Origin of the sequence: Bacillus sp. ISL-78, assembly GCF_018613455.1 — a bacterium.
In the GTDB taxonomy this organism is placed as follows: domain Bacteria; phylum Bacillota; class Bacilli; order Bacillales; family DSM-1321; genus Peribacillus; species Peribacillus frigoritolerans.
Genome location: NZ_JAGGQC010000003.1, coordinates 230,686 through 288,356, shown reverse-complemented (window position 1 = coordinate 288,356; position 57,671 = coordinate 230,686). Strand labels below are relative to the sequence as shown.

The 57,671-nt window shown below is 41.7% G+C and carries 55 protein-coding genes and 1 pseudogene (1 of these 56 running past the window's edge); 36 read left to right on the top strand and 20 right to left on the bottom strand.

The window, feature by feature from the left end; genetic code table 11:
- Window positions 1-3,159, top strand: the 3' portion of a protein-coding gene (gene addA / locus J7I96_RS03865) for a helicase-exonuclease AddAB subunit AddA (RefSeq protein WP_214925531.1). 576 nt of this gene lie to the left of the window's left edge; only the last 3,159 of its 3,735 coding nucleotides appear in the window; its start codon lies beyond the left edge, outside the window; its stop codon occupies window positions 3,157-3,159.
- A gap of 128 nt (window positions 3,160-3,287) precedes the next feature.
- Window positions 3,288-4,451 (top strand): tryptophan synthase subunit beta, encoded by a 1,164-nt coding sequence (trpB, locus tag J7I96_RS03860; protein ID WP_096339842.1) that lies wholly within the window; start codon window positions 3,288-3,290, stop codon window positions 4,449-4,451.
- Window positions 4,452-4,496: 45 nt separating this feature from the next.
- Here the strand turns inward: trpB and J7I96_RS03855 are convergent, their stop codons facing one another.
- The 6 genes from J7I96_RS03855 to J7I96_RS03830 form a co-directional block, all read right to left on the bottom strand.
- A complete protein-coding gene (locus J7I96_RS03855) occupies window positions 4,497-4,715 on the bottom strand; it encodes a spore germination protein (RefSeq protein WP_053534103.1) in 219 nt (72 codons plus the stop codon).
- A gap of 21 nt (window positions 4,716-4,736) precedes the next feature.
- Window positions 4,737-5,144, bottom strand: coding sequence for a spore germination protein GerPE (locus J7I96_RS03850; protein WP_098864171.1), 408 nt, complete (start codon window positions 5,142-5,144; stop codon window positions 4,737-4,739).
- Between the two features lie 5 nt (window positions 5,145-5,149).
- The gene (locus J7I96_RS03845) at window positions 5,150-5,329 is read right to left on the bottom strand and encodes a spore gernimation protein GerPD (protein ID WP_098864170.1); all 180 of its coding nucleotides are present in this window, start codon (window positions 5,327-5,329) and stop codon (window positions 5,150-5,152) included.
- Entirely contained in the window at window positions 5,319-5,861 is a 543-nt protein-coding gene (gene gerPC / locus J7I96_RS03840) for a spore germination protein GerPC (protein WP_251025158.1), read from the bottom strand. The genes J7I96_RS03845 and gerPC overlap by 11 nt, the downstream gene beginning before the upstream one ends.
- Before the next feature lie 152 nt (window positions 5,862-6,013).
- On the bottom strand, window positions 6,014-6,220 hold the full coding sequence (locus tag J7I96_RS03835) for a spore germination protein GerPB (RefSeq protein ID WP_098864169.1): 207 nt from the start codon (window positions 6,218-6,220) through the stop codon (window positions 6,014-6,016).
- Window positions 6,221-6,241: 21 nt separating this feature from the next.
- Entirely contained in the window at window positions 6,242-6,463 is a 222-nt protein-coding gene (locus tag J7I96_RS03830; protein WP_063592643.1) for a spore germination protein, read from the bottom strand.
- Window positions 6,464-6,687: 224 nt separating this feature from the next.
- Here J7I96_RS03830 and J7I96_RS03825 point away from each other — a divergent pair, with 224 nt between their 5' ends.
- The 4 genes from J7I96_RS03825 (at window position 6,688) to J7I96_RS03810 (ending at window position 11,555) form a co-directional block, all read left to right on the top strand.
- On the top strand, window positions 6,688-8,280 hold the full coding sequence (locus J7I96_RS03825) for a long-chain-fatty-acid--CoA ligase (RefSeq protein ID WP_214769323.1): 1,593 nt from the start codon (window positions 6,688-6,690) through the stop codon (window positions 8,278-8,280).
- Between the two features lie 303 nt (window positions 8,281-8,583).
- The gene (locus J7I96_RS03820) at window positions 8,584-9,858 is read left to right on the top strand and encodes an MFS transporter (RefSeq protein WP_214925535.1); all 1,275 of its coding nucleotides are present in this window, start codon (window positions 8,584-8,586) and stop codon (window positions 9,856-9,858) included.
- A gap of 40 nt (window positions 9,859-9,898) precedes the next feature.
- Complete coding sequence (locus J7I96_RS03815) at window positions 9,899-11,080, top strand: DUF418 domain-containing protein (protein WP_214769319.1); 1,182 nt, start codon at window positions 9,899-9,901, stop codon at window positions 11,078-11,080.
- Between the two features lie 133 nt (window positions 11,081-11,213).
- Complete coding sequence (locus J7I96_RS03810) at window positions 11,214-11,555, top strand: YisL family protein (protein ID WP_048686864.1); 342 nt, start codon at window positions 11,214-11,216, stop codon at window positions 11,553-11,555.
- Between the two features lie 57 nt (window positions 11,556-11,612).
- Here J7I96_RS03810 and J7I96_RS03805 read toward each other — a convergent pair whose 3' ends face one another.
- Window positions 11,613-12,179, bottom strand: a complete 567-nt coding sequence (locus J7I96_RS03805) for a DUF2777 domain-containing protein (protein ID WP_214769316.1) — start codon at window positions 12,177-12,179, stop codon at window positions 11,613-11,615.
- A 284-nt stretch (window positions 12,180-12,463) separates the two neighbouring features.
- On the opposite strand from J7I96_RS03805, the gene asnB reads away from it, so the two are divergent.
- Window positions 12,464-14,311 carry an asparagine synthase (glutamine-hydrolyzing) gene (gene asnB / locus J7I96_RS03800; protein ID WP_063596487.1) on the top strand — a complete coding sequence of 616 codons (1,848 nt, stop codon included), beginning with the start codon at window positions 12,464-12,466 and terminating at the stop codon, window positions 14,309-14,311.
- A 44-nt stretch (window positions 14,312-14,355) separates the two neighbouring features.
- On the opposite strand, the gene J7I96_RS03795 is transcribed toward asnB, so the two are convergent.
- Entirely contained in the window at window positions 14,356-16,107 is a 1,752-nt protein-coding gene (locus J7I96_RS03795; protein WP_214769314.1) for a glycoside hydrolase family 13 protein, read from the bottom strand.
- A 360-nt stretch (window positions 16,108-16,467) separates the two neighbouring features.
- Between J7I96_RS03795 and J7I96_RS03790 the strand changes: the two genes are divergently transcribed.
- From J7I96_RS03790 to J7I96_RS03775, 4 genes are all read left to right on the top strand, one after another.
- The gene (locus J7I96_RS03790) at window positions 16,468-17,724 is read left to right on the top strand and encodes an extracellular solute-binding protein (RefSeq protein WP_214769311.1); all 1,257 of its coding nucleotides are present in this window, start codon (window positions 16,468-16,470) and stop codon (window positions 17,722-17,724) included.
- Between the two features lie 150 nt (window positions 17,725-17,874).
- Entirely contained in the window at window positions 17,875-19,410 is a 1,536-nt protein-coding gene (locus tag J7I96_RS03785) for an alpha-amylase family glycosyl hydrolase (RefSeq protein ID WP_214769308.1), read from the top strand.
- 79 nt (window positions 19,411-19,489) lie between these two features.
- The gene (locus tag J7I96_RS03780; RefSeq protein WP_214769304.1) at window positions 19,490-21,139 is read left to right on the top strand and encodes a glycoside hydrolase family 13 protein; all 1,650 of its coding nucleotides are present in this window, start codon (window positions 19,490-19,492) and stop codon (window positions 21,137-21,139) included.
- Window positions 21,140-21,465: 326 nt separating this feature from the next.
- Window positions 21,466-22,509: a LacI family DNA-binding transcriptional regulator gene (locus J7I96_RS03775; protein WP_214769301.1), complete on the top strand. Its 1,044-nt coding sequence runs from the start codon at window positions 21,466-21,468 to the stop codon at window positions 22,507-22,509.
- Window positions 22,510-22,546: 37 nt separating this feature from the next.
- On the opposite strand, the gene J7I96_RS03770 is transcribed toward J7I96_RS03775, so the two are convergent.
- The 5 genes from J7I96_RS03770 to J7I96_RS03750 all read right to left on the bottom strand — a co-directional run bounded on the left by J7I96_RS03770 (window position 22,547) and on the right by J7I96_RS03750 (window position 26,222).
- A complete protein-coding gene (locus J7I96_RS03770; protein WP_396020060.1) occupies window positions 22,547-23,326 on the bottom strand; it encodes an MBL fold metallo-hydrolase in 780 nt (259 codons plus the stop codon).
- A 130-nt stretch (window positions 23,327-23,456) separates the two neighbouring features.
- Window positions 23,457-24,332: an SDR family oxidoreductase gene (locus J7I96_RS03765; protein WP_251138046.1), complete on the bottom strand. Its 876-nt coding sequence runs from the start codon at window positions 24,330-24,332 to the stop codon at window positions 23,457-23,459.
- Between the two features lie 228 nt (window positions 24,333-24,560).
- Window positions 24,561-25,052 (bottom strand): YajQ family cyclic di-GMP-binding protein, encoded by a 492-nt coding sequence (locus tag J7I96_RS03760; protein WP_034314577.1) that lies wholly within the window; start codon window positions 25,050-25,052, stop codon window positions 24,561-24,563.
- Window positions 25,053-25,155: 103 nt separating this feature from the next.
- Window positions 25,156-25,287, bottom strand: a complete 132-nt coding sequence (locus J7I96_RS03755; RefSeq protein WP_072272565.1) for a DUF3941 domain-containing protein — start codon at window positions 25,285-25,287, stop codon at window positions 25,156-25,158.
- Between the two features lie 68 nt (window positions 25,288-25,355).
- Window positions 25,356-26,222, bottom strand: a complete 867-nt coding sequence (locus J7I96_RS03750; protein ID WP_214769280.1) for a DegV family protein — start codon at window positions 26,220-26,222, stop codon at window positions 25,356-25,358.
- Between the two features lie 157 nt (window positions 26,223-26,379).
- On the opposite strand from J7I96_RS03750, the gene J7I96_RS03745 reads away from it, so the two are divergent.
- A complete protein-coding gene (locus J7I96_RS03745; RefSeq protein ID WP_214769278.1) occupies window positions 26,380-27,222 on the top strand; it encodes a YitT family protein in 843 nt (280 codons plus the stop codon).
- 69 nt (window positions 27,223-27,291) lie between these two features.
- Window positions 27,292-27,468: pseudogene (locus J7I96_RS03740) on the top strand (KGG domain-containing protein); the annotation flags it as partial.
- A gap of 49 nt (window positions 27,469-27,517) precedes the next feature.
- Here J7I96_RS03740 and J7I96_RS03735 read toward each other — a convergent pair.
- From J7I96_RS03735 to J7I96_RS03725, 3 genes are all read right to left on the bottom strand, one after another.
- Entirely contained in the window at window positions 27,518-27,766 is a 249-nt protein-coding gene (locus J7I96_RS03735) for a DUF3813 domain-containing protein (RefSeq protein ID WP_057275840.1), read from the bottom strand.
- Entirely contained in the window at window positions 27,766-27,918 is a 153-nt protein-coding gene (locus J7I96_RS03730; RefSeq protein WP_164468789.1) for a hypothetical protein, read from the bottom strand. Before J7I96_RS03730 ends, J7I96_RS03735 begins: the two co-directional genes overlap by 1 nt.
- 103 nt (window positions 27,919-28,021) lie before the next feature.
- Window positions 28,022-28,837 (bottom strand): Cof-type HAD-IIB family hydrolase, encoded by an 816-nt coding sequence (locus J7I96_RS03725; RefSeq protein WP_053534120.1) that lies wholly within the window; start codon window positions 28,835-28,837, stop codon window positions 28,022-28,024.
- Between the two features lie 216 nt (window positions 28,838-29,053).
- Between J7I96_RS03725 and J7I96_RS03720 the strand changes: the two genes are divergently transcribed.
- From J7I96_RS03720 to moaA, 3 genes are all read left to right on the top strand, one after another.
- Window positions 29,054-29,842 (top strand): alpha/beta fold hydrolase, encoded by a 789-nt coding sequence (locus J7I96_RS03720; protein WP_214769269.1) that lies wholly within the window; start codon window positions 29,054-29,056, stop codon window positions 29,840-29,842.
- 88 nt (window positions 29,843-29,930) lie between these two features.
- On the top strand, window positions 29,931-30,239 hold the full coding sequence (locus tag J7I96_RS03715; RefSeq protein WP_034314562.1) for a metal-sulfur cluster assembly factor: 309 nt from the start codon (window positions 29,931-29,933) through the stop codon (window positions 30,237-30,239).
- Between the two features lie 107 nt (window positions 30,240-30,346).
- The gene (gene moaA / locus J7I96_RS03710) at window positions 30,347-31,360 is read left to right on the top strand and encodes a GTP 3',8-cyclase MoaA (RefSeq protein WP_214769266.1); all 1,014 of its coding nucleotides are present in this window, start codon (window positions 30,347-30,349) and stop codon (window positions 31,358-31,360) included.
- 239 nt (window positions 31,361-31,599) lie between these two features.
- Here the strand turns inward: moaA and J7I96_RS03705 are convergent, their stop codons facing one another.
- The gene (locus J7I96_RS03705) at window positions 31,600-32,289 is read right to left on the bottom strand and encodes a Crp/Fnr family transcriptional regulator (RefSeq protein WP_214925538.1); all 690 of its coding nucleotides are present in this window, start codon (window positions 32,287-32,289) and stop codon (window positions 31,600-31,602) included.
- A gap of 232 nt (window positions 32,290-32,521) precedes the next feature.
- On the opposite strand from J7I96_RS03705, the gene argC reads away from it, so the two are divergent.
- The 8 genes from argC (at window position 32,522) to J7I96_RS03665 (ending at window position 42,545) form a co-directional block, all read left to right on the top strand.
- Window positions 32,522-33,559, top strand: a complete 1,038-nt coding sequence (gene argC / locus J7I96_RS03700; protein WP_214925541.1) for an N-acetyl-gamma-glutamyl-phosphate reductase — start codon at window positions 32,522-32,524, stop codon at window positions 33,557-33,559.
- Between the two features lie 16 nt (window positions 33,560-33,575).
- Complete coding sequence (gene argJ / locus J7I96_RS03695) at window positions 33,576-34,808, top strand: bifunctional ornithine acetyltransferase/N-acetylglutamate synthase (protein ID WP_214925544.1); 1,233 nt, start codon at window positions 33,576-33,578, stop codon at window positions 34,806-34,808.
- A gap of 12 nt (window positions 34,809-34,820) precedes the next feature.
- Entirely contained in the window at window positions 34,821-35,594 is a 774-nt protein-coding gene (gene argB / locus J7I96_RS03690; protein ID WP_214925556.1) for an acetylglutamate kinase, read from the top strand.
- Window positions 35,591-36,742 (top strand): acetylornithine transaminase, encoded by a 1,152-nt coding sequence (locus tag J7I96_RS03685; RefSeq protein WP_214925559.1) that lies wholly within the window; start codon window positions 35,591-35,593, stop codon window positions 36,740-36,742. Before argB ends, J7I96_RS03685 begins: the two co-directional genes overlap by 4 nt.
- A gap of 81 nt (window positions 36,743-36,823) precedes the next feature.
- Window positions 36,824-37,906 carry a carbamoyl phosphate synthase small subunit gene (locus tag J7I96_RS03680; protein ID WP_214769250.1) on the top strand — a complete coding sequence of 361 codons (1,083 nt, stop codon included), beginning with the start codon at window positions 36,824-36,826 and terminating at the stop codon, window positions 37,904-37,906.
- Window positions 37,899-41,018 carry a carbamoyl-phosphate synthase (glutamine-hydrolyzing) large subunit gene (locus J7I96_RS03675; RefSeq protein WP_214925566.1) on the top strand — a complete coding sequence of 1,040 codons (3,120 nt, stop codon included), beginning with the start codon at window positions 37,899-37,901 and terminating at the stop codon, window positions 41,016-41,018. The genes J7I96_RS03680 and J7I96_RS03675 overlap by 8 nt, the downstream gene beginning before the upstream one ends.
- Window positions 41,015-41,974, top strand: a complete 960-nt coding sequence (argF, locus tag J7I96_RS03670) for an ornithine carbamoyltransferase (protein WP_214925568.1) — start codon at window positions 41,015-41,017, stop codon at window positions 41,972-41,974. The genes J7I96_RS03675 and argF overlap by 4 nt, the downstream gene beginning before the upstream one ends.
- A gap of 391 nt (window positions 41,975-42,365) precedes the next feature.
- On the top strand, window positions 42,366-42,545 hold the full coding sequence (locus J7I96_RS03665; protein WP_214769245.1) for a YjzC family protein: 180 nt from the start codon (window positions 42,366-42,368) through the stop codon (window positions 42,543-42,545).
- Between the two features lie 54 nt (window positions 42,546-42,599).
- Here the strand turns inward: J7I96_RS03665 and J7I96_RS03660 are convergent, their stop codons facing one another.
- Entirely contained in the window at window positions 42,600-43,358 is a 759-nt protein-coding gene (locus J7I96_RS03660) for an IclR family transcriptional regulator (protein ID WP_214925571.1), read from the bottom strand.
- Window positions 43,359-43,742: 384 nt separating this feature from the next.
- Here J7I96_RS03660 and J7I96_RS03655 point away from each other — a divergent pair, with 384 nt between their 5' ends.
- The 5 genes from J7I96_RS03655 to clpB all read left to right on the top strand — a co-directional run bounded on the left by J7I96_RS03655 (window position 43,743) and on the right by clpB (window position 50,463).
- Window positions 43,743-44,690, top strand: a complete 948-nt coding sequence (locus tag J7I96_RS03655) for a fumarylacetoacetate hydrolase family protein (protein ID WP_214925573.1) — start codon at window positions 43,743-43,745, stop codon at window positions 44,688-44,690.
- A 1-nt stretch (window position 44,691) separates the two neighbouring features.
- A complete protein-coding gene (locus tag J7I96_RS03650; protein WP_214925575.1) occupies window positions 44,692-45,183 on the top strand; it encodes a DinB family protein in 492 nt (163 codons plus the stop codon).
- 29 nt (window positions 45,184-45,212) lie between these two features.
- Window positions 45,213-46,325: a cupin domain-containing protein gene (locus J7I96_RS03645; protein WP_214925580.1), complete on the top strand. Its 1,113-nt coding sequence runs from the start codon at window positions 45,213-45,215 to the stop codon at window positions 46,323-46,325.
- A gap of 124 nt (window positions 46,326-46,449) precedes the next feature.
- The gene (locus tag J7I96_RS03640; protein ID WP_251029086.1) at window positions 46,450-47,652 is read left to right on the top strand and encodes an FAD-dependent monooxygenase; all 1,203 of its coding nucleotides are present in this window, start codon (window positions 46,450-46,452) and stop codon (window positions 47,650-47,652) included.
- Between the two features lie 222 nt (window positions 47,653-47,874).
- Entirely contained in the window at window positions 47,875-50,463 is a 2,589-nt protein-coding gene (clpB, locus tag J7I96_RS03635) for an ATP-dependent chaperone ClpB (RefSeq protein ID WP_214925587.1), read from the top strand.
- A gap of 82 nt (window positions 50,464-50,545) precedes the next feature.
- On the opposite strand, the gene J7I96_RS03630 is transcribed toward clpB, so the two are convergent.
- Window positions 50,546-50,737 (bottom strand): YjzD family protein, encoded by a 192-nt coding sequence (locus J7I96_RS03630; RefSeq protein ID WP_096339807.1) that lies wholly within the window; start codon window positions 50,735-50,737, stop codon window positions 50,546-50,548.
- Between the two features lie 295 nt (window positions 50,738-51,032).
- Between J7I96_RS03630 and J7I96_RS03625 the strand changes: the two genes are divergently transcribed.
- The 3 genes from J7I96_RS03625 to J7I96_RS03615 all read left to right on the top strand — a co-directional run bounded on the left by J7I96_RS03625 (window position 51,033) and on the right by J7I96_RS03615 (window position 53,095).
- Window positions 51,033-51,755, top strand: coding sequence for an alpha/beta fold hydrolase (locus J7I96_RS03625; RefSeq protein WP_214769230.1), 723 nt, complete (start codon window positions 51,033-51,035; stop codon window positions 51,753-51,755).
- A gap of 102 nt (window positions 51,756-51,857) precedes the next feature.
- Window positions 51,858-52,691 (top strand): Rossmann-fold NAD(P)-binding domain-containing protein, encoded by an 834-nt coding sequence (locus J7I96_RS03620; protein WP_214769228.1) that lies wholly within the window; start codon window positions 51,858-51,860, stop codon window positions 52,689-52,691.
- A gap of 221 nt (window positions 52,692-52,912) precedes the next feature.
- A complete protein-coding gene (locus J7I96_RS03615; RefSeq protein ID WP_034314525.1) occupies window positions 52,913-53,095 on the top strand; it encodes a ComZ family protein in 183 nt (60 codons plus the stop codon).
- 41 nt (window positions 53,096-53,136) lie between these two features.
- On the opposite strand, the gene J7I96_RS03610 is transcribed toward J7I96_RS03615, so the two are convergent.
- The gene (locus tag J7I96_RS03610; RefSeq protein WP_053534136.1) at window positions 53,137-53,358 is read right to left on the bottom strand and encodes a hypothetical protein; all 222 of its coding nucleotides are present in this window, start codon (window positions 53,356-53,358) and stop codon (window positions 53,137-53,139) included.
- Window positions 53,359-53,547: 189 nt separating this feature from the next.
- Here J7I96_RS03610 and J7I96_RS03605 point away from each other — a divergent pair, with 189 nt between their 5' ends.
- From J7I96_RS03605 to J7I96_RS03590, 4 genes are all read left to right on the top strand, one after another.
- Window positions 53,548-54,483 carry a beta-ketoacyl-ACP synthase III gene (locus J7I96_RS03605; protein WP_034314519.1) on the top strand — a complete coding sequence of 312 codons (936 nt, stop codon included), beginning with the start codon at window positions 53,548-53,550 and terminating at the stop codon, window positions 54,481-54,483.
- A gap of 50 nt (window positions 54,484-54,533) precedes the next feature.
- Window positions 54,534-55,772: a beta-ketoacyl-ACP synthase II gene (fabF, locus tag J7I96_RS03600; RefSeq protein ID WP_214769225.1), complete on the top strand. Its 1,239-nt coding sequence runs from the start codon at window positions 54,534-54,536 to the stop codon at window positions 55,770-55,772.
- A 126-nt stretch (window positions 55,773-55,898) separates the two neighbouring features.
- The gene (locus tag J7I96_RS03595; protein WP_214769210.1) at window positions 55,899-56,663 is read left to right on the top strand and encodes a DUF2268 domain-containing putative Zn-dependent protease; all 765 of its coding nucleotides are present in this window, start codon (window positions 55,899-55,901) and stop codon (window positions 56,661-56,663) included.
- A gap of 114 nt (window positions 56,664-56,777) precedes the next feature.
- Window positions 56,778-57,533: a YjbA family protein gene (locus tag J7I96_RS03590; RefSeq protein WP_034314514.1), complete on the top strand. Its 756-nt coding sequence runs from the start codon at window positions 56,778-56,780 to the stop codon at window positions 57,531-57,533.
- Window positions 57,534-57,671 lie beyond the last annotated feature (138 nt).

The following is a 57,671-nucleotide window of genomic DNA, read 5'->3' as shown; positions in this document are numbered from 1 at the left end:
TCGCAATCGAATCCAAACCCGGACCGATGGCTTGATGGTGCAGCCAGCATGTATGAGCTGGCAGATGATGATGGGATTGATGATCTTTCGTTTATCGATTCACTGAAGTTCGATATTGGTTTACAATTGGACACGGCCAGGGATTTATTGGAGCGCTCGCTCGCGTTGACTAAAATCCCTGGGGGGCCGGCTCCAAGGGCTGAGAACTATCTAGCCGATCTTGCACTGGTTGCTAAACTTTCGGAAGTGAAGGATCAATCCTGGAATGCACTTTATGAGGAAATCCAAAACGTGAAATTCGGGACGGCAAAACGTCTTACCGGTGCAGATTTTATCAAGGAAGTGGCTGATGAGGCTACCAAGTACCGGGATAAGGCCAAGAAGATCATCAAGTCGTTACAGGAAGAGTTATTTTCCCGGAAACCGGAAAGCTACCTGCGGGATATAAGGGAGCTTAAGGGTTATGTCGATACACTTGTAATGCTTGTTAAACGGTTTGACGAAAGATTCTTTGCTGCAAAAGCAGAAAAGAACTTGGTGGATTTCGCCGATTTGGAACATTATTGTCTTCAAATTTTGACAGGGGAAACCGTGGATGGTGAACGAAAACCTTCAGCGGCAGCCATCGAATACAGGAACCAGTTCAAAGAGGTACTAGTGGATGAATACCAGGACACGAACCTGGTTCAGGAATCGATCTTAAAATTGGTGACGGCTGATGGAGAATATGATGGGAATCTTTTCATGGTAGGCGATGTCAAGCAGTCCATTTACCGGTTCAGGCTTGCAGAACCGAATCTTTTCCTTGGAAAATACACACGATTTACCCATGACGGTGTTGATTCCGGACTGAAAATTGATTTAAACCGCAATTTCCGGAGCCGAAAGGAAGTTCTTGATGGGACCAATTTCTTGTTTCAACAGTTGATGGGCATTACAGTCGGTGAGATTGATTATGATGAAGATGCCCAATTGAAAAAAGGTGCCCCATATCCCGAAGACGATCCAAACCCGATCGAACTCCATTTAATTGATGGAGCAGTCGATCCTGAAGCTCATTTGGAAATGGAAGGATATGATGGCGGATTTGAGGCCGAGGAGCTTGAAAAAGCGCAGCTCGAAGCAAGGCAGATGGCCAAGCTCATTAAAAAGGCTATAAGCGAAAAGCATCGGATATATGATACGAAAACCAAAAGGTACCGATCTGCTACTTATCGGGACATGGTCATTCTTCTTCGTTCGATGCCATGGGCACCGCAAATCATGGAGGAATTTAAAAAGCAGGGAATTCCAGTATATGCTAATTTATCCACGGGATATTTTGAAGCGACCGAAGTGGCCATCATGATTTCCTTATTGAAGGTGATTGATAATCCGCAACAGGATATCCCATTGGCTTCCGTTCTCCGTTCACCTATCGTCGGGTTGGATGAAGAAGAGATGTCAAAGGTGCGTTTATTCCATACAGGAAGCTATTACGAAGCACTAGCTGATTTTTACAGAAAGAGTGACCCTGAAGAACATCCGGGGCTTTATGAAAAAGCCTCTTCATTTTATAAAAAACTAGTGAAGTGGCGGAAGCTTGCCAGGCAGGAGGCATTATCAGATCTGATCTGGCTCCTATACCGCGAAACGCAGTTTTATGATTTTGCAGGTGGGATGCCGGGCGGCAAACAGCGTCAGGCCAATTTACGAGCGCTATATGACAGGGCAAGGCAATATGAAGCAAGTTCTTTCCGCGGTCTGTTCCGTTTCTTGCGGTTCATAGAAAGGATGCAAGAACGTGGAGATGATTTAGGGGCAGCTCGGGCTTTAGGGGAACAGGAAGATGTAGTCCGGCTGATGACAATTCACTCGTCAAAGGGGCTTGAGTTCCCGATCGTGTTCATTGCCGGTCTTTCCAAGCAATTCAATATGATGGATTTACGAAAGTCCTATTTACTGGATAAAGATTATGGCTTTGCGGCAAAGTATGTGAATTCCGAATTACGGATAACTTATCCATCCCTCCCTCAATTGGCTTTTAAGAAAAAAAAGCAGCTTGAATTAATTGCCGAGGAGATGCGTGTCCTCTACGTGGCGCTAACAAGGGCTAAGGAAAAGCTTTATTTGATTGCCAGTATCAATGATGCAGAAAAAACGCAGCAGAACTGGGAAAGTAATGCGGCACATGGAGATTGGCTATTGAAGGACTATGTACGGGCAGGTGCAAAAAGTTATCTTGATTGGATTGGTCCATCCCTTGTCCGACATCGGGATTCTCTTGGTGCTGCAGGTCTTGGCCTGGAAATGGAGTCGCATCCATCGAATTGGTCCATTTCCGTCATTCCAAGTGAAGAGCTTGCTGTTCTGGATGAGGAAGAGGCACTGGTTCAAGAGCAAATGCTTGAACATGTCCAGAAATCGGAGAAGGTCGGCATCGTTTCCGAGTTTTATGATGATATCAAGGAACAGCTGGAATGGGAGTACCCCGAGCATGAGGCGACGGTGTATCGTTCCAAGCAATCCGTTTCTGAATTAAAACGTCAATATGAACTCAAGGACGAGCAAAGCTCCACAGAGCTGTTGCGTAAATTTAAGCGGCCTATCACGAAGCGGCCGACTTTCATGCAAGAAAAGTCACTGACTCCTGCTGAAAGGGGTACGATTACACATTTAGTCATGCAGCATATTGATCTATCTAAAGAGATTACCATTCAATCGATTCAGCAACTGATCATTGATCTGATTCAACGTGAGCTATTGACGGAGGAACAGAAAGAAGCTGTGGATCCGGAGACGATCGTCGATTTCTTCGATAGTGAAATCGGCCAAAGAATGCAGAGGGCCGAAAGCATTCGCCGTGAAGTGCCATTTACGATGTCGCTGCCTGCAAAGGAAGCTTACAGCGATTGGACAGCTGGAGATGAAGAAGTCCTTATACAAGGGGTGATTGATTGTATCTTTGAGGATGAACAAGGTCTTGTGCTTCTCGACTATAAAACGGATACGATCACCGGCCGTTTTGCAAGCGGATACGAAGGGGCTAAAGGGATTCTTGCCGATCGATACCAGATGCAGCTTCAGCTTTATACGAGGGCTGTTGAAGGAATAATGAATAAGAAGGTAACCGGCCGTTACTTGTTTTTCTTTGACGGCTCGCATTTATTGGAAGTATAAGAGAGAAGAGTGTCCCATTGATGTGGGACGCTTCTTTTCGGTTAAATAAACAGAATAGTTTGAAAAAGTATAAATGCCTACTATATACTAGTGGAGAAAAATACCTTTTTAAAGGAGTAGAGAAGAGTATGACGAGTGAGATCAAGAGCAAGGGATACTTTGGTGAGTTCGGTGGAAGCTTCATACCGGGTGAACTTCAGGAAGTTATGGATATTTTAGAAACGGAATTCCTGAAATATAAGGATGACCCTGAATTCATTGAGGAGTTCCGATATTATCTGAAAGAATATGTCGGACGCGAAAACCCGTTAACACTTGCAAAGAATTTAACGGAAAAGGTTGGCGGGGCAAAAATATACTTGAAGCGTGAAGATCTGAATCATACAGGTGCTCATAAAATTAATAATGCGATCGGACAAATCCTGCTCGCTAAACGAAGGGGTGCTAAACGCATCATCGCAGAAACAGGAGCAGGACAGCATGGTGTGGCCACTGCGACAGCATGTGCGATGTTTGGCATGGAGTGTGTGATCTATATGGGTAAGCTGGATACGGAGAGGCAGGCATTGAATGTCTTTCGGATGGAATTGCTGGGGGCAAAAGTCGTAGCTGTCGAAAAGGGACAGGGTCGATTGAAGGATGCTGTTGATGAGGCATTGAATGACTTGGTGCAAAACTATGAAAATACTTTTTACTTGCTTGGTTCAGCAGTGGGGCCACACCCATATCCAACGATCGTTAAGCATTTCCAATCAATCATAAGTGAAGAATCGAAGCGCCAGATCCTTGAAAAGGAAGGGAAACTGCCCACAGCCATCATTGCTTGTGCAGGAGGGGGAAGTAATGCAATCGGTGCTTTTGCTCATTATCTCGATGAAGAAAATGTCCGTTTAATTGGTGTAGAGCCAATTGAAGCCCCAAGTGTTTCGCAAGGTGTCCCGGCAGTATTGCACGGATTCAAAAGTTTGACGTTAGTGGATGAGCAAGGGGAACCAAGACCGACATTTTCCATAGCCGCCGGTTTGGATTATCCGAGCGTGGGACCCGAGCATAGTTTTTTGAAAGATAGCGGACGAGCGGAGTATGTTACGGTAAAAGGGGAAGAAGCTCTGGAGGCTTTTCAGGTATTATCCAAAACAGAGGGAATCATTCCAGCTCTCGAAAGCTCACATGCCCTAGCTCACGCCATGAAGCTCGCTAAAGAGTTAACAAGGGATGATATACTTATCGTCAATTTATCAGGCAGGGGAGACAAAGATGTAGAGCAAGTATTTAACATGTTAAAAAAATAGTCCGAAATTAAAAGCCTCCCTGGAAATGGGAGGCTTTTTCTTTGACTAATTATTCCCTGTAATGGGCTGGTCGACCCCATTGACATCAAGGACATTGCTTCCATTCAGGCCATTGGCCGTGAAGGTGATTGCAGCTGTGTTCCCTGAACCAGATCCGAAAACGGATTTGGAGGAAGACTTAGGGGAAATGACGGCGCAATCACCGAATAGCAGGTTTCCTTGCGCGACATTAAATACTTGAACCGGGCCGATAATGGCAGGCATATGAACCCCTCCTTTAATAGTTTAAGTGTTGTTGGTCGAATCCTCGATTGGCGTCTCTTCGTTTTCTTTAGGCACCACCCGAATATGCTTCACTCTTGATTCCATACGTGCATGGCCTACGTTCCCCACACCAACCACAGATGAGGCTGATACCCCGATTATATTGATATTGCCGACCCGTATGAAGGGATTCGGATTTGAAAAACTTGATATGACTGGTTCATTCAATCTTGGGATATAAAATGGTTTCTTAAAAATGTCATAGTCTTCGAAATGAATATCGACTGAGTCGAAAGTTTCACTTTTCTTTTGAACGGCTAAAGCCAGGGAATTCCCGTCAATATATGAGGTGTCCCCAATTTGCATGGAGGAGCTGAATGATACCGTGTCGGAAAATATAGATTTTACTTTTGATATTCTTGAAAACATGTTTTTTACCCTTCTGGAGTAATCGGTACGAATGGCCCGATGATCAGAGATTCCGGTGGGGTATCGAATGCTGAGGATAGTTGGACCGTTTGTACATCCCCAATGAGAAATAAAGCAGAGCTTGCTACACCGGTAATTTTGATATCTCCTACACATAGCTGATGATTGGTTACATTAAACTCCATTTGAATTTCCTCCTGTCTCGGCTTGTGAATGTGTAATGAATTGTAATAATGCAGTTTGAATATCGGATTTCACCTTTTCCCTGATCTTTTCCTTGATATTCTCCCTTTGTTGCGGAGCGCGTTCCGCGTAAGAAAGGTTATCGAAATACATATTGATGCGTTGATGAAGCTGGCGTTCGACATCTTGCTTAATGAAGTCATGATATGAGGGTTCCAATGATGTTTTCAGTTGGTTTTCAGCATCGGTGATCATATTTTCCAAGTCTGAAAGGATTTCGTTGTGAATTTCCTGGACGACGATTTCCCTGCCTGGAAATAGGTTAGGGGCAGGCTGAACAGGTTGGTTGTTGACGGCAAATTCATCTATGTTGTTAAGGTCAGTTGGATTTAAACCGATATTCAATGTTCCATCCAAAGATTCGACTTTTAACTGATCGAATTTATATTCAATTTTATCAACATGGATTGGCGGTTTATTTTTCAGCTCGGCAAGTTCATCTGTCAGGCGTTTGATTTCGTGTTCAAGTTTCATGATTCGTTTATCCTGGGCTTCAAGAAAACGCTGCATTTGTATGGAATATGAATATAGATCCTGATTCACGATTCAACACCTCACCTTCACAGTAAGTTAATTTCATATATGACAGTATATGAAAAAGTTGGATGTAGGTGAATGCCTATGAACTAGGAGGATGTAAATGGGACGAAACTGGGTAATGGGGTTACATCAGCTTCAATTTGGGGAGCAGGCCCTGTGAATCCACCGGTATTGGCTAATGTCGAATATGGTTTAATCACTCCGGCACTTCCTATTTGAAAAACGGATGAATTGGCGATGCTTTCAATTTTTATCATATTGATTTGTATGGTCTGGTGAATATTGAAGATCATGCTGACTCCTTTCTTAAAACATTAGAGATTTAGGACCAGTGGCTGATCGACACCATCAGTATCATTTGTATTCGTGGTGCTATAGGCATTATAGAGGGATATGGATTCACCTGTATTGAAAGAGCCAGCACCTGCAAACGTTTTTGAGGTTGAATATGGATTAATTTTAAAGACGTCACCAATATGGACAATTCCACTGCTACCGACGTTGATGACTTGAACGATTCCTACGATGGCCGGCAAGAAGATCACCCTTTTTTTATTCAGGTTTTCCCCATGAATCTCAGGCCATGAGCCTATCACTGATGGGGGTTTCACTGTATTGTATGTTGACTCAAGATTGATGTGATTCATCTGCCTATTAATATATTGTTATATAACAACGGTTGGTATTATTGGAATCTTGGTAACAGATATGGTAATATAATGATAATTCAGAACTTTCAAATGAAGATAGAGGTGAGGAAATGAATGTACCATTAGTATTATCGCATTTCTTAGATCGAGCAGCCCTACTATATGGAGATAAGAAAGCCATCATTGGAGATGACAAGGTTTTAACATACTCAGAGCTGAATGGCCGTGTAAACCAGCTTTCAAATGGTTTAAGGGATATCGGTGTCAAAAAGGGTGATAAGGTGGCATATTTGGCACCTAACTCAATTGAAATGCTTGAAGGCTTTTATGGGGTATTTCAACTTGGGGCAGTAATCGTTCCCTTGAATATCCGTTTGAAGCCTGCAGAATATGTTTTCATTTTGAACCATAGCGAGTCCAAGGTCCTTTTCGTAGATCAGGAATTGTATCATCTAATTTCCCCTGTCAAGGACGAACTTAAATCGGTGGAGCACATAATCGTTCATTATAAGGATGAGGAGATAAATGAAACCGATTACAACCATTGGCTGGAACGTTATGATAACAAGTGTTTTAACCGGGAGTCAGTGGATGAAAATGATGTTTCGAGCCTTCTTTATACTAGCGGGACCACAGGAAATCCCAAAGGGGTGATGCTGACTCACCGCAATAACTATTTACATGCCTTGGGTGCTATGCATCATTTCAGGGTCAATGACCGCGATACATATTTGCACGTACTGCCGATGTTCCACGTGAATGGGTGGGGGGCGCCATTTTATTATACGGCAAATGGTGCCACTCAAGTTTGTTTGAGGAAAACCAGCCCAGAAATGATATTTAATGCACTGCAAAAGCATAAGGTTTCCATCATGCATATGGCACCGACGGTTCTGAATTCACTGTTCCAATATTATGAACGGAATGTTCAGAATATCGAGCAGGATATCCGAATCGTCGTTGCGGGCTCCGCTCCGCCTCCTGCATTCGTTACAAGGGTGGAAAAAGAATTAGGCTGGGAGTTCATTCAAATTTACGGAATGACGGAATCAACACCTGTCAGTCTGATATCGCTGATTCGTTCTGAATTCGATGATCTTCCGGAAAAAGAAAAATACAGAATGAAGGCGAAAGCCGGATATCCCATCATAGGCAGTGAGGTAAAGGTTATCCATGACGATGGTGAGGAAGTTGCCCATGATGGCGTGGATATCGGCGAGCTTATCGTCCGCAGCCATGGAGTGATGTTAGGTTATTGGAAAAATGAAGAAGCGACCAGCCAGACACTGATAAATGGATGGCTGCATACAGGGGATATGGCCACAATCGATGAAAACGGGAATGTGGATATAGTAGACCGCAAAAAGGATATAATCATTAGTGGCGGAGAAAATATCTCTTCAATAGAAGTGGAAGGAATACTCTACGAACATCCGGACATTCTTGAAGCGGCGGTCATTGCCGTTCCGCATGAAAAGTGGGGAGAGACACCGCATGCCTTCATCGTGCCAAAAATGGGCGTGGAATTAACGGAGGATGATATAAAGGCCTTCACACGGGAAAAATTAGCTCATTTTAAATCAGTTACCAGTGTGTCGTTCGTCGATGAGCTTCCAAAAACGGCATCGGGGAAAATACAAAAAATCCATCTCCGTAATGATTATTGGGAATCTAAGGGGAAAACAGGCAGATTCGTTAATTGAAGCTCGCTAACGTTGTTCAGAAATGATCAGCGTTTTTTTTTTGTTGCCGTTTAAATTCGGTTTCATATTAAGCTATGCAGATACCGATCCTGATGAAATGAAGATTGAGGTGGACACTGATATGTAAGCCGCTAACTCATGCCATTGTTGGATAAGGGAAGGTCAATCAGGAACACTGGAATTTTTTTGAAATAAAGCTTCTTGTTTAACGATAAAGTGTTACTATTATAAAATATTTCAAATTATTATAATTTTCTTTTTTCATTATGTTGATTTTAACAGTTTGGATTGTGGGGGAGAGCATTGAAACGTATTCATTATAGCTGGGTTATTTTAATCATAACATTCTTCTCGATTATTGTAGCCGGAATCGTCAGGTCATCATCGGGAGTATTCATCGTACCATTTGAAAATGAGTTCGGGTGGGACCGGTCCGTCATTTCTTTAGCCTTTGCCATAAGTCTTTTTCTTTATGGATTATCGGGTCCATTCATGGCAGCCCTAATTGAAGTGCTTGGATTGAAGAAGATGATGGTATTGGCCATGTCAACTTTATTGGCAGGGATTCTCCTCACTTTTTTCATGCAGCATGAGTGGCAGCTCATTTTAATTTGGGGAATTATCATTGGATTGGGTTCTGGGGTGTTTTTAACGGTATTGAGTCCATATGTGGCAAATCGTTGGTTCGAGAAGAGGCGGGGGCTGGCGGTCGGGATACTGACGGCAAGTACGGCCACGGGCCAGCTCATTTTACTTCCGGTTTTAGCCATCATCAATGAGAGTTATTCGTGGAGATGGGCGATTGGATTAATTTTGGTCCTTAGCTTGATCATGCTGGCAATCATCCTTTTATTCATGAAAAATAATCCGAAGGAAGTCGGGACTCTTCCATATGGATTGGAAGAGGAAATGCAGGAGGCTGTTACAGTCCAAAATAAGAACCCCATCGCCATGGCTTTTCAGTCGTTGATTGAAGCAGTGAGAGTGAAGGAATTCTGGTTATTGGCAGGTAGCTTTTTTATATGCGGACTTTCAACGAGTGGATTGATCGGGACACATTTCATTTCTTACTGCATTAGTTTTGGTTTACCGGTTGTGACGGCAGCATCTCTGCTATCTTTCATGGGAATCTTTGATTTGATTGGTACGACTGTATCCGGATGGCTATCAGATCGTTTTGATAACCGGTGGCTGTTGTTTTGGTATTACGCTCTAAGGGGTGCTTCCCTCGTATTACTTCCTTTTGCATTAAATGAAGGTTCTATCGGTCTATTGATAATCTTTTCCGTTTTCTATGGGTTGGATTGGATAGCGACCGTTCCTCCGACCATAAGCATTTCAAGGCAAGTATTTGGCATGGAGAAAAGCGGGATCGTATACGGGTGGATATTCGCGGCCCATCAGGTGGGTGCAGCAGTGGCGGCGTACGGTGGAGGGCTTATCTTCAAAATATTCAACTCCTATACATGGGCATTTTTCCTTGCAGGAATCTTTTGCTTGTTGGGCAGCTTGTTTGTCATACTGATAAAAAAGCAAAAAGCGGTCACGAAAGTTAAAGGTGATGCAATGGAGATATAGAAAAGATGTTAAATCTGTATGAATGAAAGAGGGTGTACCTATGAAGGGCGCGATGGTACCATTGCAGGAAAGTAAACGGATCGTAAGCATCGATATTTTACGTGGCTTAGCCATTTTAGGGATTTTTTTAGTGAATATGCCTTCTTTCCACTCCCCGCTCTTGTACATAGATGGTGCCGAGCGGTGGGCAGGAGGATGGGATGGTATTTTGTACAGATTCAGCGATATAGTCGCACAGGCCAGCTTCTATCCGTTATTTGCCTTTCTGTTCGGTTTCGGGGCAATCATTTTGGCAGTAAGGAGTGAAGAAAAGGGTATTTCATTTCCGTTACTATATATGAAAAGGCTAAGTTTCCTGCTGATACTGGGCTGTATTCATGCTTTCTTCATCTGGCATGGGGACATCCTCATTAATTATGCTGTATTTGGGTTTGCACTTTTGTTTTTTTATAAGATGAAGGGCCGGAATTTAATTCTGCTTGGCTCGGTTTGTTATGTCCTGCCTTTTGCGATATTGGGTTCTCTATTTCTTATAATGGGCATTTTTGATAGGGAAGGGATGGCGATCACGACTGATTCGGCGATGATGAAACAGTCTTTGGAAGTTTATCAATCTGGTACATTTCCGGAACTGATGAGTCAAAGGGCGTTGGATTGGTATATGGTGAACAACCCTTTTAATGCCATTATCCTTTTTTTATCGATTTTTCCGTTTTTTTTAATGGGAGCAGGCGTGGCAAAACAAGGCTTTCTCCAAAATCCAACCCAATATAATCGACAATTGAAAGCGATATCGATCGTAAGCTTGCTATTGGGCATGTCAATCAAGATGCTGCCATATGTGACGGTATACCATTTTGGAACGATATTCGTCCAGGATTATTTGGGAGGACCGTTACTTACGATTTTTTATATCACGGCAATCACGATTTTGGCGGAACGTGCTGGGGCTTCCCGCCTGTTACATCCGCTTTCGTATATCGGAAGGATGTCGATGAGCAATTACTTGTTCCAATCGATGGTATGTACGGGCATTTTTTATTCATATGGCCTTGGTTTATATGGATCAGTCTCATATACGACAGGATTTGTTTTTCTAATAGCGCTGTTTTGTCTGCAAACCCTGCTTTCCTTATTGTGGATGGGTCTGTATAAATATGGACCGGTTGAATATATATGGCGTTTTTTTACGTATGGTAAAAAGCCGGTCATGCGCAGGTAGGGACCCGTTAAGGAGAAATGTAAATGATGTTCATTAAATTGTTGGTTTTACCCATTCAGGTGGATACTTAGTTTTGTTTTTTTGTAAAAGCCTATGATATGATGAAATGGAAACTGAACGAGGGGGCAAAAAAATGACACATATGCATATTACAGCTTGGGTTATCGGAATCATTCTTTTCTTTGTCACATATTCGATGCTTAAAGGTGCAAACCCGAAAGCGAAAATGCTACATATGATAACACGGTTGTTCTATCTATTGATTTTCCTTACTGGCGGCATGCTGATCACTGATTTTGGTGCCTATGCAGTAAAAATGATTGTTGGTATCATCGTGATTGCGGCGATGGAAATGGTGCTGGTCCGTACGAAAAAAAGAAAAAGCACAGGTGCCATGTGGATATTGTTCATCGTAGCGCTTGTATTCGTCCTTTATTTAGGACTTTCACTGCCACAAGGAATGGACTTTTTTTAATACAGAATTAAAGACGGGTAAATGAGGAAATCTCATTTACCCGTTTTCTTTTACCCGTTATTGTGAATTCACTTTCTCAATGACGATCCTTTTTCCGGTGTTCAGGGTGAATTCAAAACGGTCATGATCCTTTTTCCCGTAAGAAAAATGGTGCTGAACGAGACAAATTTGGCTCTCGTTATCAAAGGTGAAGAAATTCACGCCGGACTGGTTTGGGACGGCCCTTAAAAAAGTGAGCTGGTTATAGCTATATATACAATCATAAATAGAAAAATCAAGTGAATTCAATGTCGTTACAAATTGGAAAAAGGAATCATCGTTCAATTCTTCCAATAAACGTTCAAAAGAGTAGAGCAGTTTTTTGCGTATCCGAATGGGCTCATTTTCCCTTAAGAAGGTGATTTCCCGATGAAGCAGGATCTTTCCCTCTTCTTCAATTACTCCTTGCTGCCAGCGCCCGCCCCTGTACACTTCGATGATGGTGTCAACGTGGTCTTCAATGGAGCAGGCCTCATCTGTTTCATCATCGAAAAAAATCCATTGTTGATTGATATTTTCCACTGTTCCTTCGGTAAAAGCTCTTGTTTGCCTATTCATTAACTTAGTTCGTTGTTGCTGACTCATACATATACCTCCAATAGTGGAATCCTCACCTACTTTTTAGTCAAAATCCAATGAAAATATAACTGTATATTTTAAAATATTATGGACAAATAACCATCTTTCCGTCTTTGCATAGGCTATGTTTAACACGGGATGCTTTGCTCAACAATTCATTAACGACGCCAGGCGTTGTTGGCAGGTGGCCCTATGGAATGATGCTGAGCGATACTTAGGGACTGTAAATCTTTTTAAGACAGGGAGCCAATATATTTTTGATAGTCCGGATAGAGAGGATGAAGTGTAAAATGTGTGGGATAACAGGCTGGGTGCATTTTCAAAAAGATTTACGGACAAAAACGAAAACGCTGGAAAACATGACAAAAACGTTGGCAAAGCGGGGGCCTGACGAAGATAATGTTTGGAGCGAAGCCCATGTTGCCTTTGGTCATAAACGGTTAACGGTTGTCGATGCGGAAGGCGGAAAACAGCCGATGACGAAAAATCAAGAAAACGGCAGATATACGCTTTGTTATAATGGTGAGCTATATAACACCGAGGATATTCGTAAACAGCTATTATTAAAAGGATATTCCTTTAACGGTCATTCTGATACAGAAGTTTTGCTAACTTCTTATATAGAATGGAAAGAAAAATGCATTGACTTGTTCAATGGTATTTTTGCGTTTGCGATTTGGGATGAAAAGGAACAGAAATTATTCGTCGGAAGAGATCGCATGGGGGTAAAACCATTCTTTTATGCGGAAAGGGACGGCGGGTTCATTTTCGGATCGGAGCTGAAGGCGATTCTGGCCCATCCGGATGTTAAAACGGAGATTGACCGCGAAGGGTTGTCTGAAGTTTTTGGTGTTGGTCCATCCCGGAAGCCAGGTTCAGGCGTATTTCATAATATCCAAGAATTAAGGCCTGCCCATGCGCTTACTTTATCAAGGAAAGGCCTCCGGATTTGGAGATATTGGAATGTGAAAAGCGAAGAACATCGGGATACTCTTGATGAGACGGCCGAGAAGGTTCGCTTCCTTGTCGAAGATGCAGTGACGCGGCAACTTGTATCTGATGTTCCGCTTTGTACCTTCTTATCAGGAGGGCTTGACTCTAGCGCAATTACGGCCATTGCTGCAAATGCCTATCAAAAAGAAGGGAAAGGCCAGCTTCATACGTATTCCATTGATTATGAGGATAATGAGCGTTATTTCAAGGCAAATGATTTCCAGCCAAACTCCGATGGGTATTGGATTAAAAAGATGTCGGATAGTTTTAACACGGTTCACCATTCATCGGTCATCTCTCAAGAGCAGTTGACAAATTATTTAACGGAAGCTGTCCTTGTAAGGGATCTCCCAGGCATGGCGGATGTCGATTCTTCTTTACTTTGGTTTTGTAAGGAAATCAAGCGGGATTTTGTCGTAGGCCTCTCCGGCGAATGTGCGGACGAAATTTTTGGAGGTTATCCTTGGTTTCACCGTGAGGATGATTTGAATCGTGCTGGTTTTCCATGGATGAGATCGACGGATGAGCGGGTATCTTTATTGAAAACGGGATGGCGCGAGAAATTGAAGCTGGAGGAATATGCCCAGGAAGCTTATTTGGCCACCCTTGCCGAAACGCCTAAATTGGAAGGGGAGAGCGGTATAGCGGCAAAGCGGAGAGAGCTTTTCTATGTGAATTTATTATGGTTCATGACGACGCTCCTTGACCGGAAGGACCGGATGAGTATGGGGGCAAGTCTAGAGGTGCGCGTGCCATTTGCCGATCATCGTCTTGTTGAATATGCATGGAACATTCCGTGGGAAATGAAAATGGAAGGCAACCGTGAAAAGGGTATTCTCAGGAAGGCTTTGGAGGGGCTATTACCGGATGAAGTATTGTATCGTAAAAAAAGTCCATATCCAAAAACCCATAACCCTATATATACAGACCGTGTGCAGGCGTGGTTGAAAGACTTACTGACGGATAAAAATTCGATCCTGCATGAATTTTTCGATAAACAGAAGCTAACCGATATAGTGGACTCCAAGGGTGCGGCTTTTAAAGTGCCATGGTTCGGTCAATTGATGTCAGGGCCACAATTGCTCGCGCATTTGGCACAGACCCATGTATGGTTCAAAGAATATGATATTCAAATAATCGAGTGAAAAAAACGGGGCGGATGATTATCAGCGCCCCGTTTTCATTTGCCTCAATGATTGATTGCGAGAATTTTATATTGATAACCACCCAATTCGAATTTGCCAACTTGTGTGGTTTCCTTCGTTCTTAAATCCGTTAGTGTACGTCCTTTCAAATCAACAGGAAGGGTAAAGGATTGCTTGACATCGGTCGGATTGATGAGGATCACGACAGACCGTTTTTCATTATACTTTTGGTAGGCCACGATATTTTCGTTTCCGGCAGTATCTAGGAATTTGAACTCCCCGTCATTGGCAAGTAACCGTTCTTCTTTTCGCAAGGAGATCAATGCCTTAATTTCATTGAGTAGCTCGGTGTTTTGTTTTTCTTCTTCCCAGACCATGCATTTTCGGCATCCTGGATCCATGCCGCCGGTTAAGCCGATTTCATCTCCATAATAAATACAAGGGCTGCCATTGAATGTCAGCAAGATTGCGTGAATGAGCTTGGCTCTAGCTAAATCTTCCCCGCAATCCGTGAAAATCCGCGGTGTATCATGGCTTCCAAGAAGGTTGAATGTCACGTCAAAAACATTGGTTGGATAACTGTGATAGATGGCTGTCATTTCATCAGTGAACTCGCGTGCATTGATGGTTTGTGAGGCGACCAGGCGAAAGACCTGGTTGGTGAAAGGGTAATTCATGACGGCATCGAACTGATCGCCGCGAAGCCAAGGCATGGAGTCATGCCAAATTTCCCCAAGGATATAAAGGTCAGGCTTTATATTTTTCACCGTTGTTCGAAATTCACGCCAGAATGGCTGATCGACTTCATTTGCCACATCGAGCCGCCAGGCGTCTATATCGAACTCCTTGATCCAATAAGTCGAGACTTCGAGCAGATATTCTTTCACCTCCGGATTTGCCGTATTCAATTTTGGCATCGATTCAAAAAAACCGAATGTTTCATAATTGGGCCTTTCCCCTCCCTTAAGAGGGAAGCTGTGTGGGTGGAACCAATCCTTATATTTCGATTTCTCCCCTTTTTCGAGTAAATCCTGGAAAGGGGGAAAATAGTAGCCGCTATGGTTAAAAACGGCATCCAGCATGACCCGTATATTCCGTTTATGGCATTCGGCTATTAGTGTTTTCAATGTTTCCTTCGTTCCGAATTGCGGGTCGATACTCCGATAATCAATCGTATCGTATTTATGATTGGAGTAGGCATGGAAGATTGGTGTGAAATAAATTCCGTTGATGCCGAGATTCTCAAGGTAATCCAAATGTTCAATGATTCCTTCGAAGTCCCCGCCAAAAAAATTATCCACCGCCGGGTCTTCACTTCCCCAGGGTTTCACACCTTCGGGGTCGTTGGCGGGGTTTCCGTTCGCGAATCTTTCAGGGAAAATTTGGTACCAAATTGTATCTTTGACCCATTCCGGTGCCCCGAAAACTTCATTTTGATGGAGATAGGGAATCGCGAAATAGCATCCGGGATCTCGGGGAGGCTCTTTGAAGAAGCCCTTTTCCGTGTAAATGGAGCATTCTTCTTCTGCCGATACCTTGAACCCATATCGAATTCTTCGGTAGGGAGGCTTCACATAGATATGCCAATAATCATAACGGGTATCGCTGCCCGACAGACTCATGGGAAGTTCCTCGTACTGCCATTGACCATTATTTGAAATGTAAGGATCCCCAAAAATCAATCCAACTGAGGAGATATCTTGTTTTTTCGTACGTAGGCGGATATGTAGGGTTTCAGTGTTGATAGGATAGCCGTAATTGTCATTAGGTCTATGGTGTATGGATGAAAATTCCATGAAAACCACTCCGATTCTATAAGTTTTGGGGCTGTGAAAAAGGAAACTTCCGGCTGTTACGAGGAGGGTCTCTATGAAGTGTACTAAGCCAGGTTAAGTGCTTTTTCATTATGGTTATATACCCAATTTCAATTGAAAGAAGCACTTATTAACTAAAAAATAACAAAAATTGTTCATCACTACAAGGAAATAAATACGCCAAGGAAAATGTTGTAAAAATCAAAGCCGTTCATATAATGATAACAATAGCTTTGGTATCGCTTTCATCAATTGGCTTTATTTGAAGTACTGAACTGAAAAACAGTATTATTTGGTGCTTTTGGACATGATAGAATAAACATTGCAAAAAGGAGAATGAAAGTGAAGAAGCTGATTTTTCATTTGTTCATGTCCATATTATTGATTGTTAGTGTAAGTGCTTGCGGATCCAGTTCAGATTTAGAAAATAAAAATAAAGCAGTGAAAGAAGATAAGAAAAGAGAAGACGAAGCCAGCAATGAAGCGAAGCCGGAAAAATTGATCATTTGGGAGGAAGAAGGTAAAGCGGAGGCACTAAAGCCGGTGATTGAAGCCTTTGAAAAAGAATATGGAATCAAAGTTGAGCATGAAGAGCTTGAAATGGCTACCGGGATGTATGAACGACTTCGTCGAGATGGGCCAATCGGAAATGGAAAGGCACCGGATGTCGTAACTTTTCCCCATGAAAAAGTCGGGCAAATCGTGAAGGAAGGCTTAATTCAGGAAGTGAAGGTGAAAGATGAGGTATTGGATGCATTCATTGAACCTTCAATTAGGGGGGAGATGTATCAAGATAAGGTTTTTGGATTGCCAAAGTCCGTAACAACCTCCGTCTTCATTTATAATAAAAAATTGATGGCTAAGGCTCCTGAGACGATGAATGACCTTTATAAAATGGCGAAGGAATTAAGAAAGCGTAACGTGCATGGTTACTATGCCAAGTGGAATGATTTCCATGATTCGTATGGAGTAATGGCTGGAATGGGAGGTTATATATTTAAAGATAAGAATGGAAAGTTAGACCCTTCCGACATTGGTTTGAATAATAAGGGTTCCATAAAAGGGGCTGCGTACATCCAAAAATGGTATAGGGCGGGTTTGATTCCTAAAGGCAGCAAGGCAGGAATCGAGAAGTTGTTTTTACAAGGTGAATTGGCTTCTATCATGAGTGACGGGAACCCATTTACCGAGCGAAAGGATACAGGATTTGCCCCCATGCCGGAATTGTCCAATGGTCAGCCAATGAAAACGTTCATGGAAATCAAAGGCTGGCATGTAACAGCATTTACAAAACACCCTTATTGGTCTACGAAGTTAGTTGAATATTTGACTAATGATGATAATGCAATGAAGCGTTTTGATTTGACAGGGGAAATCCCACCTAATAAATCGATTAAACATAATGCCGCAATCAAAGAAAATGAAAGGGCACAAGCCTTAAGCATACAATTACAATACGCTGAACCAGTGCCGAATATTCCGGAAATGAATAAAGTATGGGGACCGATGAATTCAGCCATGGATGAAATGACCACTCAAAAGGCAAGACCAAAAAGGGCTTTGGATAAAGCGGTCAAGAAGATAAAAAAAGAACGTTAACCGTGTTCGGCTCTTTTCCAATTCAGTAACCATAACCGGAATCCCCAGTTTGTCCCTTAAGTGTAAAGTTTTTTATAAATTGGATTTGACGTTAAGGGGTCAAAAGGCTAATCTTAAAGGCGTAAAGAGATAGCTAGGAGGAGAACGGATATGAGAAAAAGAGCGTTATCACTCGCTTTAATTCCGTTGCTTCTTTTTTACGCCATTCCAGTAGGAGCAGCTGAAAAAGAACAACGAACTTGGAAGGATGAAATCGTATATTCATTATTGGTCGACAGATTTTTCGATGGGGATACCCAAAATAATGGAGATGCGAACGTGAATGACCCTTCCGCGTTTAATGGCGGGGATTTCGAAGGTGTCACGAAGAAACTGAATTATTTAAAAGATATGGGCTATACCGCTATCATCCTTTCACCGATTTTCGCTAATGATGCAAATGGCTATCATGGCGATTGGGTGGCCGATTTTTATAAAACGGATAAACACTATGGGACATTGGAAGAGTTTAAAAAACTCGTGAATGAGGCACATAAACGCGATATGAAGGTGATCATTGATTTTCAAGCAAATAATGTGGGCCCTGACTCCGCTTGGCTGAACGATCCAAAAAAACAAGATTGGTTCCATGAAGAAAAAAAGATTTCCAAGGACGGTAGCCAAAAGGATTTGGAAACAGGGTGGGTTAATGGTCTTCCCGATTTGAATCAAGATAATGATGAAACACGGAAATATTTACTTGATGCAGCCAAATGGTGGATAACGGAAACCGATATTGATGGATACCGTATAAATAAAGTCCAATACGTAGCAAAAGATTTTTGGAAGGAATTTGTGGATGCAGTCAAATCTGAAAAATCAAATTTCTATACAATCGGCGATGTTCAAGGTGATGCGGAATTGATCTCAAGCTACAAGGAGACGGGTATCGATGCTTTTATGGCTTATCCGCAGAATGCTGAGCTGCGTGAAGCATTTGCTGCGCCCGATAAGGAATTGAAACCTGTATTTAATGCGTTTGCGAAAAGCGAAGATGAATTAGGGCGCAATGCCCATCAAGCATTGTTCATGGACACACAGGGAATGCCCCGTTTTACAAAGGATGCAGCCGATCATAACGAAAATCCAGGCTCCAGATGGAGAATGGCTCTGTCGTATCTGTATACGATGCCAGGGGTGCCTATCGTATTTTATGGATCGGAAATTGCCTTAAATGGCGATATTGCCCCGGATAATCACAAGTTGATGAATTTTAAGACAGAACAGGAATTGGTGGAATATATAACGAAGCTTTCTGATCTCAGAGACATGTACCCAGCATTGGTAAAAGGGGATATGGAGCTTTTATATGAAAAAGGTGGAGCTTCGGTATTCAAGCGTGTATATGGTGATGAAACGATCGTCGTCGCCATGAACAATACGACTGAAACTCAAACGATAAACCTTTCTGATAAGGAACTTGAAAGTAATAAAGAGTTGAGAGGTATGCTGAATGGGGATCTGGTCCGCAGTAAGGACAACAGTTACTCTATAGTGATCGATAGGGAGACGACAGAAATCTATACGCTGTCACCTAAGTCGATTATTAATATTCCTTACCTGTTAGTCATAGGATTGGTTCTTCTCATTTTTGGTATATTCATTGCTTTGGTTATTAAACGTTCAAAACGGAATCAACCAAAATAATCATATACCTCTCGATTGTCGGTAGCCGCCAAACATTGTCCCTTAGGCTTTGTGGAAAACAGGATCGGGAGGTTACAGCATGAATAAGACCTGGTGGAAAGAAGCGGTTTGCTATCAAATTTACCCGCGCAGTTTCATGGATAGTAATGATGATGGAGTCGGAGACATAAAAGGTTTGATTTCAAAGCTCGACTATCTGCAGGAATTAGGGATTGATGTCATTTGGATTTGTCCTTTTTATAAATCGCCCAATGCGGATAATGGCTATGATATTAGTGATTATCAAGCAGTTTCCGATGAATTCGGTTCAATCGAAGATATTGATCTGTTATTGAAAGATGTTCACGGGCGTGGGATGAAGGTGATACTCGACCTTGTTTTGAATCATACAAGTGATGAGCACCCCTGGTTCGTCGAGTCACGTTCTTCCCGCGATAATCCGAAACGGGATTGGTATATTTGGAGGGATGGGCAGGACGGCCGTGAGCCTAATAATTGGGAAAGCATCTTTTCCGGAAGTGCCTGGAAATTCGATGAAAGGACCAATCAATACTATTTACATCTATTTGCCGAAAAGCAGCCAGACTTAAACTGGAAAAACACTGATGTGCGCAAGGCATTATATGAAATGGTCAATTGGTGGCTCGATAAGGGAATCGATGGCTTCCGGATTGATGCGATCACGCATATTCATAAACGTGAAGGCCTTCCGGATATGCCCAATCCTTATTGGCATCAGTATGTACCTGCGTTTGAAATGCATACCAATCAGGACGGGATTCTGGATTACCTTCAGGAGTTGAAAGAAGAGACTTTCTCTAAGTATGATATCATGACGGTCGGTGAGGCCAATGGCGTCAGGATAGAGCAGGCGGAAGAATGGGTCGGGGAATCGAATGGGAAGTTCAATATGATCTTTCAATTTGAACATCTTGGTCTATGGAATAGGGGACAGAATCACGCTGTTGATGTTCAAGGGTTAAAGCGAACGATGACCAAATGGCAAAAGGGGCTGAAAAACAAAGGATGGAATGCTTTGTTTTTTGAAAATCATGACCAGCCGAGAAGTGTATCCACCTGGGGAAATGATCATCAATATTGGTTGGAAAGCGCAAAGATGATAGGGGCCCTTTACTTTTTCATGCAAGGGACACCTTTTATTTATCAAGGTCAGGAAATTGGCATGACAAATGTCCAATTTGATTCGATTGATGATTATGATGATGTCGGAATGAAAAACTTTTATAGGATAGAGACCTCGAAAGGTCGGCCTCATGATGAGATCATGAACATTATATGGCATAGCGGCCGTGATAATTCACGAACACCAATGCAATGGAATGATCTTGAAAATGGCGGATTCACTCATGGAACCCCTTGGATGAGGATTAATCCAAATTATCGCGCGATTAATGTAGAACAGCAGAAAAATGACCCTTCATCCATTTATCATTTTTATAAAAAGATGATTGAACTTCGAAAAAAACATCAGGTCCTTGTTTATGGGGAATATGAGTTATTATGGGAAGATCACCCCGAACTTTATATTTATACAAGAACTATGAATGATAATTCAGTCATGGTAGTATGTAACTTTAGTATGAATCACCATCAAATCGACCTTTCCCATTGGGGAAAAATGGAGCTTTTGCTGGCTAATTATGAGGATTGTCCTGAGTTGCCCCTTATTGATTTACGTCCATATGAAACAAGGATTTATCGTTATTGATTCTAAGGACTTGATTGGAAATTAGCCTAAAACCTATGTAGTTAGTCGTCCGACTTCTTAATTTCCAATAGATCTGTCGTTTTTCAAGAAGCTGATCATCCATCAGCTTCTTTTTGAATTTTAAACTCAGATGAAAAGATAGAAAAGTTGGTATTTTCTGATAAATTAAATAAACATTAAAAAAAGTATGGATATAACTATTGAACTGAGTGTATTATGAATACATGCGAAATGTATAAATATAAAAAATATTAGAGAAGTGTTTATTGGTATTCACCTTTTTTTAAATGAAGTCAATAAAGGCTAAGAAGGGAGAGGGGAAATGCATGGCCATCACAATAAAAGATGTGGCACAGCTAGCGAATGTTGCTCCTTCAACAGTATCTCGAGTGATTGCAAACAATCCTCGGATAAGTGAAAAAACAAAGGTACGGGTACGTAAGGCGATGACTAAATTAGGATACCATCCAAACTTCATTGCACGTAGTCTTGCCAATCAATCGACCAGGATCATTGGCTTGGTAATGCCAAGTTCGTCAAATGATTATTATCAAAATCCCTTTTTTCCTACGATCCTCCAGGGTCTAAGTGAGGGAGCCCAGGAAAACCATTACTCCCTGTTGCTAAGCACGGGAAAAACAGAAGATGAAATCTGCGAAGGAGTAGTGAATATGGTGCAGGGAGGGATGGTGGATGGAATAATCCTGATGTATTCAAGGATGAACGATCACATTCTGACCTATTTGAGGGAACGGGATTTTCCATTTGTGATCATTGGGAAACCCTATGATTACATCGAAGAGATAACTTATGTTGATAACGATAATGTCTTGGCTGCCGAACAGGCAACGGATTACCTCATAAAGCTAGGACATGAAAGGATTGGATTCATCGGAGGTGATGTAACCCTTGTGATGACCCTTGATCGCTTGTCAGGTTATGAAAGGGCTTTGAAGAGGGCTGGAATCGATCGAAGGGGGGAATATACCCTGCATGAAGATTTTTTGCATGAAGGGGGACAAGCAGCTGCAAAAAGGTTATTATCCATTGAGGAACCACCAACCGCTTTGGTGGTGAGTGATGATCTCATGGCACTTGGCATCGTGCATTCACTTCGTGAGATGGGCGTACGCACGCCTGAAGAAATTTCAATCGTCAGTTTCAATAACGTTCTTTTCTCTGAATTGTCATTACCAGCCCTGACTTCCGTAGATATTAATATTTTTGATTTGGGATATCAGGCCGCTAAGGGCATCATTCATATGCTGCAGAATGGAGATGCTCCTGCCGGGACCATCATTCCACATCATTTCGTGGAAAGGCATTCCTGCAGATCGATCAAGCAAGGTGCAATGGCCATGACTTATTGAACGAGAGGGCATTGCGTAAAAGCAATGCCTTTTTTATCTAGAAATGTACGCTGAAACTTTTGAATGCATGTATACCCGTTCCGTGTCTGGCTAATTTATTCTCTTTAAGATATTGAATGGCTGCAAGGACTTCTTCAAAGATGCTTGGTTCGAGGCCTAGTTGGTTGTGTCCGCCATAGATTTTGGAGACTGCCTTGATCTTTGTGATCTTTTCCAACGAGTTCACAAGGTCTACAGGGCTTGTCGAGGGATAAAATGCATAAACGGGAGTATCTGAATAAAGCAGGTCGCCAGTAAATAAATAACCTGTTTCATCATCCAAGATTGAAATGTGGCCAGGCGAATGACCAGGTGTATGATAAATGATTAAACTTCGGTTTCCAAGATCAATCATGTCCCCATCTGATAAGAGCCTATCAGGGTACCCCTGGTATGGCATGTATGTAGAAGGATTGAATGATTCGGGTATGGGTAATGTGATATCCCGGGCCATATTCTTTCTTATTTGTTCCAAGGACAAACCTTCAATGCCGTTAATCAGCCAATTGGCATCATCTCCATGAACATAAATCGTATCATATTCACCATGACCGCCGATATGATCCGCATGAACGTGTGTGGTCAGGACGATGATTGGAAGATCGGTAAGCTGGTCTGTAATCCGCTTTATCGAATCGATGCCTAACCCTGTGTCGATTAAGGCAGCCCTGGTCTCACCAAGCAATAAAAAGGAATGAACTTTCTCCCAATGACCATATTCACTGATTGCAAACGTTTTTGAGTCCAATTCTTGAACGGTGAACCATGGATCTACAATATTCTTCAAAAATGACTCCACTCCTTCCAACTCATATATTCCGCGTTAACTGGAAATATCCTGCCTGAAAGAGTAAAAGCAGTGGATTTCAATTTGTGAAATCCACTGCTTTTGGAAAAAAGGTAAGGTCTTATCCGTTTACAACGGTCCCGCCGTTTACATGGATGACTTGTCCGCTGACATAGGATGAATCATCACTTGCCAAATAAACATACGCTGGTGCCAATTCTTCAGGCTGACCTGCACGGCCCATTGGAGTATCCTGTCCGAATTTGGCAACATCCTCTTCACCGAATGAAGCAGGAATCAGCGGGGTCCAGATCGGGCCTGGCGCCACACCGTTCACTCTGATGCCATCTTTTGAGATGGAGTTCGACAGGGCTCTTGTAAATGCCAGTATTGCACCTTTTGTTGAAGAGTAATCGATTAGTTTTGGGTTGCCCTGATAGGCAGTGATAGAGGTTGTATTAATGATGCTGCTTCCTTTTTTAAGGTGCTTCAATGCAGCTTTAGTTAAGTGGAACATCGAGAAAATATTCGTGCGGAACGTTTTTTCCAATTGTTCAGTTGAAATGTCCAGGATACTTGTCTGCACATGCTGTTCTCCGGCGTTGTTGACTAGAATGTCCAAACCGCCAAATTCATCAACCGTTCTTTTGACGACATCCTGGCAGAAGGCTTCATCACCGATATCACCGGAAATGAGTAAACATTTCTGGCCTTCTTTTTCGATCAATTCTTTTGTCGCTTTAGCATCCTCGTGTTCATCCAAGTATGCAACTGTCACATTAGCTCCTTCTTTAGCGTAGTAAATGGCAACCGATTTACCGATTCCGCTGTCTCCTCCCGTTATGATTGCCGTTTTACCTTTTAATTTGCCGCTTCCTTTGTAGGCAGCTTTAACTGAATCGGGGTTCGGTTCCATTTTTGTTTCCAATCCAGGTTGATGCTGCTGATGTTGAGGTGGAAATCCTTGTTTTTTCTGATTTTGGTTTTGAGTAGTCAAGATATAAACGCCTCCCATTTAATTATCTACGCTTTTTCTATTCCTTCTTTTAAGAAAAAGAAAACATGGAAAAAATACCCATGAAAATGTTTTAACTGAAGGGAACATGACTAGTCTTTCCATGTTCCATGAAGGTGATTCATTTGGAGAAAAAGGGGGATGAACGTTGATGGAGGCAGTTGCAACAAATGAAAAAAGACCCACCCAAAGCAGGTGAGGCCTTCATACTTAGCGGTAATTTAAGAATTGTACATCAATGGATAGGTCAGCGCCCCGAATCGCGGAAATGATCCCTTGTAAATCATCCCGGTTCTTACCGGTAACCCGGATTTGATCATCCTGGATCTGGCTTTTCACTTTAAGACCGCTATTTTTAATGATGGTATTGATCTTTTTTGCTTGCTCCTTATCGATGCCTTGAATTAACTTGGCCCGTTGGCGAACGGTCCCGCCAGAAGCTCCTTCCAATTTGCCATAATCCAGGTTCTTGACGGGTACGTCACGTTTAATGAGCTTACTGATGAGAACATCCTTTAGCTGTTCGAGCTTATATTCATCGTCTGAAACTAGAACCAGGTCTTCTTTATCAATGGTGATGCTGCTTATGCTCCCTTTAAAATCATAGCGTGTCTGTATTTCCTTCATAGCCATGGTAACTGCATTCGTTACCTCTGAAAAGTCTACTTTCGAAACAATATCAAATGAATTTTCCTTTGCCATCACTTACCTCCAGCAGGGTTTATTTCCTTTATTATAGAGAAAGTATGATAGGAAGACAACTATATAAACGATATTAAAAAAGCGGGGGGACAAGCCCCGCGCTTCATTTATGGTCCGTTTTCTTCGAATAGGAGTGCTTTCCTGCAGCAAGGTTTTCCTGATAAGCGATATTTTTTTCAGCATTTCTCGCTTGGTTATCTTTTGGCCTTTTATTGTCATCGGTTGTTTTGGACATAGTGAAAACTCCCTTCCATTATCTGATCAATATATATTGTTCACAATTATGGAAGGGAGTATGTATGTTTATGATTTCTCAGGGGTATCGTTTAAGAAGAAGAGGGCAATTGTGCCAGGGCCGGCATGTGCACCGATGACGGAGCCAATTGTATGGATCATGAAGTCAGTTGTCCCGAATTCATTTTGGATGGCTTCCTTCCATTCCAGGGCCGTTGCTTCATCATCGCCATGACTGATGGCAATCGTTTGGGTAGTTAAATTTTTGCCTCTTTCGTGCATTAATTCGATTACTCGTTTAATCAATTTCTTTTTGCCGCGTATCTTTTCAAGCGGAACAAGCTTCCCATCTTCAACATGCAATAACGGTTTAATGTTTAATAAACCGCCAACAAGGGCAGATGTTTTGGAGATGCGGCCGCCACGGGCCAGATATTCTAGGTTATCTACAGTGAATAGATGCTCCATATGCCGCGTTTGGAATTCGATTGCAGCCAGGATTTCTTCTTTAGTGGCACCGTTTGCTGCCAGATCGGCTGCTATCTTTACAATTAAACCGACGCCCATCGAAGCGCATTTCGTATTGACGATTTCAATGTCAAGGTCAGGATACTCTTCCTTCACCTGATTAAGAATCATCACTGCCGTTTGATATGTTCCCGATAACTCAGAGGAAAAGGCTATATATATCCCTTGTTTTTTCTCTTTGGCAAACTGTGTGAAAAGTTCTATAAAGTATTCTGGGGAAGCTTGCGATGTTTTCGGTGCTTTTCCTTCAAGCATCGCCTGATAGACTTCGTGAGAATTAATAGTAAGTAAATCTTCATAAGTTTCCCCGTCAAGATGGACTTGTAAAGGGATTAATGAAACATTGTTTTCCTTATAGAAAGACAACGGCAAATCACATGCACTATCTGCAAGAATTGTGATAGCCATAATACACCTGCTTTCTTTTTACAATTTTTAGAAAATGAGTGGTCACTCTTCTTTTTAGTGTAGCACGTAACGGTAAAAATTCAATCTCTACGTAAATAGAATAAATAATTAAGGGTAAAAAGATAATAGAATAAGGGTGAAATGGAGGTTTTTTAGGATGTACAGTGGTGAAATGAAGAAAATGATCATAGTTGTGGTCGGAGCATTGCTTAATGCCATCGCAATGAACTTTTTTTTGATACCGGCAAACGTATATGCAAGCGGATTTACCGGAGTGGCCCAGCTTCTATCGAGGATGATTGGATCTTTTGCTCCTTTTAATGTATCGACAGGCATTCTCTTGTTATTATTGAACATTCCAGTAACGATCATTGCTTGGCGAAAGGTAGGAAAGTCTTTCACTTTTTATAGTTTCCTCAGCGTTGCCTTGATGTCCTTCTTTATGGAAATCATTCCGATTACACGCTGGTCACCTGACATATTATTGAATGCAGTATTTGGCGGAGTCATAGCTGCAGTAGGTGTGGGGATCACCCTGAAATACGGTGCATCGACTGGCGGAATGGATATTATCGCCATGCTTCTTTCACGGAAGAAGGATAAACCTGTAGGGACTTATTTATTTCTGCTGAATGGAGTGATCATTGTAACGGCAGGTGCTGTTTATGGACCGGAAAAAGCTTTGTATACACTTGTTACCCTTTATACATCGACCCGTGTCGTGGACGCGATACATACACGTCATGAAAAACTAACGGCCATGATCATTACAAAGAAAAGCGAAGAGCTTAAACAGGCAATCCATGCTAAATTAGTTCGCGGAATTACAAGGGTTCCCGCAAAAGGTGCATTCACTAACGAAACGAAGGAAATGTTATTGATTGTCATTACAAGGTATGAACTGTATGACCTTGAAAGGATCATCAAGGAAGTGGATCCACACGCGTTCACAAACATCATAGAAACGTCAGGAATTGTTGGGACTTTCCGAAGGGAATAAAAAACGACCATTACACTTCTATTACAAAAGGCGGCATTTCGGCGTTTTAATATGAAGGAAGTGATAAAAATGGCTAACGATGAAAAAATGAGCAGGCAGGAAGCAGGCCGTAAAGGCGGGGAAGCCACTTCTAAAAATCACGACAAGGATTTTTACCGGGAAATTGGGCAAAAGGGCGGGGAAGCAACTGCTGATTACCGTGGTAAAGAATTTTATAAGGACATCGGTGAAAAAAGCGGTAAGGCACGAAAGATGAAAAAGTGAAAGCCTCCAGGAATCCCTGGAGGCTTTCACTTTACTTAGAGTGATTTTCCAGCTCTTGCTGGAGTTCTCGCAATTGTTCTTTTTCAGCCTCGTTCGTATTGGCAAAGGCTGATGAAAGAGCGTTTTTAGCGATTTCCTCTGTCTTATGCTGGTCACCGTCATGCTCAGAGTGGAGAGCTTCTTCAACAAATTCCTCTGTTTTATGCTGATCACCGTCATGCTCAGAGTGGAGAGCTTCTTCAACAAATTCCCTAGCCTTTTGGAATAATTTGTTTCCCATTAGAAGCCACCATAGCTTTGTTCAGACATAATTCTTAACCTGTCTTTTTCTGCCTCTTCAAACGTAGTGTGATAAGGGATTTTTTCGGCATGCCTGGCAACACTTTCTTTGCCCTGCTGTACAAATCGTTTAGATTTACTGCTTTTACCCATTCTTATCTCCTCCGATTCTGAGCGTTGTCGACAACGGAATGAATCTGTTGTCCATATTAGTTTGGCTTGATAGTTGAATATTATGAAGGTAAAAAATGACGTATTAGGCTTTTATATTGAATTTTTCTTCGAGGAAGACGGCTATCCCATCTTCTTCATTCGTCAATGTCGTCGTATTTGCTACCGTTTTTACTGGTGAGATCGCATTCCCCATGGCCACCCCGGTTCCCGCATACTCGAGCATTTCCAAATCATTATCTTCATCACCGAACGCGATTATCCTGTTTTGAGGAATTTCCAGATAGTTGGATACGCGTTTAAGCCCCACTGCTTTACTTAACCCGCTTTTTATTATTTCGATGATATGAAAAGGCTCTGCCCAGCGGCGGTGATCGACCAATTCTGCATGGACATCGGATAGATGCTGGCGAATCTGTCCTACGAATTCACTATCTGTGTGAATCAGCATCGAAGTTGGGGAATCCTGAAGGTAATTACGCAAATCACCTGTCTTCATGATCGGATTTCCTAGATTGAACATGTTCATCAACTTTTCATCATGATAATGGACATAAACCTCATCCCGGACTTCAGCAATGATGTTATGATATGTAAACTGATCACACGCTTCGACAATTTCTTTCGCAACATTTATATCCAGTGGAGAGTGATATACCCCCCAGCTTGTATGTAATGGGTGATGGACGAAAGCGCCATTGAAATTGACGATTGGTGTAGTCAACCCCAATTCCCGGTAATAAAGTTCACTTGAACGAAAGGGGCGCCCAGTGGCAATCATAACCTCGTGTCCATCTTCTTTAAGTTTTAGGAGTGTTTTTTTAGTCCTTGAAGAAATTGTTTTGTTATCTGTAAGTAGAGTACCATCAAGATCCAATACGATTAAATGTTTCTCAGTCATGTACACACCTTCTGTTCTTTTTGATTTCATTATATGCAAATATTGTTAAGCCTATTTTAATGTAAATGTAAATCTTTTTCATTCTTTATGCATTCCTGTATGATATTACTATATCCAGGATTATGATGATTAAAGCGAAGCTCAGATTTAAAGGTAATGAATTCCATTTTGAAAATGGATTGAAAAGACCGGAACAAATTATTCGGAGGGGTTAACTTGATAATAATTGAAAAAGAACTAATTGGACAAATTCCTGTCTTGCACCTAGGGGAACAAACCATTTTCAATCAGGAATTGCCGCTTATTATTTTTATACATGGTTTTCAAAGTGCAAAAGAACATAACCTGCACTATGCTTATTTATTGGCTGAAAAGGGGTTTCGTGTGCTTCTACCCGATGTGATTCATCATGGGGAAAGGGAAGCCGGTTTAAGTGATTCTCAAATGATGCCCCGTTTTTGGGAAATGGTTTTACAAACAATCCAGGATTTGTCTTTGCTGAAGGATGATTTATTATCCCGGAAATTGATTGATCCCGACAGAATTGGCGTGGCAGGTACTTCAATGGGGGGAATTGTTACTAATGGGGCTCTGGCTGCATATGAATGGATTTCCGCCGGAGTCAGTTTAATGGGGAACCCATCATATGTCGCGTATGCAGAGCTCCAAATGGAGGAAATTAAGAAAAGGAAAGTTGATTTCCCAGCTACTGATGAGGAAGTTGCGAAGGTGATTGAACAGCTTAAGCCATTTGATTTGAGTCTTAATCAGGATAAGCTTTGCGGCCGACCGCTTCTTTTTTGGCATGGTGCCAAAGATCCGGTTGTACCTTATCAGCATGCATACAGTTTTTATGAAGGGGTCAAAGCAGGGTATGACGAGGCAGAAGAAAAAATTGATTTTATCCTTGACCCTAAGGCTGGGCATAAGGTCAGCAGAGAAGGAGTGCTTAAGGCAACTGACTGGTTCGCGAAACATTTACTGTCTGCTGTGCAAAATGCTTAAGTACTCACTCAAAATCTGTTATGATGCTTATACGGACATAATGATGAAACCGACAAACTAGAGATTTTCCATAAAAGGAGTGATTGAAGTGGATCAAGATACAAAAGACATTATTCTTGGAGCTTTGGAGCAGGTCATTGACCCTGAGCTTGGTATAGATATCGTTAATTTAGGCTTGGTATATGATGTGGATATGGATGAGGAAGGTCTGACCACCGTTACGATGACATTGACAGCAATGGGCTGTCCGATGGCTGGAACGATCGTCGATCAAGTTAAATTGGTTCTGGAAGATATCCCCGAGGTCAAGGAAACGGACGTGAAGATAGTCTGGAGCCCGCCATGGACGAAAGACAAAATGTCCAGATATGCTAAAATTGCATTAGGTATCAAATAATAACTCTGTAATAGAAATGAAAAGCCAGTCAAAAAAAGTGAACCCATTCAAGGGGCCACTTTTTATGGTCTGGTTTTTTTCTAATACTTTCGGCTAGGAGTGGTTAATTGAACAGTCAAATTAAAGATTCATTGGACAGGCCACTAAGGGATTTAAGGATTTCAGTCATAGATCGCTGTAACTTTCGCTGCCAGTATTGCATGCCTGCTGAAATTTTTCACGAGAATTTTCAGTTCCTGCCTAAAAGTGAGCTATTATCTTATGAGGAAATTGTAAGGCTTTCTAAAATCTTCGCAGGCTTAGGGGTAAAAAAACTAAGATTGACTGGAGGGGAACCATTACTCCGGAAAGATCTTACCACTCTGATTTCAAATCTCGTTAAAATAGAAGGCATTGAAGATATTGGACTGACCACGAATGGGGTCTTCTTGAAAAAACATGCCGTAAATTTGAAGGAAGCTGGTTTGCAGAGGGTGAATATCAGTTTGGACAGCCTCGATGACGACCTTTTCAAAAAGATGAACGGCAGGGATATCGGCATAAAGCCCGTTATTGAAGGCATCACTGCTGCTAAAGAAGCAGGGCTTGGCGTTAAAGTGAATATGGTAGTCAAAAAAGAAACCAATGAATCTCAAATCCTGCCGATGGCCCGATTTTGTAAAGATGAGGGCCTTCAATTACGCTATATAGAATTCATGGATGTCGGACATACAAATGGCTGGCAGTTAAAGAATGTCATTACGAAAAAAGAACTGCTTGCAATGCTCCAAACCGAATTCGATGTCGAACCAGTTGAAGAAGATTATTTTGGAGAGGTCGCAAAACGCTTCCGCTATAAGGGCACTACTGCAGAAGTAGGCTTCATTACCTCGGTTTCCGAGTCTTTTTGTTCAAGCTGTACACGTGCACGTCTTTCTGCCAATGGAAGTTTATATACATGCCTGTTTAATGGAAAGGGACATGACTTGAAGTCATTGCTCCGTTCCGACATGACCGATGAAGAATTGACAGGGTTCATCATTTCACTTTGGAACCTTAGGGACGACCGCTATTCGGATGAGCGTGCAGCGGGAACGGTGAAGAAACAGGAAAAAATCGAAATGTCATTCATTGGCGGATAATCCGTCCGAATGAAAAATTAAGGGATGGCGCTATGCCATCCCTTTTTTGTATAGTTGTCAGGACCTGATGCCGGTCAATGGCAAAGCCCATGTTTATACTTTATTTATGCATTTTTATTTAGGATACAGGTAATGAAAATAATTCAATGGTCCTAGAGATGGATTTGGTCTGAAATAAATTCCATTCATGATTAAGATCATTAAGGCTTTATGTATTGCTGCTTTTTATGGGAAAGGATTCAATCGATTGTACAGATTTCTATTGGACAGTTTTCACAGTCGATTTCCTGTTTCAAATAGTCAAAGTCAAGAATCGTAATGCGTCCCTTTTTAATGGAGATCACATTGTTTTTCCTTAATTGAGCGAGCATTCGATTGACTACTTCGCGGGATGTGCCGCAAAAATTGGCGAGTTCTTGGTTTGTAAAGGGAAGATTGATAATTTTGCCGTCTTCCGCTTCGGTGCCATAGCTATTTGATAAACGGATGAGGGTGGAGTAAAATGCACCTTTCTTACCGTGAAGGAGCATATCGCGGAATTTAGCCTGATTTTTACGGTTTTGAGCGGATAACCATGTCATCATCTCGACTGCGAGATGGCTATCGGAGGCGATCTTTTCTTCTAATGCTTCTTTGGAAATAACCGCGACAGTACCATCTTCCATCATTTTTGCATTCATCATATATTTAGGGTTTTGAGAAAATAAGACTGTCTCCCCAACCAAATCATTCTTCGAACTAATGCGTATAGTTAATTCCCGACCGTCGGGAACAACCTTACTCACTTCTACTTTCCCATTTATAATGTAATACAAATCACTTGCCGGGGTGTTCTCATGAAAAAGGTAGCGCCCTTTTTCCATATGTTTAATTTGTTGTTTATTATCTAAAATTGCTTGCATCCGATTGGATAACGATAATTCATTCATGCATATGACCACCTTTCAGAAACCGTCATTACTCAATTACTACCTTTGATTTAAACGGAAAAAATCCTAGTAGTCAACATCTTTGGATAATTCTAGGAGTTTTGGTGGATAATATTTCATTTAAAATTTATGTTTATAATTTTATAAAAATACATTTGATTTTATTTTTATTCAGTCTTATAATAATAGAATCAAAGATTGACAGGGACCTGAAATTATAGGAGATGGTTTTATGAACGTATCAATAGTAGGTGCAACGGGTTATGGAGGAATGGAACTAATAAGGTTTTTGAATAATCATCCGCAATTTAAAATAAAATCATTGCATACTTCATCCCAATTTGGTCGAAGTTTATATGAAGAAAATGCACATTTCATGCATATGAAATATACATTAGAAGAAATCGACCCGGAAGCGATTGCAAAAAAATCCGATATTGTATTTCTTGCAACCCCTTCAGGTGTTTCATCACAACTGATTTCGGAATTTTCTGACCTCGACATTAAAGTGATAGATCTATCAGGAGATCTTAGGCTTAAAACTCCAGGTGAATACGAAAACTGGTATAAAAAGCCGGCAGCACCTCAGCATATTATTGAAGAAGCGGTATACGGATTGGCTGAATGGAATGCCGAAGCTATAAAAAAAGCGACGATCATTGCAAATCCTGGGTGCTACCCAACCGCATCACTATTAGGTCTTGCCCCTTTATTCACTGAAGGATTGGCCGGAACGGATGCCGATGTGATCATCGATGCAAAATCCGGGGTTTCAGGGGCGGGTAAATCACCTTCTGCAGTCACTCATTTTAGTGAAATGAATGAGAACTTTAAGATATATAAGGTGAATCAACATCAGCACATACCGGAAATCGAGCAACAGCTTGGGCGATGGTCATCAGGTTTACAGCCTATTACCTTCAATACCCATCTTGTTCCAATGACAAGAGGGATTATGGCAACGATGTATATAAAGGTAAATCGGGAAACCTCAAATGTTGAATTAAAGGATTTGTACGAAACGGTTTACGAGAACCACCCATTTGTCCGGGTACAGCCCCTTGATCGCTTTCCATCCACGAAACAAGTATACGGATCGAACTTTTGCGACATGGGCGTAGATTATGATGAAAGAACAGGTAAGGTAACGGTGGTTTCGGTTATTGATAATTTAGTGAAGGGTGCCGCAGGGCAGGCCATTCAAAATGCAAATATATTAATGGGATTAGAAGAAACGGCAGGACTATGGAACAGTCCGCTATATCCGTAAACTATGGAGGGAACCAATGAATACACTACAGTCAGTTGAAGAAATCAAACAAATTCAAGAAGGTAACATTTTAATGCCCCAAGGTTTCAAAGCGTCGGGTGTCCATGCAGGATTACGCTATTCTAAAAAGGATGTTGGCATCATTTTTACCGATGTCCCAGCATCAGCCGCGGCCGTTTATACACAAAATGTCGTTCAAGCGGCTCCAATCAATGTAACGAAAGACAGTATTGCCGTTACTGGAAAACTTCACGGCATTGTAGTGAATAGTGCTTGTGCGAATGCTTGTACAGGTGAACAAGGTTTAAAAGATGCAAATGAAATGAGGAAGCTTGCGGCTCAAAAGTTCGGTTTGGAGGACCATTCATTTGCAGTGGCTTCAACGGGAGTCATAGGGGAATTCATGGAGATGGAAAAAGTAAGAAACGGCATAGAGGCATTGCAGCCAGAAAATACACCTGAAGCTGCTGAAGCGTTCGGTACCGCCATTTTAACAACGGATATTGTAACGAAGAGTTGTGGTTATGAAACAATCATCGACGGTAAAACCGTGAAAATGGGCGGTGCTGCAAAGGGTTCGGGAATGATTCATCCAAACATGGCCACAATGCTAGGTTTCATTACGACGGATGCCGTCATTGAACCGCATGATTTACAGCAAGCATTATCCTCGATTACCAATGATACATTCAATCAAATCACGGTTGATGGCGACTGTTCAACGAACGACATGGTGTTGGTGCTCGCGAATGGAGAAGCGAACAATGAACCTTTGACACCTGACCATCCAGAATGGTCCATCTTCCTGGAATTATTAAAACAAACTTCCGAAAACCTCGCCAAACAAATTGCGAAAGATGGAGAAGGTGCAACTAAACTGATAGAAGTGAATGTTCATGGCATGCAAACGAAACAAGATTCACAGATGATGGCGAAGACGATCGTCGGTTCAAATCTTGTGAAAACGGCAGCTTTTGGAGCGGATGCAAACTGGGGCCGAATCATAGCTGCAATGGGAAGAAGCGGAGTGGGATTCAATCCGGATCAAACAACGATCGTTTTTGGTGATATCGTCGTACTTAAAGACGGTGAGCCGATTATGTTTTCTGAGGAAGAAGCCAAAGCATACTTGGAAAATGAAAGCATCATCATTCAAGTTTATTTGAAAGATGGTAATGAATCAGGCACGGCATGGGGCTGCGATTTAACCTATGATTATGTGAAAATAAACGGAAGCTATCGTTCGTAAGAGGTGAAAAGTATGAACATATTGGTTATAAAGTGCGGCGGCAGCATCATCAATGAGTTATCGGAGTCGTTTTTCAATAGTATTAAAGAGTTACAAAACCGCGGATACCATATTGTCTTTGTGCATGGGGGCGGCCCTGATATAAATTCAATGCTTGAAAAATTTGAAATTGAACCAGTATTTGAAGATGGGTTAAGAAAAACGACCACAGAAGTGCTGGAAATTGTTGAACTTATGCTGGCAGGCAAATCGAACCGCAGCCTCGTTCATAAATTGGAAGCCCATGGCATAAAGGCAGTCGGTTTAAATGGCTCGGACGGCGGAATTCTCACAGGTGATTATATCGATGAACAGAAACTTGGGGCTGTCGGTGAAATACAACAAGTCAATACTGAATTATTCGGACTTTTATTCGAAAAAGGCTATTGTCCGGTATTGACGCCCATTTCATCTACCGAAGAGGGCAATAAATTAAATGTGAATGCCGATATGGCTGCCGGGTCTGTAGCTAAGGCACTATCGGCTGATATGTGTTTATTTGTGACCGATGTTCAAGGGGTCTTGAAGAATGGGCATATCATTGAAAAATTGAATGAAACGGAAACGAAGAATTTGATCATGGATGGAAGTATCCATGGTGGAATGATCCCGAAAGTCAATACAGCCTTGTCGGTGCTGAATAAAGGGATTGAAGAAGTGATGATCGTTAGTGGGAAAGAGCATTTTTATCAAGGCGGACAATTCATAGGTACAAAATTTCTTCAGGAAGAAGGGGTATTTCAATGAGTTCTTTATTTCCTACATACGCTAGGTGGGACATTGAGCCAAGAACAGCGTCAGGATTGAAGATTACGAGTGAAACAGGTAAAGAGTATCTGGATTTCACATCCGGAATCGGGGTTTTGAATCTTGGACATTGTCATGAGAAGGTAAAAATGGCCGTGACGGAACAACTTAATAAATATTGGCATGTATCGAACATGTTTCAAAGCTCCATTCAGGAAAGGACAGCAAAAATGCTGGCTGATGCCTCAGGATTAAGTCAGGTGTTCTTTGCCAACAGCGGTGCCGAGGCGAATGAGGCAGCCATCAAACTAGCTCGTAAAGCTACCGGGAAAAGTAAAATTATCACTTGTCAGCAGTCTTTCCATGGGCGTACGTTTGCAACGATGGCGGCAACGGGACAGGAAAAAATCAAGACTGGTTTCGGCCCGATGCTAGCTTCGTTCGAATATGTTCCATTTAATGATCATGATGCCATGAAAGCAGCCATCGATGGAAATACGGCAGCTGTAATGATTGAAATCGTTCAAGGAGAAGGCGGCATCCATGTTGTACAGCAATCATATCTGGACGTGATTCAAACTAAATGCCAAGAACACGGAGCCCTCCTTATCATAGATGAAATTCAGACTGGGATAGGACGTACAGGAAAGCCATTTGCATTCCAGCATTTCAATATTCTGCCGGACATCATCACTTCAGCAAAGGGGTTGGGAAATGGCCTGCCAATCGGGGCGATGATTGGGAAGGAAGAGTTGTCTGTATTCTTTGGCCCTGGAAGTCATGGATCCACTTTTGGAGGGAATCCAGTTAGTGTCTCAGCAGCCGAAGCTGTATTAAAGGAAATTTTTCAATCAGGGTTTTTAAAAGAAACCGTTAAAAAGGCGGAATACCTTGAGCACGAATTGGCAAAAGCATTGAATGGCATCGAAGAAGTGAAAGAGATTCGCGGTCTGGGAATGATGGTCGGAATTGAATGTAAACAAGATGTTCAGGTGTTTTTAATGGAATTGCAAGAAGAGGGCTTACTTATATTGAGTGCAGGTCCTAAAGTACTTCGTTTACTTCCATCCCTGACTGTTTCCGAATCGGAGATCGATACGGCGATTAACAAAATCAAAAAAGTATTGGCAATAAAACAAACTGTCTAAATTTATTGAATTTTTATAGAATAAAATGAATAATTATGCTATTGTGTATATAAATATACATCATCTAAAGAGGTGAAGATCATGAAAAGCTATCTATATTTAGAGAATGGTTCCGTCTTTGAAGGGGAACTGCTGACTAAATCGACTGAAAAAACAATCACTGGAGAGATTGTCTTTTTTACAGGAATGACCGGATATCAAGAAGTGTTGACAGATCCTTCATATAAGGACCAGATTGTCATCTTCACATACCCACTAATCGGAAATTACGGAATCAATGAACATGATTTTGAAAGTAAAAAGCCGCATGTTGCCGGTGTGATTGTATATGAAGGAAATATGAGCCATTCCCATTATCAGGCTAAATATTCAATTGGTGAATATTTAGACAAGTGGAACATTCCTCTTTTAAGCCATGTTGACACAAGAGCGGTCGTTAAGAATATAAGACAGGAAGGTTCCATGCAGGCAGTCATCACAGCTGAAGAAGAATACACTGTCGTACCAGGCCTGAATGGTTTATCAGCCCATGTAGCCGAGGTATCCACAAAGGTTGTCGAGAGATTTGGTGAAGGCGGCAAGCACGTTGTGATGATGGATTTCGGCTATAAAAAATCAATCTTGGATTCATTGGTCGCTCAAGGCTGCCGAGTCTCTGTCGTACCATTCGATACGGAATTCGAGCAAATCAAGGATTTGAAGCCAGATGGTATTTTGCTTTCAAATGGGCCTGGGGATCCAAAACAGCTTGAATACCTTTTAGGAAACTTAAAAAAGATCATTACTACTTTTCCCACGATGGGCATTTGCCTCGGTCATCAATTAACGGCCCTTGCCTTAGGTGGAAATACCAAAAAAATGCTGTTTGGACATCGGGGTGCGAATCAGCCCGTGGTCGATTTGAAAACGAAACAGGTGTATATGAGTTCGCAGAATCATAGTTATGAGGTTGATGAACCGAGCTTGCAAGGAACATCGCTTCAAGTGAGATTCAGAAACGTGAATGATAACACGGTTGAGGGACTCATGCATGAAGACTTGCCAATCTTAACTACCCAGTACCACCCAGAGGCAAATCCAGGACCTATCGAGAGTTCATTACTATTCAAAGACTTTTTACAAATGATAAATGATTATAGCGGGAGAGAAAAAGCTTATGCCTAAGGACAACACGATACAGACCATTTTAGTGATTGGTTCGGGGCCGATTGTCATCGGGCAGGCCGCCGAATTCGATTATGCAGGTACACAGGCCTGCCTCGCTTTAAAGGAAGAAGGATATAAAGTCATACTGGTCAATAACAATCCGGCAACAATCATGACTGATGAAATGAATGCGGATGCTGTTTATTTCGAACCTTTAACGGTTGATGTACTCGAAAAGATCATTTCCAAAGAAAAGCCGGATGGCCTGCTCGCTACATTAGGCGGTCAAACAGGATTGAACCTAGCTTATCAGTTGGATGATGCTGGAATACTTGAAAAATATAAGGTCAAATTATTGGGAACTCCGATCGATTCCATCAAAAAAGGGGAGGATCGTGAGCTGTTCCGGGAGTTGATGTTTGAAATAGGTGAACCCGTCCCCGACAGTACGATTGTCCATACTCTTGAGGAAGCGCTGGCTTTTGCGGACAAAATCGGTTTCCCCATCATCGTTCGTCCCGCATATACACTCGGCGGAACCGGCGGTGGTATTGCCGATTCACTGGAAACCTTTAAGGAACTTGTACGGGGCGGACTGCAAGAAAGCCCAATTACACAATGCTTGATTGAAAGAAGCATAGCTGGTTTTAAGGAAGTCGAATATGAGGTTATGCGGGATGGCAACAATACGTGCATCACTATCTGTAATATGGAAAATATCGATCCGGTAGGGATCCATACAGGTGATTCGATCGTCGTGGCACCATCACAGACTTTATCGGACGATGAGTTTCAGATGCTGCGTGCAGCATCCATTAAAATCATCTCTGCTTTAGGGATCATAGGTGGCTGTAACATTCAATTTGCACTTGATCCGAATAGCAAGCAATATTATTTAATAGAAGTGAACCCGCGCGTCAGCCGTTCATCGGCACTAGCTTCAAAAGCAACAGGTTATCCAATAGCCCGCATAGCGGCAAAGCTAGCTGTCGGCTACGATTTGTCGGAGCTCATCAATCCTGTAACGAAAAGCACATATTCAAGCTTCGAGCCTGCGCTTGACTATGTAGCGGTGAAGTTCCCAAGGTGGCCATTCGATAAATTCACGACCGCCGACCGCAAATTGGGAACTCAGATGAAGGCAACTGGTGAAGTCATGGCTTTACACCGCAGCTTTGAGGGTGGAGTCCAAAAGGCCGTCGATTCTTTGGAATTAAAAACGATTGGGCTGCAGCTATCATCTCTGAAAAATAAAACCGTTCCTGAACTTTGGGGAAAGCTTGCCGAAAAATCGGATGAACGAATCTTTGTCATTTTTGAAATGCTTAGAAAAGGCGTGACGATTGAAGAAATCCATGAAGCGACAGCCATAGATTATTTCTTCCTTAAATCCTTTGCTTCATTGATCCAAAGAGAAATGGAGATTGAAGCTAAGGCAATCGATCAGGTAACAAGGGAAGAACTTCAGTCATACAAGGAAAAGGGCTTTTCAGACCGCTATCTTGCTTCCGTATGGAAAGTAAATGAGATGGAAGTGAGAGCACACAGGAAATCATTAGGTGTTACGGCTGTCTACAAAACGGTCGATACATGTGCAGCCGAGTTCGAATCACATACAAACTATCACTATTCAACATATTTTGGTGAGAACGAACAGCAAATAACGAATAAAAAGAAAGTCTTGATGATTGGCAGCGGCCCAATCCGCATCGGACAGGGAATAGAATTTGATTACTGTTCAGTTCATGGTGTTTATGCACTCCAGGATGAAAATGTTGAAACGATCATGATCAATAATAATCCGGAAACGGTAAGCACGGATTTTGCGACAGCAGATCGCCTTTATTTCGAACCGTTGACCCTTGAATATGTTCTTAATGTAATAGAAGCGGAAGACATAAAAGATGTTATCGTCCAATTTGGCGGTCAGACTGCGATAAACCTTGCTAAAGGCCTGGAAGAGTACGGTGTCAATTTGTTGGGGACATCCTTCGATACGCTTGATCAATTAGAAGATCGTGATCGTTTTTATCAGCTTCTTCAAAAACTGGATATCCCCCATGTACCAGGTTCAATGGCTAATGGAGAAGAACAATTAATTTCCCGGGCAGAGGCCATCGGCTTTCCGGTACTTTTACGCCCATCCTATGTAATTGGCGGCCAGGGAATGGAAATCATCCGCTCCAAGGAAAGCTTGTTGAATAGAATGGCTAATGGAACGGCACTAGTCTATCCCGTGTTGATCGATTCCTATATTGCAGGGAAGGAAGCCGAAATCGATTTGATTGCTGATGGAAATGATGTTTATATTCCCATCATTGCCGAACATATAGAAAAAGCAGGCGTCCATTCAGGAGATAGCATGGCTTTATTGCCAGCTCAATCCTTAACGGATGATATGAAAGATAAAATGACCCTTTATGCTAAAAAACTAGTTAGTGAACTTGGTTATAAAGGTCTTATGAATATCCAATTCGTTATAGAGGGAAATAGTGTATACGTATTGGAAGTGAATCCTCGTGCAAGTCGAACAATACCAATCATCAGTAAAGTGACCGATGTGGCCTTGGTGCAAATAGCGACAAAAATATTGCTTGGGAAATATTCATTGTCGAATGCGTTCGAAAAAACGGGCTTAATGGATGAAATTCCATATGCAGTTGTCAAATATCCCGTATTCTCTACTTTTGCACTAAGCGGACTTGATTCGAAGGTAGGTCCGGAAATGAAATCAACAGGTGAAGGAATCGCCATCGGGGAAACGGTAAATGAAGCGTTGACAAAAGTGTTCCATGCTCAAAAAGCTAATCATACCACAGGCGTTTATCAATCAGAATCAGTTCAATTAAGTGAAGACCTGTTAGTGAAAATCAAAGAAGCAGGTTTGACATTGGGGAATTCAGATTTTAATGAATGGTTAAATGAAGGAAATGCGGCGGTCGTTTTAGCATATGGAACAACGGAGGAAGATAAGCAGCTAAGGTTACTTGCAGCGAAATACCGACTGCTTGCTTTTACGGAAGAAGAGACGTTCAATGCCTATCTGCAATCGGTGGAAAATGCTGATCCAGGGGTTACCTCGCTTCAGGAATGGCTTGTATCATATTCGAAAGGAGTGTCACACGTATGAGTTCAATGACGGCACCGACACAAGCGAAGATTTTAAATGGAAAAGATTTTTTGACCATGAAAGAGACTACACCAACGGCAATTGCAGATTTATTAAAGCTAGCGCAGACCATTAAAGGCAAATTGCAAGCAGGTGTAGAATATACGCCTTTAAAAGGGAAAACGCTGGGGATGATTTTTGAAAAATCGTCTACCCGTACCCGTGTTTCTTTTGAAGTGGGCATGATGCAGCTTGGCGGGCACGCTTTGTTCCTAAGTGGCAATGACTTGCAAATTGGACGTGGTGAAACTATTTCCGATACTGCAAAAGTCCTTTCTGAATACATTGATGGCATCATGATTCGTACCTTCGAGCATGAAAAAATCCTGGAATTGTCAGAAAATGCTTCTATCCCAGTCATCAATGGGCTAACAGATCTTGCCCATCCTTGTCAGGTACTTGCAGACTTCTTGACGATCATCGAGATAAAAGGGCGGTTAAAAGGCTTGAAGATGAGTTATATCGGTGATGGCAATAATGTTGCCAATTCATTGATGGTAGGCTGTGCAAAAATGGGAATGGATTTTTCCATTGGTTGTCCTGACGCCTACAAACCTGATGAAAAGGTCGTCGCCTATGCTAAAAAAGTGGCAGAAGAGGCTGGCAGTGAAATTTTGGTGACAACCTCAGCTTCGGAGGCCATTAAAGATGCGGATATCGTCTATTCAGATGTTTGGACTTCCATGGGGCAGGAAATCGAGAATGGTATCCGCTTAGAAGCTTTTAAAGATTATCAAATCAATGGTGAGCTAGTAAAACTTGCTAAAGAAGATTATTTATTCATGCATTGCCTGCCTGCACATCGGGAGGAAGAGGTTACGGCTGAAGTCATCGATGGACCTAATTCCGTCGTTTTCCACCAAGCCGGAAATCGCCTTCATGCCCAAAAGGCGGTCCTAGTGGACTTAATGTCTTAACCAAAAAAGCTTACCTCAGAGAGCAGTCACTCAGTTTGTAGAAAAAAAGGTTTCGGAATGGTCATATTCCGAAACCTTTTTGATTTTTGTAGCAGTTAGAGAATAATAACTGGATCAATACTGATATTTAAACAAAAAAGACTGTAGGTAAAAGCGCGTCGAAGGGAGACTGCCCCCGCAGGCGCAATTGCGCAGAGGGCGGACCGTCCGCGGAAAGCGAGTGCCTTACGTTCCAATCGACGGTCAATTTTTAAAAACTTAAAAAGGCGTCTGCTCAGAGAACAGATGCTTTTTAATTCAGCCGAATTTCCTGTATGTACCTAATTTTTCTGACATGAAAGGTATGAACCTGGTAATAATAACAGGGAAAGCATGTAAAGGGGTGAAATCTATGGGGCAAAATCGTCAATTTAAGCCAGGTCAGAAGGCACCGAATAATGGGACCTACGTAGAAATCGGTGAAACGGGCAGCACGGTAGTGAATCCGAAAATGATAAAGCTGGATGCAGGGGATTCTTTTCCTGAAACATCCAATCATAATCGGATATGGACCTATAAGCGGAAGCCATGAAACATCTAAAAGCAGGAAAAAGGAATGGTCGCCATCCTTCTTCCTGCTTTTTTTCTATTCAGCGGAATAACCGAATATATTCGAGATTTCCAAACAGCTTTTCCTTAAATAGACGCTTAAAGGATCTTCATAATGATCAGGAATGTTTTCGGTGAACCCAACGGCAGTGATTGCTCCCAACAATTCCGAATTATAATTAAAAACCGGAATGGACATGGAGGATACGGATGGTACAAGAGGCTCTTTGGCAAAAGCTATTTTGTATTCCCTAATTTTATCATATTCATTTGTTTCTTTAAGGAACGAGCCCGTAACATTACGGTCTTTTTCAATCCATTCCGCCGTCAAGGAAGGATCCTGAAATACAGTGAATACCTTTCCGGAAGAGGATGATGGCGGAAGTCGCGTACCTAACTGTGCCCCTATGTTTAAGTTTTGATTGGAATTCCATATTTTTGCCGTGATTGGTCCATCATATGTCCAAACGGAAAAAAGGACCGTGCAGGAAGTATGGTGACTGATTTCCTGTAAATAAGGAGTTATTCTGCTCGTTACGTCCTCATTTCCTATCGCTGCCATTCCGTATTGAATCAATTTGCTCCCAAGGTGATACATGCCGGTTGTCTTATCGCGATATAGTAACTCCAGTTGAGTCAAAGTATTCAAATACTTATAGAGGTTACTTTTCGTTATCTCCGTTAATTCCTGAATATCAGAGAATCTTAAAGGAGTTCTTTGGGAAGCAAGTAAATCTATGATGCTCATCCCTATTTGTAATGATTGAATCGTCGAACCGGATTTTACGATTTCCATAAATCAATCTCCCTAATCTGTTTTAATTTAGGTCTAGTATATCAGAATCTGTAAAATATACATGAAATTCAGCAGAAAAACCGCCGGCTGCTTGAAGCTATCAATATACGTTCCTATTAAATGAATAACTTCAGCGCACTTTTTGATTCCCCAGTACTGATAATGGTTCAGATGATAACATTTGCACAAAAATTCGCAATACTTTCTTGACAATATTCCGAAAATTGAGTTATTATTTATATAAATAGTGAACAGAGTTATCTATAAGTGAAAAAAAGAGCTGTAAAGTCATTTTAATTCTGGCTTGAGAAGCGAATCCAGCAGAATTAGGATGTTGGCATCAAAAAGAGGAAAAAAAATCCAGATTAATAAAGGAGAATGAAAATGAAATTAGTAACGTTCAGCAGTCAAGGATTTAAACGCATCGGTGCAATTTACCCGGAGAATGTAGTAGTTGACTTGAACTATGCTTATCAAGCGCTTCTTGAAAGCGAAGGGAAACTTCGCAGTGAACAAATTGCTGACGCTTATGTCCCTGCAAGAATGGAGGAGTTTTTACAGGGAGGGAATGAAAGCCTTTCCATAGCGCAAAAGGCTGCGGACTACGCTATTAACAATCGTGATTCCTTCAGACATCAATTGGTACATGAAATTGAAAATATAAAGCTTGAGGCCCCTGTCCAAAAGCCAAGCAAAATTATTTGTGTCGGCCATAATTACCGTGAACACATTGCTGAAATGGGTCGTGAACTGCCGCCATTCCCTGTAGTATTCGCAAAGTTCGCCAATACAGTTATCGGTCCCCAGGATGATATACCGTTTTTCCCAATCTCGGAACAACTGGATTATGAAGCGGAATTCGCTTTTGTTGTCGGACAAAGGGCACGTAATGTTTCAAAAGAAGATGCGCTTGATTATGTAGCTGGTTATACAATTGCGAATGATGTCACTTACCGCGATATCCAAAGGCGTACACTTGAGTGGCTACAAGGGAAAACAGTTGAAGGAAGTGCTCCGATGGGGCCTTGGTTAGTCACTTCCGATGAACTGTCCGATCCATCAGGCTTAAATGTCCGATTAACGGTAAATGGTGAAGAACGCCAAAAAACGAATACATCCAACTTCGTATTCGATGTGAAGTATCTAGTTGAATTCTTATCGAACTTAATGACTCTTGAACCAGGTGACATCGTACTAACAGGAACACCGGGTGGGGTAGGAGTAGCCCGTGATCCGCAAGTGTTCTTAAAAGATGGTGACGTTGTCAAAATCGAAATCGACAAAATAGGTTATCTTGAAAACCGCGTAAGACGTGTTGGGGAGGGAAAATAAAATGGCTTATCAGGAAATCGGGACATCAATCCAATCGGTTCAACAATCAATCGACCATATTCTTGAGACAACGGCAAACCTACCGGAAGAAACGATCCGATTTAAACCAGCAGAGGATGAATGGTCAATCATGCAGATACTTTCCCATTTAGCTGAAGCCATTCCTTATTGGTTAGGTGAAGTGGAAACTGTAATAGCGATGCCTGGAGCCGAATGGGGGCGTGGGTTGCAAGATCCAGCCCGATTGGCGGCAGTTACCGATACTGACAAACTTGCTGTGGATGATGTCAGGAAGCAAGTGGAGGAGCTTAAATATAAAGTGGACAGCGGTCTCGGGAATTTAGATGAAGCAACACTATCCAAAGAATCGCCTCACCGGAATTTCGCTAAATTCGGAAACAGACCAGTTTCTTATATAGTCGATCACTTCATCGATGAGCATGTTTCAGGACATTATGATCAAATTAAGCGAAATCTTTCTAAAATCCAGTAAGGCAGATAAAAAAGAAAGTAGGGATTAATATGGCTGCAAAATCGGAATACATGAATAGTACAATCGTAAAAGATTTTACAAAGGATATTCAGCAGTATAACCTTGGGCCGCTGTGGGAAGCCATTCCCGCTCTGATGGACCATGAACCAAAACCTCATGCGCATGCTTATTTATGGAAAGAAGAGCTTTTGACAAAAAAATTGATGGAAGCGGCTGAAATCTTCACACCTGACCGAGGCGGGGAGCGCAGGGCGATTTATTTTCAAAACCCTGGCCTTACTTATCGCCAGCCTTGGGGATGGGCTTCGACAACACAAACGCTTTATGCAGCGGTCCAGCTATTGTTGCCAGGTGAAGTGGCCCCTTCCCACCGTCATTCCCAAAGTGCACTTCGTTTCATTACGAAGGGTGAAGGTGCCTACACCATCGTGCAGGGAGAAAGGATCTTCATGGAAGAAGGCGATTTTTTGATCACGCCTAAAAACTTATGGCATGGTCATGGACATGTTGGGGAAAAACCAATGGTTTGGATGGATGCCCTTGATATCCCAACCATCTATTCCATAGGCGGCACTTTCTTTGATCCATATCCAGATCGGATTGAAACGCCTAAGCGGCCGGATAATTTTTCAGAGCTCCGTTATCAAGGCGGAATGGTTCGTCCAGTATCCGACCGTTATTCACAAGTGGCACCGCTTGCCAACTACAAGTGGAAGGGCACCAAAGCAGCGATAGAAGGATTGATGAATTTCGAACCGGATCCATATGAAGGTTTTGCCGTGGAATATATCAATCCATCAAATGGCCAAACGGCCAATCCGACGATGGGGGCATGGATGCAGAAACTTCCTAAAGGTTTCCATACGAAAGCCCATCGCCACACCCATTCCACGATATATCAAGTGCACCAAGGATCAGGATATACGGTCATTAATGGAGTGCGTTTTGACTGGTCCAAGGGAGATTACTTCGTCGTTCCGAATTGGGCATGGCATGAGCACGTTGCAGAAGCGGATTCTTACTTATTCTCGGTAAATGACCTACCAATAATGGAAAGATTCGATTTGGAACAGCAACAAGCATTAGACACAAACAATGGATACCAAAAGGTTGAAAGTGAATTCAAGCCTGTTTTGGTTTGAAAATAATCGGTTTGGAATCTTCAGCTAAGATACTAGTGAATAGATGAATGCCATTCGAATGAAAACGCTTACTTTGGTAGTGGTCCGCAACTTTGGCTAAAAGCAACTAATATAGGGGGAATTGATGATGAACACAGAAAAAAAACCATTCATCGTTATCGGTGGGGGAATTGGCGGATTGGCAACTGCTTTAGGAATCGCAGAAACAAAACAGTATGTAAAAGTCCTAGAACAAGCTCCCGAATTTGGGGAAATTGGTGCAGGGATTCAGCTTGCAGCAAATGCCACCAACGTATTGCAGCGTTTAGGTGTCATGGATAAAATCAATGATATTGCAGTATTTCCAAAAAGATTGGTGTTGATGGACGCCTTTTCCGGAAAAGAGCTTTCCGCTTTGGATTTAGGTGAGGTTTATAAAGAAAGATACGGAGCTCCGTATGTTGTTTTGCATCGTTCCGATTTGCATAAAGTACTGGCTGAAGCCTGTGAAAAGAACCCGTATATAGAACTGGTCACGAATCAAACCATTATTGAGACAGTAGAGTATGAAGGTGAAGTGACGGTTACTTCGGCCAACGGGTCGCAACATTCAGGAACTGCTGTCATTGGTGCCGATGGATTATGGTCCAAGGCAAGGAAACTTTTTATGGAAGATCAGCCGGTATGCTCACAATATGTTGCATACAGGGGAGCGATCCCGATGGAGGAGGTTACGAGCCATGGAGATTTAAATGATGTATACATGTGGATTGGGCCAGACCTTCATCTTGTTCAATATCCGGTTAGAAGGGGAGAACTTTATAACCAAGTAGTGGTTTTCAAAAGTTCTCAATATACGGAAGAAAACGAAAAAACAAATCAATGGGGAACACCGGAAGAAATGGACCGTGTATTTGCCGGAACTTGTGAGCTTGTTCAGAATGCGATTTCATTCATTCAAAGACAACGCCGCTGGCCGATGTATGACCGTTTACCAATTGATAATTGGACAAAAGGAAGAATTACACTTATGGGCGATGCGGCACATCCGATGCTTCAATACTTGGCACAAGGGGCTTGCCAGGCTTTAGAAGATGCAGCTTATTTGTCTGATATGCTTCATAAGCATGGGAATGACATTGAACAGGCATTTTTGGAATATCAGGAGGAACGCATACCACGTACGGCAAATGTTCAAACGAGTGCAAGAATGTGGGGGGAAATCATCCACAATACGACCGATGCAGGCATTCTGCTCCGAGATACGATCCTAGCATGTCGGACGGATAGGGATTTCCAATTCGTCGATGAATTTCATGGTTACAATAAAACGGCCGTGAAAGCATAAACCATTTTTGTTTCATCCATAAAGGAATGTATCCATGTTTCAAATGGGTCTGCCTTTCTTCTATATGAAGAAAGGCTTTTTCCGTTTATTATCCAAACTACTGCATTTCTTATAACTTTCCTTTACATGGGCAGAATTAGAAGTATAATGAAAATATAAAGGTCAAAATTGGTCAAACCAGTTGGGATTCGTTCATGATATAGATGAATGGGAGGTTTCAAGATGGATATTAATAAAATGACGGAGAGAACCCAGCAGGCATTCACTGGCGGTCAGGAACTAGCCAATGAAAGAGGGAATCCTGAGCTGACGGAGCTTCATTTATTAAAGGTCTTAATGGAACAGGATGAAATTTTATTAATCAGGATTTTATCGGAATCTGGTAAACCGGTGAATCTATTTGATATAGAGCTGGATAAGGAATTGGATAGATTACCGGAAGTGAGCGGGGGTGTTTCCCAGGTTTACATGTCATCCTCCCTACAGCAAATTCTGACGGCTGCAGAAAAGGAAATGCAGAAGTGGGAGGATGAATACTTATCTGTCGAACATATACTGCTTGCATCTTTGCAAGTCAATAAAACGAATGTAAACAGGCTATTTTCATCATATGGAATTGATTATGATAAAGCAAAACGGGTTATAAGCGATATAAGGGGGAATCAGCGAGTGACTAGTCAAAATCCTGAAAGCACTTATGAAGTATTGAAAAAATACGGCAGAGATCTCGTTGCTGAGGTTAAATCGGGTAAGGTCGATCCAGTAATCGGTCGAGATACGGAAATCCGTAACGTCATCCGGATCCTTTCACGGAAAACGAAAAATAATCCTGTATTAATAGGAGAACCTGGAGTAGGTAAAACAGCGATTGTCGAGGGGTTGGCTCAAAGGATCGTCAGGAAGGATGTGCCGGAAGGTTTAAAAGATAAGACCGTTTTTTCACTCGATATGAGTGCACTTGTCGCAGGGGCCAAATTCCGAGGTGAATTTGAGGAACGCCTAAAAGCAGTGTTGAATGAGATCAAGAAGAGTGACGGCAAAATTCTCTTATTCATTGATGAATTGCATACAATTGTCGGTGCAGGAAGAACGGATGGCGCCCTTGATGCCGGAAATATGTTAAAGCCGATGCTTGCGCGCGGTGAGCTGCATTGTATCGGTGCAACGACCCTTGATGAATATCGGCAATATATTGAAAAGGATCCGGCTTTGGAACGCCGTTTCCAACAGGTTCTGGTTCCTGAACCGGATGTTGAAGATACGATTTCCATTTTGCGGGGATTAAAGGAACGGTTTGAAATTCATCATGGCGTCAGGATACATGATCGGGCGATCGTTGCAGCCTCTGTCCTTTCGAACCGCTATATAACGGAGCGATTTTTACCGGATAAAGCGATCGATCTTGTGGATGAAGCATGTGCGATGATCCGCATGGAAATCGACTCCATGCCATCCGAGTTGGATGAAATCACGAGAAAAGTCATGCAACTTGAAATTGAAGAAGCGGCCCTGAAAAATGAAGACGACCCTCAAAGCAAAGCAAGGCTGAAAGTGCTCCAAAAAGAACTATCAGAACTTCAGGATCAAGCGAATAGCATGAAATCCAAGTGGCAAATGGAGAAATCAGCGCTTCAAAAGGTACAGGACAAACGTGAAGAGCTTGAGAAACTGCGTCACGAACTGGAACAGGCAGAGAATGACTATGACCTTAACCGGGCAGCTGAACTTAGGCATGGAAGGATTCCGCAGCTTCAAAAAGAATTGGAAGCAATGGAAGACGAATTGGAAAAGGAAAAACAGGAATCACGATTGCTTCGCCAGGAAGTGACGGAGGAGGAAATTGCCTCGATTGTTGCAAGGTGGACAGGGATTCCGGTAAGCAAGCTGGTGGAAAGTGAAAGGGAGAAGCTGCTTCGCCTATCAGATATCCTGCATGAACGTGTAATCGGTCAAGGAGAAGCGGTGGAACTCGTATCCGATGCTGTTTTAAGAGCAAGGGCTGGCATAAAAGATCCAAACAGGCCAATCGGTTCATTCATTTTTCTTGGGCCGACTGGTGTCGGTAAAACCGAATTGGTAAAAGCTTTGGCAGAAACGTTATTCGATAGTGAGGAACATATGATCCGAATTGATATGTCGGAATATATGGAGAAACATTCCGTGTCCCGACTTGTTGGTGCACCTCCCGGTTATGTAGGATTTGAGGAAGGCGGCCAGCTTACGGAGGCTGTTAGGAGAAACCCATACTCCGTCATATTATTGGACGAAATTGAAAAGGCGCATCCGGAAGTCTTCAATATTTTACTGCAAATGTTGGACGATGGAAGAATAACAGACTCCCAAGGCAGAACAATCAACTGTAAAAATACGGTCATCATCATGACTTCCAATATCGGTTCCCATTTCTTATTGCAATCGAACCGGATGGATGGTGGCATTGAAGAAGAAATAAAAGATCAGGTCTTTAAAGAATTAAGAGGGCATTTCCGTCCGGAATTCTTGAATCGAGTTGATGATATTGTTTTATTCAAACCACTGACAAAACAAGAAATCGTTGAAATCGTAGATAAAATGGTTCATCAATTACAAGTGAGGTTAACTGAACAAAATATAGTCCTCAACGTCACAAAAGCGGCTAAGGAATTCATTGCGGATCAGGGATATGATCCGGTATATGGAGCAAGACCGCTGAAGCGATTCATCCAAAAGCATCTCGAAACGAAAATCGCCCGTAAAATCATAGCTGGGACTGTTGAGCTTAAAGAAGGAATCACGATTGATTATGATCATGATGAATTGGTCCTCATATAAAAACGTCGCCATGCAGTTTACCCGTAAGCAAAGTATGGTATAACAAAAAGGACATCCTAAAAAGGATGTCCTCTTTTGCTTCTTAATGTTGATGGGAGTCTTTAGCTGGCCCAGCAGGCAAGATAGCAGGGATGATAAGAATCAGGATAGAAGCAGCCAATCCTAAAATCGTTCCCTGAGCAGCATCGTATGAAACTCCGATCATGGAAGAAACAACATATACAGTCATATGCACTAATAAGAATGTCCAAAAAATTGTCCAAGCATAACGCATCGAATTTCACCTCATTCCACTACATTCATTTTTATCTTACCATAATTAATATACAGTTAAAACGTGTTTTTAATAATAACCTTTAAATTATTCAATACATTAAATCATAAGAGAATTTTTTGGGCATACAAGTTGGTTCAAAACTTCAAAAAGGAAATTATAGGGGAAAATAAAAACAAAAGTCGTCCCTGCTTGGTTAATTTAAGATAAGAAGTTAGGCGTTTCCACTGACCCTTTCTATTTTTCGTCATAAATTAATATAGTAGTAGTAATATTCCTTAAAGGAGTTTGAACGATGGAACAACGAACTTTTCAAATTGATGACCAATGGAATATCATCTATTATCCAGAGCGGCCCAGTGGTTTTTCCGTATTGGTAATTGGAGACCGTAGTCATTTTGTCGAAAAAGACAGCAGCTTTTGGCTGCAGCATCCTGGCAGGCTGCAGATACTGGAATATTTAAAGGAATACGGATACACGCTATTTTCTTCCAATTTTCACGGAGCCAACTGGGGCAGTCCTAAAGCACTGGACCTTTCCCTTAACCTATATATTCTTTTCATGAAAAAAGAAATTGTCAATCAAAGGGTTCATATATTGGCAGAGGGGACAGGCGCACTACTTGCCCTAAAGCTAATGAATGAACTTGGAAATAAAATTCGGTCTGTCGTATTGATCGATCCGGTTTTTTCCTTGAAAGCACAACTGGAAAAAGAAAAGGAAAATAAGTTCTTCTATAAAAAGTGGCTGTCAGAGGTTGCTGCTGCATATGAGCTCGATCCGGCAGAATGTGAACAGCATATCATGGACACTGAAGATTCAGTTATCGCAGAGAATATCCCCATGAAAGTGATTCAGGTTTTTGGAAGCTTACGGAAAGAGCAAGCCTCCCTTTATCGGCAAATCCAGCTGGCTAGAAAAGCAGACTTGCAGCTGACGTATATATTGCCCGAAAAACGTTATAAAATCCCCTATCAAATACAAAAGTTTTTCAATGAGAATGAAGAGATTTTATGAGAAAAGATATATTTTTACAATAGTTTGCATACGATACAGCATCTAAAAAAACTAGACGTGCCGGGTGAAGTGGGCTTGATGGCATACGAGGAGGCTGTATTTATGCAAACAAACATTGTCATTGGCACTTATCGATTTGTGGGATTCTATGTGACTCAATATTTCTTGAATCAAGGGAAAGAAGTAATCGGAATCGATTGGGATGATTCCGAAGCAAATCAATATATTATGGAAGAAAAAGAACTTGAAATAGGAAGGAATTCAAATTATATATACTTTCCGATAAATAAACTTAAATTATTGGATATTTCACAGCAGGACACGGTGTTCATCTCTTGTTACGATATTCAAAGCGGCAAAATGGACAAAATCGATTTTCTGATAGGCGAAATCGTTTCCTTCATTGAGAAATGCAAAAATGGCAAGAATGAAACGCCCAATTTCGTTCTTTTCATGCCCATTGAAAAAGATGTCAGTATATTTCATTCCATATTAAGCTCGATTCGTGGAATCGATTCTGCAAAAATCATATTTTTACCGACGATTTATGGACCTTGGCAATCGGAAGGCATGAGCTTTGAAGCTGGAATCAATCAGCTTGGGCAGTCTGATATCAAAGCGGCAATTACTGCCGAATATACCTTTGATGCCCTCTATATCACTGATTTTGTTAATGCCTTGGAAGGGGTGCTAACCTCAAGTTCCGATAGGGACATCCAATTATGCAGCTCTATTGATGATCATTGGATTGAATGTGCCAAGCTAATATTTGGTGAAAGCATGGATTCATTCACTCCCCAACAATCAACAACTAAAATCAATAAAGGAACAATATTTGAAGTGCAATGTAAAATGGAACCGGAAGAAGGCATTGCATTACAAAAAAAACATAATAAACGATTAAACTTACTTAAAAAGTGGAGAAAGCGTGATTAAACAATTATTTTCTTATTTGAGCAGAACAAAACGGTATATTTGCCTCTAATCTATATGTCTTGTACTATAATGTACAAGGATAGGAATAACATCAAAAGATATCCATGATTTTATATGTACGCCCTTTACGAAAGGGTTCTGTGGAATTATGATATTATTGTGCATTATTTGGGCATCACAAATCAATTGATGAATATTCAAAAGATAGGGGGGAAACGCGAATGAGTTCAGATAAAACTCTTGAATTTATGGGAATCGCCATGAAATACTTCCCAGAGGCTAAAGCGAAGCTTGAGGCAAGCGGGATTCCATTTTCAATGGAGATGGCAGAGCCATTCATGGAGCTCTTTAAAAGCGTAATGCAAGAAGCTTATGAGCTTGGCAAACAAGATGCTCAGCGTTAATTAAAGGCAGGCTGTCCCGATAAAGGGCAGCCTTAATTTTTTTATTCTTTTTTCAAGAACTTGGCGATCAATGGGTTCAGATTGATTTTATCAATGGTCGGTTTGTATTGACTGTATAAGCCCATCAATGTTTCAACGCTCGCCATTAATTGCAAGTAATCCACCTTCGATTCCTCTTGCTCCGGTTCGGGTTTCCTGCCAAACATCAAATTCGAAAAATGATCATCCGGGTTTCGTTCGCGGTTACGATTGAAAATGTCCATAATGAGTTCCTCCTTACTCCTTTTATTAATAATCTATGTCCCTGAAATTCCCCTGGCATAGGCGCTTGACCGGCTTCAGAAAGAGATTTCTTGCTTAACTCTTGCAAGGAAGTCTTTTTTTATATAAAATTAGTACCAGGTAATAATAGATGATTATAATAACTCATTAAAATATAAGGGGATGGCAAGATGAATGCTGGAATACTAGGCCTTGGCCGCTACTTACCCGACAAAATCGTTACAAATGCGGATTTAGAAAAAATTATGGACACTTCTGACGAGTGGATCCGGACCAGGACGGGTATTGAGGAAAGAAGAATTGCAAATGATGATATTGATACTTCAGATATGGCTTATGAAGCCGCAAAGGCTGCATTGAAAAATGCGGAAATTTCGGCTGAAGAGATAGATATGATTCTTGTGGCTACCGTTACACCTGATCAGTCGTTTCCTTCTGTCGCTTGCATGATTCAAGAGAAATTGGGAGCGATGAAGGCAGCTGCGATGGATGTAAGTGCGGCATGTGCCGGATTCATGTATGCAATGATCACGGCACAGCAATTTATTAAGACAGGTGCATATAAGCATGTGTTGATTGTCGGTGTTGAAAAACTTTCGAAAGTAACCAATTGGGAAGACCGTAATACGGCTGTCCTATTTGGTGACGGAGCGGGTGCAGCTGTACTTGGACCTGTATCTGATGGCAAAGGGGTCCTTTCCTTTGAATTAGGGGCAGATGGAACTGGCGGGAAGCACTTATTACAAGAAGGAGATTTCATCCATATGAATGGACGTGAAGTATTTAAATTTGCTGTCCGTCAAATGGGGGAATCCAGCCTGGGTGTATTGGACAAAGCTGGTTTGACAAAGGAAGATGTGGATCTGCTTGTTCCGCATCAAGCAAACATACGCATAATGGAAGCCTCAAGGGAACGCCTGGGTCTCCCGCTTGAAAAGATGACAAAAACGGTTCATAAATATGGAAATACTTCATCAGCGTCCATTCCAATGGCCCTTGTGGAAGAAATGGAAGCAGGAAGAATCAAGGACAATGACTTAATCGTCATGGTCGGCTTTGGTGGTGGCCTTACATGGGGAGCGATCGCTCTTAGATGGGGTAAATAAAAGAAGAAACAAATCGTAAGAGCTTTAAAAATAGGAAGGAGCCATTTTCAATGACTAATCGTCGTGTAGTTGTAACAGGTATTGGAGCAATCTCTCCAGTTGGTAATGATGCAGAAACTGGATGGAAGAATATAATCGAGGGGAAATCGGGAATAGGGCCTTTAACTCGTTTGAATGCTGAAGAATATCCCGTTAAAGTGGCTGCTGAAATCAAGGACTTTGATATAGAAACATATATAAATCGTAAAGAAGCGCGCAAAATGGACCGTTTTACCCATTATGCAATTGCAGCTTCCGTTATGGCATACAATGATAGCAAGCTGGAAATAACCGATGAAAATGCTGCACGTGTCGGGGTCTGGATCGGTTCGGGTATCGGCGGGCTGGAGACACTTGAAACACAGCATGAAAACTTTTTAAACAGGGGATATAAACGGGTTAGCCCATTTTTCGTTCCAATGATGATACCGGACATGGCAGCCGGCCAGGTTTCTATCTTACTGGGTGCAAAAGGAATCAATTCATGTACGGTAACAGCCTGTGCAACAGGAACAAACTCAATTGGTGATGCGTTTAAAGCCATTCAACGGGGCGATGCCGATGTCATGATTACAGGCGGGGCCGAAGCGCCAATCACAAAAATGTCGGTTGCAGGCTTCTGTGCAAATACGGCTTTGTCGACAAATCCTGATCCACAAACCGCTAGCCGTCCTTTCGATCTAAACCGTGATGGTTTCGTAATAGGTGAAGGAGCTGGAATCATTGTTCTGGAAGACCTTGAACATGCATTGAATAGAGGAGCCAAGATTTATGCTGAAATAGCTGGTTATGGCTCAACTGGAGATGCCTTCCATATTACCGCTCCGGCACCAGGTGGAGAAGGCGGTGCAAGAGCCATGAAAATTGCAATTGAGGATGCAGGTTTGAATCCTGAAGACATCCAATATGTGAATGCCCACGGAACGAGTACGCCATACAATGACAAGTACGAAACGATGGCAGTCAAAGAAGTCTTTGGCGACCATGCTAATAAACTTGCGATAAGTTCCACTAAATCAATGACAGGCCATATGTTAGGGGCAGCAGGCGGTGTGGAAGCAATATTCACGATTCAGGCAATCAGGGACAGCATTTTGCCTCCAACCATCAATATTGAAACACCAGACCCTGAATGTGATTTGGACTATGTCCCGAATCAAGCAAGGAAGAGCGAAATCAATGCAGCCATCAGCAATTCACTTGGATTCGGTGGACATAACGCAACGATTCTTTTCAAGAAATATCAATAATTTTTGAAGGAAAAGCAGATCTATTGGGATCTGCTCTTTTTTATGTTGAAGGGAAAAGGGATATATTGTGTCATCCGCCTTCATTAAATCATACGATAGTCAATAGAAGCGGAGGTGTATGGGGAAATGGGAGTCATTTCAACCAATGAATGGATGAGGAGGGACTTCAACCGGCCGATCCAGATGATGGAAAGACTTAAAAGCACTTTCAACGATACCCTTGATGCGGAAATGATTTATCATCATTTATTGAAGCATGGCATGTATTCGCCGAATCAAAAAACAAAACTCACATGGGAAGACTTACAGGAAAACGATGTATGGGAAAAAACACAAAGCTTGTTTACAGCTTATAAGAAGCTATGGGGAGGGCCTGATGTTCCCATATATATTTTCCCGCTCATGTCTACAGGGATGTGGAATAAAAAAGTTGAAACGAAGTCAGGGTTGGCCTTTAAAGATAAACTATTCCTTTTTTACGGAAAGGGGATAGCCGAAAAGGAAATGGAGGCCTTGTTGATTCATGAATACCATCATGTTTGCCGTCTGCATCATTTGAAAAAGGACCAAAAAGAATTCACTCTCCTTGATACGATGATCATGGAAGGACTGGCGGAAAGAACGGTGGGAAAATATTTAGGAACCAAATATTTAGCGAATTGGACTAATTTATATCAGGAAGATAAACTAAGAGAATATTGGAGAAAGCATTTAGAGGAAAAGCACACGATAAAACGTACAGATCCTCTTCATGATGTACTTCTGCTTGGGACAAAAGGATATCCATATATGCTTGGATACTGTAGTGGCTATTACTTGGTGAAAAATTTTGAAAAACTCTCCGTGAAAAGATCATTCATTATTCAATCTGAAGAATTCTTATCAAAATAGAGTTAATATATACGTTCTTTTTTTCTTAATCTGTTTTCTAGAATAGGAATAAATTGTATGGTTCCTGCCTATACTGATTGACAAACAGAAATTTGTTTAAGTGAGGGATGAATGATGCTATATCTTCATGATGTATGGGTTAACTGGTTTGAAGGAGAAGAAAACGGCTATAATATTTGTCATTTTCATGAATGGAGGAAAGATGACGGGATCGAACTGCTAGATCAAGTTCCTTTGTTGAAAGTGTCATCAACATTGTTCCACTACATAGAAAACGACTTGTCAGAATTACCTAAGCCGTTGCTGAATGATGTTTATCAAAAAGCATATGCTAGGAAAAATCATGAGCGAATTCAGCTTGACTATTGTTTTATCGTGACTGATGGAAATGGAATTTTAGCTGTTGATACGATAGGTTATCATATTCCGATTAGGAAAAGCAGAATAATTCCCCGGCAGGAACAAATTGTTTATGACATGATAGAAAACCATGATGAGATGGATTACACCTTTACTGAAAAACCTACATCTGAGAAAGAATATCATATTTTGTCGCCGTCTCCCTTATTCATGAACGGTTTGACAAGAAAAGAAAGACAGCTTAAGCAATTGCTATTCATGGCCATGGACCAATTATTCACGGCGAAAAACACTGCTGAAATCCGCTATTGGTACACAGAATGGGCCCCTGAGAAATATGAAAGCATTCAAGAAATGGATTTTCAGATAGCTTGGCTTGAGTTATATGAAGAAATGAAGGAAGGCTGGTCAGAGAAGCACCTTCAACTTTGTGAAAACCTTGTGAAGGGGCAGCCTTTTTTTGAAAAGCTTTGGCAAGTGGAGGCTGGCGATAGCCCATCGATTTTATGAACAAAAAAGACGATCCGTTAAGGATAAGTCTTAGATTGTAGACAGACTTGATGAAAATCGAATCTGTCTACAGTTTTTTATGTACAATTTGAAAATTTGCCTGAGCCAGCGGAGGAGTGACATATTTGGCAAGAATGT

Excerpts from the sequence above, each read along its gene's own strand:
- clpB (WP_214925587.1), top strand. The coding sequence starts at position 47,875 with ATGGATATTAATAAAATGACGGAGAGAACCCAGCAGGCATTCACTGGC.
- J7I96_RS03795 (WP_214769314.1), bottom strand. The coding sequence starts at position 16,107 with ATGGAATTTTCATCCATACACCATAGACCTAATGACAATTACGGCTAT.
- J7I96_RS03755 (WP_072272565.1), bottom strand. The coding sequence starts at position 25,287 with ATGTCCAAAACAACCGATGACAATAAAAGGCCAAAAGATAACCAAGCG.
- J7I96_RS03620 (WP_214769228.1), top strand. The coding sequence starts at position 51,858 with ATGCAAACAAACATTGTCATTGGCACTTATCGATTTGTGGGATTCTAT.
- argF (WP_214925568.1), top strand. The coding sequence starts at position 41,015 with ATGAGTTCAATGACGGCACCGACACAAGCGAAGATTTTAAATGGAAAA.
- J7I96_RS03735 (WP_057275840.1), bottom strand. The coding sequence starts at position 27,766 with ATGGGAAACAAATTATTCCAAAAGGCTAGGGAATTTGTTGAAGAAGCT.
- J7I96_RS03665 (WP_214769245.1), top strand. The coding sequence starts at position 42,366 with ATGGGGCAAAATCGTCAATTTAAGCCAGGTCAGAAGGCACCGAATAAT.
- J7I96_RS03675 (WP_214925566.1), top strand. The coding sequence starts at position 37,899 with ATGCCTAAGGACAACACGATACAGACCATTTTAGTGATTGGTTCGGGG.
- J7I96_RS03685 (WP_214925559.1), top strand. The coding sequence starts at position 35,591 with ATGAGTTCTTTATTTCCTACATACGCTAGGTGGGACATTGAGCCAAGA.
- J7I96_RS03725 (WP_053534120.1), bottom strand. The coding sequence starts at position 28,837 with ATGACTGAGAAACATTTAATCGTATTGGATCTTGATGGTACTCTACTT.
- J7I96_RS03660 (WP_214925571.1), bottom strand. The coding sequence starts at position 43,358 with ATGGAAATCGTAAAATCCGGTTCGACGATTCAATCATTACAAATAGGG.
- J7I96_RS03780 (WP_214769304.1), top strand. The coding sequence starts at position 19,490 with ATGAATAAGACCTGGTGGAAAGAAGCGGTTTGCTATCAAATTTACCCG.
- J7I96_RS03855 (WP_053534103.1), bottom strand. The coding sequence starts at position 4,715 with ATGCCTGCCATTATCGGCCCGGTTCAAGTATTTAATGTCGCGCAAGGA.
- J7I96_RS03745 (WP_214769278.1), top strand. The coding sequence starts at position 26,380 with ATGTACAGTGGTGAAATGAAGAAAATGATCATAGTTGTGGTCGGAGCA.
- J7I96_RS03625 (WP_214769230.1), top strand. The coding sequence starts at position 51,033 with ATGGAACAACGAACTTTTCAAATTGATGACCAATGGAATATCATCTAT.
- J7I96_RS03605 (WP_034314519.1), top strand. The coding sequence starts at position 53,548 with ATGAATGCTGGAATACTAGGCCTTGGCCGCTACTTACCCGACAAAATC.
- J7I96_RS03760 (WP_034314577.1), bottom strand. The coding sequence starts at position 25,052 with ATGGCAAAGGAAAATTCATTTGATATTGTTTCGAAAGTAGACTTTTCA.
- J7I96_RS03805 (WP_214769316.1), bottom strand. The coding sequence starts at position 12,179 with ATGAGTCAGCAACAACGAACTAAGTTAATGAATAGGCAAACAAGAGCT.
- J7I96_RS03640 (WP_251029086.1), top strand. The coding sequence starts at position 46,450 with ATGATGAACACAGAAAAAAAACCATTCATCGTTATCGGTGGGGGAATT.
- J7I96_RS03630 (WP_096339807.1), bottom strand. The coding sequence starts at position 50,737 with ATGCGTTATGCTTGGACAATTTTTTGGACATTCTTATTAGTGCATATG.
- J7I96_RS03845 (WP_098864170.1), bottom strand. The coding sequence starts at position 5,329 with ATGGAGTTTAATGTAACCAATCATCAGCTATGTGTAGGAGATATCAAA.
- J7I96_RS03825 (WP_214769323.1), top strand. The coding sequence starts at position 6,688 with ATGAATGTACCATTAGTATTATCGCATTTCTTAGATCGAGCAGCCCTA.
- argC (WP_214925541.1), top strand. The coding sequence starts at position 32,522 with ATGAACGTATCAATAGTAGGTGCAACGGGTTATGGAGGAATGGAACTA.
- J7I96_RS03730 (WP_164468789.1), bottom strand. The coding sequence starts at position 27,918 with ATGGGTAAAAGCAGTAAATCTAAACGATTTGTACAGCAGGGCAAAGAA.
- J7I96_RS03595 (WP_214769210.1), top strand. The coding sequence starts at position 55,899 with ATGGGAGTCATTTCAACCAATGAATGGATGAGGAGGGACTTCAACCGG.
- J7I96_RS03775 (WP_214769301.1), top strand. The coding sequence starts at position 21,466 with ATGGCCATCACAATAAAAGATGTGGCACAGCTAGCGAATGTTGCTCCT.
- J7I96_RS03615 (WP_034314525.1), top strand. The coding sequence starts at position 52,913 with ATGAGTTCAGATAAAACTCTTGAATTTATGGGAATCGCCATGAAATAC.
- J7I96_RS03610 (WP_053534136.1), bottom strand. The coding sequence starts at position 53,358 with ATGGACATTTTCAATCGTAACCGCGAACGAAACCCGGATGATCATTTT.
- J7I96_RS03810 (WP_048686864.1), top strand. The coding sequence starts at position 11,214 with ATGACACATATGCATATTACAGCTTGGGTTATCGGAATCATTCTTTTC.
- J7I96_RS03815 (WP_214769319.1), top strand. The coding sequence starts at position 9,899 with ATGAAGGGCGCGATGGTACCATTGCAGGAAAGTAAACGGATCGTAAGC.
- gerPC (WP_251025158.1), bottom strand. The coding sequence starts at position 5,861 with ATGAAACTTGAACACGAAATCAAACGCCTGACAGATGAACTTGCCGAG.
- J7I96_RS03850 (WP_098864171.1), bottom strand. The coding sequence starts at position 5,144 with ATGTTTTCAAGAATATCAAAAGTAAAATCTATATTTTCCGACACGGTA.
- J7I96_RS03645 (WP_214925580.1), top strand. The coding sequence starts at position 45,213 with ATGGCTGCAAAATCGGAATACATGAATAGTACAATCGTAAAAGATTTT.
- J7I96_RS03785 (WP_214769308.1), top strand. The coding sequence starts at position 17,875 with ATGAGAAAAAGAGCGTTATCACTCGCTTTAATTCCGTTGCTTCTTTTT.
- J7I96_RS03680 (WP_214769250.1), top strand. The coding sequence starts at position 36,824 with ATGAAAAGCTATCTATATTTAGAGAATGGTTCCGTCTTTGAAGGGGAA.
- asnB (WP_063596487.1), top strand. The coding sequence starts at position 12,464 with ATGTGTGGGATAACAGGCTGGGTGCATTTTCAAAAAGATTTACGGACA.
- J7I96_RS03705 (WP_214925538.1), bottom strand. The coding sequence starts at position 32,289 with ATGAATGAATTATCGTTATCCAATCGGATGCAAGCAATTTTAGATAAT.
- J7I96_RS03835 (WP_098864169.1), bottom strand. The coding sequence starts at position 6,220 with ATGATCTTCAATATTCACCAGACCATACAAATCAATATGATAAAAATT.
- J7I96_RS03655 (WP_214925573.1), top strand. The coding sequence starts at position 43,743 with ATGAAATTAGTAACGTTCAGCAGTCAAGGATTTAAACGCATCGGTGCA.
- J7I96_RS03750 (WP_214769280.1), bottom strand. The coding sequence starts at position 26,222 with ATGGCTATCACAATTCTTGCAGATAGTGCATGTGATTTGCCGTTGTCT.
- argJ (WP_214925544.1), top strand. The coding sequence starts at position 33,576 with ATGAATACACTACAGTCAGTTGAAGAAATCAAACAAATTCAAGAAGGT.
- J7I96_RS03590 (WP_034314514.1), top strand. The coding sequence starts at position 56,778 with ATGCTATATCTTCATGATGTATGGGTTAACTGGTTTGAAGGAGAAGAA.
- trpB (WP_096339842.1), top strand. The coding sequence starts at position 3,288 with ATGACGAGTGAGATCAAGAGCAAGGGATACTTTGGTGAGTTCGGTGGA.
- fabF (WP_214769225.1), top strand. The coding sequence starts at position 54,534 with ATGACTAATCGTCGTGTAGTTGTAACAGGTATTGGAGCAATCTCTCCA.
- J7I96_RS03650 (WP_214925575.1), top strand. The coding sequence starts at position 44,692 with ATGGCTTATCAGGAAATCGGGACATCAATCCAATCGGTTCAACAATCA.
- argB (WP_214925556.1), top strand. The coding sequence starts at position 34,821 with ATGAACATATTGGTTATAAAGTGCGGCGGCAGCATCATCAATGAGTTA.